General features: G+C 71.5%; 52 protein-coding genes. 22 read left to right on the plus strand and 30 right to left on the minus strand.

Annotated features, from left to right (window positions below; translation table 11 throughout):
* A partial coding sequence (locus tag NON00_RS07230) for a HAMP domain-containing methyl-accepting chemotaxis protein (RefSeq protein ID WP_305123250.1) occupies nucleotides 1–1,191 on the plus strand: 1,191 nt, incomplete at its 5' end.
* A gap of 163 nt (nucleotides 1,192–1,354) precedes the next feature.
* On the opposite strand, the gene pcaB is transcribed toward NON00_RS07230, so the two are convergent.
* The 7 genes from pcaB to NON00_RS07265 all read right to left on the minus strand — a co-directional run bounded on the left by pcaB (nucleotide 1,355) and on the right by NON00_RS07265 (nucleotide 9,407).
* Nucleotides 1,355–2,701 (minus strand): 3-carboxy-cis,cis-muconate cycloisomerase, encoded by a 1,347-nt coding sequence (gene pcaB, locus NON00_RS07235; protein WP_256019150.1) that lies wholly within the window; start codon nucleotides 2,699–2,701, stop codon nucleotides 1,355–1,357.
* Nucleotides 2,702–2,739: 38 nt separating this feature from the next.
* Nucleotides 2,740–3,924 (minus strand): 4-carboxymuconolactone decarboxylase, encoded by a 1,185-nt coding sequence (pcaC, locus tag NON00_RS07240; protein ID WP_256019151.1) that lies wholly within the window; start codon nucleotides 3,922–3,924, stop codon nucleotides 2,740–2,742.
* Between the two features lie 81 nt (nucleotides 3,925–4,005).
* Nucleotides 4,006–5,328: a TRAP transporter large permease gene (locus tag NON00_RS07245; protein ID WP_256019153.1), complete on the minus strand. Its 1,323-nt coding sequence runs from the start codon at nucleotides 5,326–5,328 to the stop codon at nucleotides 4,006–4,008.
* Complete coding sequence (locus NON00_RS07250) at nucleotides 5,325–5,822, minus strand: TRAP transporter small permease (RefSeq protein ID WP_256019155.1); 498 nt, start codon at nucleotides 5,820–5,822, stop codon at nucleotides 5,325–5,327. The genes NON00_RS07245 and NON00_RS07250 overlap by 4 nt, the downstream gene beginning before the upstream one ends.
* A gap of 100 nt (nucleotides 5,823–5,922) precedes the next feature.
* The gene (locus NON00_RS07255) at nucleotides 5,923–7,248 is read right to left on the minus strand and encodes a PQQ-binding-like beta-propeller repeat protein (RefSeq protein ID WP_256019158.1); all 1,326 of its coding nucleotides are present in this window, start codon (nucleotides 7,246–7,248) and stop codon (nucleotides 5,923–5,925) included.
* Complete coding sequence (locus NON00_RS07260; protein ID WP_256019160.1) at nucleotides 7,248–7,898, minus strand: tetratricopeptide repeat protein; 651 nt, start codon at nucleotides 7,896–7,898, stop codon at nucleotides 7,248–7,250. The genes NON00_RS07255 and NON00_RS07260 overlap by 1 nt, the downstream gene beginning before the upstream one ends.
* 192 nt (nucleotides 7,899–8,090) lie before the next feature.
* Nucleotides 8,091–9,407: a dihydroorotase gene (locus tag NON00_RS07265; RefSeq protein ID WP_256019163.1), complete on the minus strand. Its 1,317-nt coding sequence runs from the start codon at nucleotides 9,405–9,407 to the stop codon at nucleotides 8,091–8,093.
* Nucleotides 9,408–9,522: 115 nt separating this feature from the next.
* Here NON00_RS07265 and NON00_RS07270 point away from each other — a divergent pair, with 115 nt between their 5' ends.
* A complete protein-coding gene (locus tag NON00_RS07270) occupies nucleotides 9,523–10,158 on the plus strand; it encodes a TenA family protein (protein WP_256019165.1) in 636 nt (211 codons plus the stop codon).
* A 117-nt stretch (nucleotides 10,159–10,275) separates the two neighbouring features.
* On the plus strand, nucleotides 10,276–10,728 hold the full coding sequence (locus NON00_RS07275; RefSeq protein WP_256019166.1) for an SRPBCC domain-containing protein: 453 nt from the start codon (nucleotides 10,276–10,278) through the stop codon (nucleotides 10,726–10,728).
* 6 nt (nucleotides 10,729–10,734) lie between these two features.
* Here the strand turns inward: NON00_RS07275 and NON00_RS07280 are convergent, their stop codons facing one another.
* The 14 genes from NON00_RS07280 to rpsF all read right to left on the minus strand — a co-directional run bounded on the left by NON00_RS07280 (nucleotide 10,735) and on the right by rpsF (nucleotide 25,052).
* Nucleotides 10,735–11,802: an aspartate-semialdehyde dehydrogenase gene (locus tag NON00_RS07280; RefSeq protein ID WP_256019167.1), complete on the minus strand. Its 1,068-nt coding sequence runs from the start codon at nucleotides 11,800–11,802 to the stop codon at nucleotides 10,735–10,737.
* Between the two features lie 404 nt (nucleotides 11,803–12,206).
* Complete coding sequence (locus NON00_RS07285; protein ID WP_256019168.1) at nucleotides 12,207–12,974, minus strand: SDR family NAD(P)-dependent oxidoreductase; 768 nt, start codon at nucleotides 12,972–12,974, stop codon at nucleotides 12,207–12,209.
* On the minus strand, nucleotides 12,971–14,458 hold the full coding sequence (purF, locus tag NON00_RS07290; RefSeq protein WP_256019169.1) for an amidophosphoribosyltransferase: 1,488 nt from the start codon (nucleotides 14,456–14,458) through the stop codon (nucleotides 12,971–12,973). The genes NON00_RS07285 and purF overlap by 4 nt, the downstream gene beginning before the upstream one ends.
* Before the next feature lie 5 nt (nucleotides 14,459–14,463).
* On the minus strand, nucleotides 14,464–15,021 hold the full coding sequence (locus tag NON00_RS07295) for a CvpA family protein (RefSeq protein WP_256019170.1): 558 nt from the start codon (nucleotides 15,019–15,021) through the stop codon (nucleotides 14,464–14,466).
* A gap of 150 nt (nucleotides 15,022–15,171) precedes the next feature.
* Nucleotides 15,172–16,593 carry a DNA repair protein RadA gene (gene radA / locus NON00_RS07300; protein WP_256019172.1) on the minus strand — a complete coding sequence of 474 codons (1,422 nt, stop codon included), beginning with the start codon at nucleotides 16,591–16,593 and terminating at the stop codon, nucleotides 15,172–15,174.
* A gap of 184 nt (nucleotides 16,594–16,777) precedes the next feature.
* Nucleotides 16,778–17,551 carry an ABC transporter ATP-binding protein gene (locus NON00_RS07305; RefSeq protein ID WP_256019174.1) on the minus strand — a complete coding sequence of 258 codons (774 nt, stop codon included), beginning with the start codon at nucleotides 17,549–17,551 and terminating at the stop codon, nucleotides 16,778–16,780.
* Nucleotides 17,551–18,333: an ABC transporter permease gene (locus NON00_RS07310; protein ID WP_256019177.1), complete on the minus strand. Its 783-nt coding sequence runs from the start codon at nucleotides 18,331–18,333 to the stop codon at nucleotides 17,551–17,553. The genes NON00_RS07305 and NON00_RS07310 overlap by 1 nt, the downstream gene beginning before the upstream one ends.
* 15 nt (nucleotides 18,334–18,348) lie before the next feature.
* On the minus strand, nucleotides 18,349–19,434 hold the full coding sequence (gene alr / locus NON00_RS07315; protein WP_256019179.1) for an alanine racemase: 1,086 nt from the start codon (nucleotides 19,432–19,434) through the stop codon (nucleotides 18,349–18,351).
* A gap of 10 nt (nucleotides 19,435–19,444) precedes the next feature.
* Complete coding sequence (locus tag NON00_RS07320) at nucleotides 19,445–20,965, minus strand: replicative DNA helicase (RefSeq protein WP_256019181.1); 1,521 nt, start codon at nucleotides 20,963–20,965, stop codon at nucleotides 19,445–19,447.
* Between the two features lie 134 nt (nucleotides 20,966–21,099).
* Nucleotides 21,100–22,371, minus strand: coding sequence for a cyclopropane-fatty-acyl-phospholipid synthase family protein (locus NON00_RS07325; protein WP_256019184.1), 1,272 nt, complete (start codon nucleotides 22,369–22,371; stop codon nucleotides 21,100–21,102).
* Between the two features lie 325 nt (nucleotides 22,372–22,696).
* Nucleotides 22,697–23,266 (minus strand): 50S ribosomal protein L9, encoded by a 570-nt coding sequence (gene rplI, locus NON00_RS07330; protein WP_256019186.1) that lies wholly within the window; start codon nucleotides 23,264–23,266, stop codon nucleotides 22,697–22,699.
* 16 nt (nucleotides 23,267–23,282) lie between these two features.
* A complete protein-coding gene (locus NON00_RS07335) occupies nucleotides 23,283–24,254 on the minus strand; it encodes a DUF2232 domain-containing protein (protein ID WP_256019188.1) in 972 nt (323 codons plus the stop codon).
* Nucleotides 24,255–24,296: 42 nt separating this feature from the next.
* Nucleotides 24,297–24,575: a 30S ribosomal protein S18 gene (gene rpsR / locus NON00_RS07340; RefSeq protein WP_256019189.1), complete on the minus strand. Its 279-nt coding sequence runs from the start codon at nucleotides 24,573–24,575 to the stop codon at nucleotides 24,297–24,299.
* Nucleotides 24,576–24,581: 6 nt separating this feature from the next.
* Entirely contained in the window at nucleotides 24,582–25,052 is a 471-nt protein-coding gene (gene rpsF, locus NON00_RS07345) for a 30S ribosomal protein S6 (RefSeq protein ID WP_256019190.1), read from the minus strand.
* A 315-nt stretch (nucleotides 25,053–25,367) separates the two neighbouring features.
* Here rpsF and fabD point away from each other — a divergent pair, with 315 nt between their 5' ends.
* From fabD to mltG, 5 genes are all read left to right on the plus strand, one after another.
* Nucleotides 25,368–26,324, plus strand: coding sequence for an ACP S-malonyltransferase (fabD, locus tag NON00_RS07350; RefSeq protein WP_256019191.1), 957 nt, complete (start codon nucleotides 25,368–25,370; stop codon nucleotides 26,322–26,324).
* 14 nt (nucleotides 26,325–26,338) lie between these two features.
* Nucleotides 26,339–27,076, plus strand: a complete 738-nt coding sequence (fabG, locus tag NON00_RS07355; RefSeq protein ID WP_256019192.1) for a 3-oxoacyl-[acyl-carrier-protein] reductase — start codon at nucleotides 26,339–26,341, stop codon at nucleotides 27,074–27,076.
* A gap of 156 nt (nucleotides 27,077–27,232) precedes the next feature.
* Nucleotides 27,233–27,472 (plus strand): acyl carrier protein, encoded by a 240-nt coding sequence (locus NON00_RS07360; protein WP_076958170.1) that lies wholly within the window; start codon nucleotides 27,233–27,235, stop codon nucleotides 27,470–27,472.
* A gap of 49 nt (nucleotides 27,473–27,521) precedes the next feature.
* Nucleotides 27,522–28,805, plus strand: a complete 1,284-nt coding sequence (gene fabF, locus NON00_RS07365; RefSeq protein ID WP_256019194.1) for a beta-ketoacyl-ACP synthase II — start codon at nucleotides 27,522–27,524, stop codon at nucleotides 28,803–28,805.
* Nucleotides 28,806–28,937: 132 nt separating this feature from the next.
* A complete protein-coding gene (mltG, locus tag NON00_RS07370) occupies nucleotides 28,938–29,909 on the plus strand; it encodes an endolytic transglycosylase MltG (protein ID WP_256019196.1) in 972 nt (323 codons plus the stop codon).
* Between the two features lie 164 nt (nucleotides 29,910–30,073).
* Here mltG and NON00_RS07375 read toward each other — a convergent pair whose 3' ends face one another.
* The 4 genes from NON00_RS07375 to NON00_RS07390 all read right to left on the minus strand — a co-directional run bounded on the left by NON00_RS07375 (nucleotide 30,074) and on the right by NON00_RS07390 (nucleotide 33,162).
* Complete coding sequence (locus tag NON00_RS07375) at nucleotides 30,074–30,817, minus strand: gamma-glutamylcyclotransferase (protein ID WP_256019199.1); 744 nt, start codon at nucleotides 30,815–30,817, stop codon at nucleotides 30,074–30,076.
* A gap of 100 nt (nucleotides 30,818–30,917) precedes the next feature.
* On the minus strand, nucleotides 30,918–31,973 hold the full coding sequence (locus NON00_RS07380; RefSeq protein WP_256019201.1) for a nickel/cobalt efflux protein RcnA: 1,056 nt from the start codon (nucleotides 31,971–31,973) through the stop codon (nucleotides 30,918–30,920).
* Nucleotides 31,974–31,983: 10 nt separating this feature from the next.
* On the minus strand, nucleotides 31,984–32,262 hold the full coding sequence (locus NON00_RS07385; RefSeq protein ID WP_256019203.1) for a metal/formaldehyde-sensitive transcriptional repressor: 279 nt from the start codon (nucleotides 32,260–32,262) through the stop codon (nucleotides 31,984–31,986).
* 111 nt (nucleotides 32,263–32,373) lie between these two features.
* Nucleotides 32,374–33,162, minus strand: coding sequence for an SDR family NAD(P)-dependent oxidoreductase (locus tag NON00_RS07390; RefSeq protein WP_370688686.1), 789 nt, complete (start codon nucleotides 33,160–33,162; stop codon nucleotides 32,374–32,376).
* Nucleotides 33,163–33,201: 39 nt separating this feature from the next.
* On the opposite strand from NON00_RS07390, the gene NON00_RS07395 reads away from it, so the two are divergent.
* From NON00_RS07395 to NON00_RS07405, 3 genes are all read left to right on the plus strand, one after another.
* Nucleotides 33,202–34,107: a YicC/YloC family endoribonuclease gene (locus NON00_RS07395; RefSeq protein ID WP_256019205.1), complete on the plus strand. Its 906-nt coding sequence runs from the start codon at nucleotides 33,202–33,204 to the stop codon at nucleotides 34,105–34,107.
* Nucleotides 34,104–34,733 carry a guanylate kinase gene (gene gmk, locus NON00_RS07400; RefSeq protein ID WP_256019206.1) on the plus strand — a complete coding sequence of 210 codons (630 nt, stop codon included), beginning with the start codon at nucleotides 34,104–34,106 and terminating at the stop codon, nucleotides 34,731–34,733. The genes NON00_RS07395 and gmk overlap by 4 nt, the downstream gene beginning before the upstream one ends.
* A gap of 70 nt (nucleotides 34,734–34,803) precedes the next feature.
* The gene (locus NON00_RS07405) at nucleotides 34,804–35,721 is read left to right on the plus strand and encodes an AEC family transporter (RefSeq protein WP_256019207.1); all 918 of its coding nucleotides are present in this window, start codon (nucleotides 34,804–34,806) and stop codon (nucleotides 35,719–35,721) included.
* 67 nt (nucleotides 35,722–35,788) lie between these two features.
* Here the strand turns inward: NON00_RS07405 and NON00_RS07410 are convergent, their stop codons facing one another.
* Complete coding sequence (locus tag NON00_RS07410; RefSeq protein ID WP_256019260.1) at nucleotides 35,789–36,064, minus strand: usg protein; 276 nt, start codon at nucleotides 36,062–36,064, stop codon at nucleotides 35,789–35,791.
* Nucleotides 36,065–36,320: 256 nt separating this feature from the next.
* Here NON00_RS07410 and groES point away from each other — a divergent pair, with 256 nt between their 5' ends.
* From groES to NON00_RS07425, 3 genes are all read left to right on the plus strand, one after another.
* The gene (groES, locus tag NON00_RS07415) at nucleotides 36,321–36,611 is read left to right on the plus strand and encodes a co-chaperone GroES (RefSeq protein ID WP_256019208.1); all 291 of its coding nucleotides are present in this window, start codon (nucleotides 36,321–36,323) and stop codon (nucleotides 36,609–36,611) included.
* Nucleotides 36,612–36,663: 52 nt separating this feature from the next.
* Nucleotides 36,664–38,304, plus strand: coding sequence for a chaperonin GroEL (gene groL / locus NON00_RS07420; RefSeq protein ID WP_256019210.1), 1,641 nt, complete (start codon nucleotides 36,664–36,666; stop codon nucleotides 38,302–38,304).
* Nucleotides 38,305–38,596: 292 nt separating this feature from the next.
* The gene (locus NON00_RS07425; protein WP_256019214.1) at nucleotides 38,597–38,800 is read left to right on the plus strand and encodes a cold-shock protein; all 204 of its coding nucleotides are present in this window, start codon (nucleotides 38,597–38,599) and stop codon (nucleotides 38,798–38,800) included.
* Between the two features lie 98 nt (nucleotides 38,801–38,898).
* On the opposite strand, the gene NON00_RS07430 is transcribed toward NON00_RS07425, so the two are convergent.
* The 3 genes from NON00_RS07430 to NON00_RS07440 form a co-directional block, all read right to left on the minus strand.
* A complete protein-coding gene (locus tag NON00_RS07430) occupies nucleotides 38,899–41,058 on the minus strand; it encodes a prolyl oligopeptidase family protein (RefSeq protein WP_256019216.1) in 2,160 nt (719 codons plus the stop codon).
* A 210-nt stretch (nucleotides 41,059–41,268) separates the two neighbouring features.
* The gene (locus NON00_RS07435; protein ID WP_256019219.1) at nucleotides 41,269–41,691 is read right to left on the minus strand and encodes a tellurite resistance TerB family protein; all 423 of its coding nucleotides are present in this window, start codon (nucleotides 41,689–41,691) and stop codon (nucleotides 41,269–41,271) included.
* Between the two features lie 46 nt (nucleotides 41,692–41,737).
* Nucleotides 41,738–44,623 carry an ATP-dependent DNA helicase gene (locus tag NON00_RS07440; RefSeq protein ID WP_370688687.1) on the minus strand — a complete coding sequence of 962 codons (2,886 nt, stop codon included), beginning with the start codon at nucleotides 44,621–44,623 and terminating at the stop codon, nucleotides 41,738–41,740.
* Nucleotides 44,624–44,788: 165 nt separating this feature from the next.
* On the opposite strand from NON00_RS07440, the gene lysK reads away from it, so the two are divergent.
* A complete protein-coding gene (gene lysK / locus NON00_RS07445) occupies nucleotides 44,789–46,546 on the plus strand; it encodes a lysine--tRNA ligase (protein WP_370688688.1) in 1,758 nt (585 codons plus the stop codon).
* Nucleotides 46,543–48,492, plus strand: coding sequence for a lysylphosphatidylglycerol synthase domain-containing protein (locus NON00_RS07450; protein ID WP_256019225.1), 1,950 nt, complete (start codon nucleotides 46,543–46,545; stop codon nucleotides 48,490–48,492). The genes lysK and NON00_RS07450 overlap by 4 nt, the downstream gene beginning before the upstream one ends.
* A 127-nt stretch (nucleotides 48,493–48,619) precedes the next feature.
* Here the strand turns inward: NON00_RS07450 and NON00_RS07455 are convergent, their stop codons facing one another.
* Nucleotides 48,620–49,270 (minus strand): helix-turn-helix transcriptional regulator, encoded by a 651-nt coding sequence (locus tag NON00_RS07455; RefSeq protein WP_256019228.1) that lies wholly within the window; start codon nucleotides 49,268–49,270, stop codon nucleotides 48,620–48,622.
* 124 nt (nucleotides 49,271–49,394) lie between these two features.
* On the opposite strand from NON00_RS07455, the gene NON00_RS07460 reads away from it, so the two are divergent.
* The 6 genes from NON00_RS07460 to NON00_RS07485 all read left to right on the plus strand — a co-directional run bounded on the left by NON00_RS07460 (nucleotide 49,395) and on the right by NON00_RS07485 (nucleotide 54,021).
* Nucleotides 49,395–49,832, plus strand: coding sequence for a hypothetical protein (locus NON00_RS07460; protein ID WP_256019229.1), 438 nt, complete (start codon nucleotides 49,395–49,397; stop codon nucleotides 49,830–49,832).
* Nucleotides 49,829–50,371 (plus strand): hypothetical protein, encoded by a 543-nt coding sequence (locus NON00_RS07465; protein WP_256019230.1) that lies wholly within the window; start codon nucleotides 49,829–49,831, stop codon nucleotides 50,369–50,371. Before NON00_RS07460 ends, NON00_RS07465 begins: the two co-directional genes overlap by 4 nt.
* Nucleotides 50,372–50,523: 152 nt before the next feature.
* Nucleotides 50,524–50,757, plus strand: coding sequence for a hypothetical protein (locus tag NON00_RS07470; protein ID WP_256019231.1), 234 nt, complete (start codon nucleotides 50,524–50,526; stop codon nucleotides 50,755–50,757).
* Nucleotides 50,758–50,761: 4 nt separating this feature from the next.
* Nucleotides 50,762–52,189, plus strand: a complete 1,428-nt coding sequence (locus NON00_RS07475; protein ID WP_256019232.1) for a portal protein — start codon at nucleotides 50,762–50,764, stop codon at nucleotides 52,187–52,189.
* Nucleotides 52,190–52,196: 7 nt separating this feature from the next.
* The gene (locus NON00_RS07480) at nucleotides 52,197–52,955 is read left to right on the plus strand and encodes a capsid assembly protein (protein ID WP_256019233.1); all 759 of its coding nucleotides are present in this window, start codon (nucleotides 52,197–52,199) and stop codon (nucleotides 52,953–52,955) included.
* 232 nt (nucleotides 52,956–53,187) lie between these two features.
* Nucleotides 53,188–54,021, plus strand: coding sequence for a phage capsid protein (locus tag NON00_RS07485; RefSeq protein ID WP_256019234.1), 834 nt, complete (start codon nucleotides 53,188–53,190; stop codon nucleotides 54,019–54,021).
* The last annotated feature ends 138 nt before the right edge of the window (nucleotides 54,022–54,159 follow it).

Consider the following 54,159-nt stretch of genomic DNA (forward strand, 5'->3'; position numbering starts at 1 on the left):
GCCCAGGCCGGGGCGCAGGCGGCGGCGGCGCGGCGGCGGCTGGCCCTGGCCGGCGGCGCCCTGCTGCTGACCGTGCTGGCGGTGGCGGGCGGCGCGCTGTTGCTGTCGCTGCGCGTCGCGCGGCCGTTGCGGCAGTTGACGCAGGCGGTGGGCCGGCTGGCTGGCGGTGCGCTGGACACGCCGCTGCCCGGCGACGCGGATGGCGGGGAGGGCCGGCGCGCCGCATCGCGGCAGGATGAGATCGGCGCCATGGCCGCGGCGTTGCGCCACCTGCGCGCCGAGGCCCGCCGCGCCCGCGTGCTGGGGGGGGAGGTGGCCGCCACCCAGGCCGCCCGTGCCGCCCGCGCCGGGGCGCTGGAGGGGTTGCTGGCCGGTTTCGAGGGGGATCTGGCCGGTGGTCTGCGCGGCGTGGCGCAGGCTGCCGGGGCGCTGGATGACAGCAGCACGGTGATCGCCGCCGCCGCCGGCGAGGGGGCCGGCGCGGCGGCGGCGGCGGAGGCCGCCAGCCAGGAGGCCAGCGGGCATATCGCCGCCGTGGCGGAAACCGCCGGGGCGCTGGCGGCAGCGGTGGCCGAGGTATCGCGCGATGTGGGGGCCAGCGCCGGCGCGGCCGCCAGCGCCGCCGGCATGGCGCGCGCGGCGGAGCGGCAGGTGCGCGCCCTGGCCGCCGCCGCCGCCGCGGTGGCGCCGGTGCTCGGGCTGATCGAGGGCATCGCCCGGCAGACCAATCTCCTCGCCCTGAATGCCACCATCGAGGCGGCGCGGGCGGGGGAGGCGGGGCGCGGCTTCGCCGTGGTGGCCGGGGAGGTGAAGGCCCTGGCGGCGCAGACCGCCCGCGCCACCGAGCAGATTGGTGCCCAGCTGGCCGCCATGCAGTCCGGCGGCCAGGCGGCGGTGGGGGCGATGGAGGGGATCGCCGGTGCGATCCAGCAGCTGGACGGCATCGCCGCCCAGGTGGCGGAGGCGACGGAGCGGCAGGCGGAGGCGACGCGGGGCATTGCCGCCGCTGTCACCCAGGCTGCCGCCCGCGCGCAGGAGGCCAGTGCCCAGGCCGCTGGCACCCGGGCCCGGCTGGCGGCGATGGGCGGTGGGATCGAGGCTCTGCGCGCCGCTGCCGGCAGCCTCTCTGGCGAGACCGCGGCGCTGCACCAGCGGGCCGAGGTCTTCCTGGCGGCGGTGCGGGCGGCCTGAGGGAGGCCGGTTGCGCGCACTGAACGCGGGGTCCGGGGTGGCCGTGCCACCCCGGCCGAGGGGTCTGGGGAGGGCGGAGCCCTCCCCAGGTTAAAAATCCCGTCTGGGGAGGGCGGAGCCCTCCCCAGGTTAAAATCCCGTCTGGGGAGGACGGCTCTTCTTCTCAGAGCCGCGCCAGCACGCGGTCGATGAAGGCCTGTGTGCTGCCCAGGTAATGCGCCGGGTCGGTCAGGCGGGCGATGTCCGCGGCGCTGATGGCGGCGGTGACTTTCTCCTCCCGCCCCAGCGCCTCGGCCAGGGAGATGCCTTCGGCCAGGGCGGTGTCGCAGGCGTGGTGCACGGCGTCATGCGCCGCGTTGCGGCCGAGATGCGGGGCGAGGCCCATCATCACCGCCTCCGCCACGATCAGCCCGCCGGTGGAGTCGAGGTTGCGGCGCATGCGGGCGGCATCCACCGTCATGCCCTCGGCGATGAAGCGGGCCTGGTCCAGCGCGCCATGGGCCAGGGTGAAGGCCTGGGGCAGGGCGAGCGGCTCGGCCTGCCAGGGGCCGGTGCCGCGCTCCTGGTCCACCGCCATGGCGGCCAGCATCTGCGGCACCAGGGCGTGCACCCCGCGCGCCTGGGCGAGGACGTATTCGCAGGCGATGGGGTTGCGCTTCTGCGGCATGGTGGAGGAGCCGCCGCGCCCCGGCGCGTGGGGCTCGAAGACCTCGGCCACCTCGGTCTGCATCAGCAGCATGATGTCGGTGGCGAATTTCGACAGCGCGCCGGTCAGCAGGCCGAGGACGCAGACGGCCTCCGCCATGCCATCGCGCGCGACGTGCCAGGGCGCGTCCGGCACGGCGAGGCCGAGTTCGGCCCCCAGCCCCTCAGCCACCGCCAGACCCTGGTCGCCGAGCGAGGCGAGGGTGCCGGCCGCGCCGCCGAACTGCACCTTCAGCAGGCGCGGCAGCAGCTGGGCGATGCGCTCGCGCATGGTGATCAGCGGCGAGAGCCAGATGGCGCATTTATAGCCGAAGGTCAGCGGCAGGGCGTGCTGGAGATGGGTGCGCCCGGCCATCACCGTGCCGCGGTGCTCGCGCGCGCGGGCGCCGAGGGCGGCGTTCAGCCGGGCGAGGTCGGCATCCAGCAGGGCGAAGGCGTCGCGCAGCTGGAGGACGATGGCGGTGTCGATGATGTCCTGGGTGGTGGCGCCCCAATGGGTCCAGCGCCCGGCCTCGGCCCCGGCCAGGGCGGAGAGCTGCTTCACCAGCCCGACCACCGGGTAGCCGGTGTTGCGGGTGGCGCGGGCGAGCGCCGGCAGGTCGAGCTTTTCCACCTGCGCCGCCTCGGTGATGGCGGTGGCGGCCTCGGCGGGGATGATGCCGAGCTTCGCCTGGGCGCGGGCCAGCGCCGCTTCCACCTCCAGCATGCGGGCGAGGAAGGCGCGCTCGCCCACCAGGGCGCGCATGGCGTCGGTGCCATAGAGGACGGAGAGCACGGCGCCGTCGGCGGGGTTGACGGAAAGCATGGGCGGTATTCCTCCTGGAAGGGCGGGGCGGGGGGCGTTCAGGCGCCCGCCGCCGCCTCCTCCCGCATCTGGGCGTAGGTCTGCCTGGCCAGTTTCAGCGCGTGGTTGGCCACCGGCACGCCGGCATAGGCGCCGACCTGGAGCAGAACCTCCGAAAGCTCCTCCGGTGTCACGCCGGTCTGGCGGGTGGCCCTGACGTGCAGCACGAATTCCTCGTGCCGGGCGAGGGCGGCCATCATCGCCAGGGTCAGCAGGCTGCGGGTATGGCGCGGCAGGCCGGGGCGCGTCCAGATCTGCCCCCAGACATTGCGGGTGATGTAGTCCTGGAAGGGCTGGTCGAAGGCGGTGGCGGCGGCGCTGGCGCGGGCGACATGGGCGGCGCCCAGCACGGCCCTGCGCACCTCCAGCCCGGCCTCCAGCAGATCGGCGGGCGGGAGATCGGCGGCCCGGCGGGCCTGGCCGTCGAGATGGGCGAGCATCGCCTCCGACACCGCGGCCGCGGCCTCGTGGTTGACGATATGCTGCACCCCCGGCAGGACCCGCAGGGTGGCCGCGGCGAAGCGCGCCTGCAGGGCCTGGGTGGCGGCCAGGGGGGCGGCCGGGTCGGTCTCGCCCTGGAGCAGCAGGGCGGGCTGGGGCAGCCGGGCCGGCATGTCGGCCGGGGTGAGGTCGCGCAGCGCGGCGGCGGCGCCGGCATAGCCCACGCGGTCGGTGCGCAGCAGCATGGCGCGCAGGCCGAGCCCCTCCGGCGCCTCGGGATGGGCCACCCAGCGCGGCATCACCGCATCGGCCAGCACGCCGGTGCCCTCGCGCAGCACGGCGCCGATGCGTTCCTGCCAGGTGGCCGCATCTGGGTATTCCAGCGCGCCACCGATAAGGATGAGCGAGGCGGCGCGCTCCGGCGCCAGCGCCGCCATGCGCAGCGCGACACAGGCGCCGAGCGAGGCGCCGCCGATATGGGCCCGCGCGATGCCGAGGGCGTCGAGCAGCGCCAGCGCATCGCGCGCCAGCATCTCCATGCTGTATTCGCCGGGGGTGACGCTGGTCAGCCCGTGGCCGCGCAGGTCGGGGCGGATGACGCGGTAGCGGCGGGTGAGGGCCGCCACCTGCGGGTCCCACACATGCAGCGTGGTGCCGATGGAGTGCAGCAGCAACAGGGGCGGCGCCTCGGCCGGCCCCTCCACGACGCAATGCACCAGGAGGTCGTTGACCGGAAGGAACATGGTGGGGTCTCGTCCTGTCTCTCTTTGGGCGCGACCGTCGCCGGGCGGCGCGCGGCGGTCAATCCCGCGCGCCGCGCGGGATCATGTCAGCCAGCGAACCACGGCGAGAGAAAGCGCGGGGCACGCAACGCAGAGCAGCAGGCGCAGCACATCCATCGCCAGGTAGGGGAGGACGCCGCGGTAGATGCGGGCCATCGGCACGTCCTTCGCCAGGGCGGCGATGACGAAGACATTGAGCCCGATGGGGGGCGCCGTCAGCCCGATGCCCACCACCACCAGCACGAGGATGCCGAACCAGAGGGCCGTCTCCTCCGGGGAGAGGCCGAAATCCAGCGCCGTCACCACCGGGAAGAAGACGGGCAGGGTGAGCAGGATCATCGCCAGCTCGTCCATCACCGCGCCGAGGATGATGTAGCTGACGAGCAGCAGCGCCAGCACGCCATAGGCCGGCAGGTCCTGCGCGGTGATCCACTCGGCCAGCAGGTCGGGCGCCTGGGTCAGGGCGAGGAAGGCGTTGAACACCTCGGCGCCGAGCAGGATGGCGAAGATCATCGCCGTGGTCTCGGCGGTGCCGCGCAGCGCGTCCATCAGCTCCGCCCGGCCCAGGCTGCGGCGCAGCAGGGCCACGGCCAGGGTGGCGACGACGCCGATGGCCGCGCTCTCGGTCGGGGTGAAGACGCCGCCATAGATCCCCCCCACCACGGTGACGGCGATGAGCAGCACGGGGATGACGTTGAGGAAGGCGGCGCGCTTCTCCGCCGCCGAGAGGGGCGGCGCGGGCGGCATGGCGGCCGGGTTGAGCCGCGCCTGGATCAGCACGGCGATGATGTAGGAGAAGGTGGCGAGCAGCCCCGGCACCAGCGCCGCCATGAACAGCTTGGCGATGTTCTGTTCCGTGCTGATGGCATAGACGACGAGGATGACGCTGGGCGGGATGAGGATGCCGAGGGTGCCGCCCACGGCGATGGTGCCGGTGGCGAGGCCCATCTCGTAGTTGTAGCGGCGCAGTTCCGGCAGGGCGGCGCGGCCGAAGGTGGCGGTGGTGGCGACGGAGGAGCCGCAGACGGCGCCGAAGGCGGCGCAGGCGGTGATGACGCCGATGGCCAGCCCGCCGCGCCGCTGGCCGAACAGCGCCTGGGCCGCCGTGAAGAGATCCCGCGCCAGGCCGCCGCGCTCGGCGATGGCGCCCATCAGGATGAAGAGCGGGATGACGGAGAGGGTATAGTTGGCGAAGAGGTGGTAGGGCGTGGCCTTGAGGTAGTTGGCCAGCACCTCCCAGCCGAGGATGTGCTGGTAGCCGAGGGCGCCGGCGAGCAGCATGGCGAAGCCCACCGGCGCGCGCAGGGTGATGAGCAGCAGCATGGCGCCGAAGCCGGCGCCGGCCATCAGGAATTCCTCACTCACGCGCGGTTCTCCCCGGCGAGCAGGCGGCGCGCCCAGAGCAGGGCGGCGAGGGCGGTGGCGGCGAAGGCGAGGGCGCCGAGGGCGATGGCCCACCAGAGCGGCAGGGAGAGCACCATGCTGCGGGTGTCGCTGCGCAGCGCGTCGAGGGCGCCGGCGGCCATGCGCCAGCCGAGCAGCAGGGCGGTGGCGCCCCAGGCGAGGTTCCAGAAGGCGTCCAGCCCGTCGCGCAGGCGGGCGGGCAGCCAGGTGGTGAAGCTGTCCACCAGGATATTGGCGCGCATCAGCGTGCCCCAGGCGAGGAAGCCGAAGACGGCGAGGCCGGAGCCCATCTGCACCAGTTCGAAATCCCCCGGTATGGGCTGCCCGCCGAGCCAGCGGCGCAGCACGCTGGCGGTGGTGAGCAGGGCGGTGGCCAGCAGCAGGGCGCTGCCGCCCAGCATCAGCGCGTGTGCCAGGCGGGCGGTGGCCCCGCGCGGCGGGGCGGGTTGTGTCATGGCGCGTCGGCTCCGGCGCGGAGAGTCACGGAAGGCGGGGTCCGGGGCGGCCCTTGCCGCCCCGGCGGGGGGGGGGGGGGGGGGGCCCCCCCCCCCCCTCTCACTTATAAGCGACCACCGCCCCGTCATCCGTGAGCAGCACGAGGGTGTCCTGCGCGATGGCCCCCGGCAGGGAGACCGCCCCCGGCAGCCGCAGCCTGCCGCCGATGGCGCCGGTGCCGGCGTCGATCAGCAGCGCCTCTTCCTTGCTGGAGGGAAGGATGAGGCGCCCCCCGGCGAGCAGCGGCGTGCCGAAGGTGGCGTTCTCGTCCTTCTTCCGCTCCTTCCCTTCGGGCGGGGCGTTGAGGTCGTTGATCCAGCGGATCCGCCCGCTCTCGCGCTCCATGGCCAGCAGGGTGCCGTTGCCGCCGATGAGGAAGAGCCAGTTCCCGGCGACGACGGGGCTTTCCGTCCCGCCGATCTCCACTTCCCACAGCCGCCGCCCGGAGCGCAGGTCGACCGCCATGGAGGTGCCGCCCATGCCCATGGCATAGACCCGCCCCTCATGGATGACGGGCAGGCCGCGCACGCCGGGGATATCGCCCACGCCGCCGCGGCTGCGGCCGGCCAGGCTCTCGGTCCACTGCACGCGGCCATCCTCGGGGCGCAGCGCGACCAGCTCGCCCGAGGGGAAGCCGGCGACGACGAAGCCCTCCGCCACCGCCGGGCCGGGCAGGCCGAGCGGCATGGCCACGGCCTGCTGCGCGCGGTAGGCCCAGAGGCGCTTGCCATCGGCGGCGGAGAAGACGAGCAGCTGGTTTTCCAGCGTCGGCACGAAGACGCGGCCCTCGGCCACGGTGGGGGCGCCGCGCGTCGGCGCCGGCAGGCCGATGCGCCAGCGCGGCTTGCCATTGGCAGGGTCGAGCGCCAGCAGCTCGGCGAGGCCGGTGGCGACATAGAGCGTGCCATCGGCGAAGGCGCAGCCCGCGCCGACGGCGCCGACATCATCCTTCTCCGGCCGGGTGTCGAAGCGCCAGCGGCGCGCGCCGGTGGCGAGGTCGAAGGCCGAGACCTCGCCATAGGCATCGGCGGCGAAGACCATGCCCTGGGCGATGACCGGCCCGGTGGTCAGGCGGCGGCGGTAGCTGCTGCCGGTGCCGGCGGAGCTGCGCCAGATCTCGGCGAGGCGCGGGCCGAGGGCGGCCTGCCCGGTGGCATGGGCGGGGCCGGAGCCCGGCTGCGGCCACTCCGCTCGCGCCACGGGGGCGGGCAGGGTGAAGGGCTGGGCGGCCAGCGCCGCATCGGCCTCCAGCGGGCGCTGTGCCGCCAGGACGGGGCGGCGGACGCCCGGCAGGCGGTCCTTGCTCTCGCCGAACCAGTCGCAACCGGCCAAGAGGCCGGCCGAGCCGAGCAGCACCGTGCGCCGTGTCCAGTTCATGCCCTGCATCAGACCCCCAATCCTGCGGCCAGCCGGCCGGCGCGGTCGCGCAGGCCCCGCGGCGCGGTGACATCCTGGGCCAGCGCGTCGAGTTCGCGCTTGGCCGCCGCCTTGTCGCCCTGGCGCAGGGCGAGCAGGGCCTGAAGCTCCCGCGCCGAGGCCCGCCAGGCATTGCCCGGCCGCGTCAGCGGCTCAAGGCGGGCGGAAAGCTGCGCCGGCGCCTGCGTGTCGATGCCGTGCAGCACCCACATCAGGCTGGCCAGGTCGCGGTAGAGCTGCGGTGCCTGCGCATCGGCGGCGAGGCCGGCCCAGAGGGCCAGGGCGGCGTCACGCTCCCCCGTCTCGGCCTTCAGCGCGGCGGCGCGCAGCGTGGCGAGGATGCGGTAGCCTTCCGGCCCGCTGGCCGCCTGGGCGGCAAACTGCGCGCCCGCCACCTTCAGGTCGGCGCCCTGGGCCTCGGTGGCGCGGTGCTGCTCCAGGAAGGCGGTGGCCGCCTGCAGGGCCTCGCGCTGCTGATACCAGCGCCAGCCCTGCCAGCCGCCCAGCCCGGCCAGGACCAGCAGGGCCGCGCCAAAGGCCAGCCCGCCATATCGCAGGGCCAGCCGCTGGGCTTTCTCGGCCCGCAGGTCTTCCTGCACTTCGTCGAAAATATCCGGCAAGGTCCGGTCCCTGAAGGCTGTGACAAGCGCGCGGGACCATAGCGGCAGCCGCGCCCGGCGTTAAGGCCCGCGCCTTGAGAGGGGCTTTGCCCCTCTCAAACACTCCCCGCCAAAGGCCTGAGGCCTTTGGAAACCCATTCTGGAAAGGCAGGGGTGTCTGAGGGGGCAAGGCCCCCTCAGCATACGAACCCCTCAGTGAAAGAGCACGGGCCGGCCCTGGGGCGCGCCCTGCACCTCGTCCTCGCGCATGGCGACATGGCCGCGCAGGATCGTCATCACCGGCCAGCCGGTGACGCGCTGCCCGGCGAAGGGCGTCCAGCCGCAGGGGGAGGCGATCCAGCTTTCCTCGATGGTGCGGCTCTTCTTCAGGTCGACCACGGTGAAATCCGCGTCATAGCCGGCGGCGAGGCGACCCTTGCCGACGGCGCCATAGACCCGCGCGGGGCCGGCGGCCATCAGGTCCACCAGGCGGCCGAGCGAGAGGCGCCCGGCATTCACATGGTCGAGCATCAGCGGCACCAGGGTCTGCACGCCGGTCAGGCCGGCGGCGGTGGCGGGCCAGGGGCGTTCCTTCGCCGCGCGGCTGTGCGGCGCGTGGTCGGAGCCGATGCAGTCCACCGTGCCGTCCCGCACCGCCGCCCAGGCCGCTTCCATGTGGCGGGCATCGCGGATGGGCGGGTTCATCACCGCGTAGCCGCCCAGGCGGTCATAGGCCTCATCCGTCTGGCTCAGGTGGTTGACCAGCACCTCGACCGTGGCGACGTCGCGGAAATCCTTCAGATAGGCCAGTTCCTCGGCGGTGGAGACGTGCAGGATATGGGCCGGGCGGCCCGTCTCCCGCGCCAGCGCCATCAGCCGGCGGGTGCCGAGCAGGGCGCATTCCACATCGCGCCACTCCGCGTGCAGCCTGTGCGGGCCGCCGGCGGCATAGAGCGGCTTGCGCGCCTGGAGGCGGTATTCATCCTCCGAGTGGTAGGCGATGCGGCGGCGGCCGGAGCGCATGACGCGCTCCAGGCTGGCATCGTCCTCCACCAGCAGGTCGCCGGTCGAGGAACCGGCGAAGACCTTGATGGCGCAGACATCGCGGTTCAGTTCCAGCGCCGCCAGATCGGCGATGTTGGACTTGGCCGCGCCGACATAGAAGCCGATGTCGCACCAGGACTTGCCCTGGATATAGGCCCGCTTCTCCTCCAGCGCCGGCTGGCTGGTGATGGAGGGGGTGGTGTTCGGCATGTCGAACACCGCGGTGATGCCGCCCAGGATCGCGGCCCTGGTGCCGGTGGGGATGGTTTCCACCGCCGGGTCGCCGGGGTCGCGCAGATGGACATGGGGGTCGATCAGCCCGGGCAGCACGTGCAGCCCGGCGCAGTCCACCACCTGCGGCGCGCTGGCGCCGCCGAGATCGCCGATCGCGGCGATGCGGCCGGCCTTCACGCCGACATCCGCCACCGCCTCGCCCCAGGGCAGCACGCAGGTTCCCCCGCGCAGGATGAGATCGAAGCTGGTCATGCGGCATCCTCTCGACGCAAACGGACGGGCTGTCTTTAGGCAGTTTCGCCAGCGGGGGCGACCCCTTCTCGCGGCTCTGCTACAGGGCGGGCGAAGCCCAGGGAGAATGCCCGCCATGAGCCTGTCCGACCGCCTGCGCGCCGCCCACGCGGCCGACTGGGATGCCGCCATCACCCACCGCTTCGTGGCGGAGCTTTGCGCCGGGCGCGTCGCGCCGGAGGTGCTGCGCGCCTATCTCGTGCAGGACTACCAGTTCATCGACCGTTTCGTGGCGCTGCTGGGCGCGGCCATCGCCAGCGCGGACAGTTTCGCGGCGCGGCTGCGGCTCTCCCGCTTCCTGGCCATGATCACCAGCGACGAGAACACCTATTTCCAGCGCGCCTTCGACGAACTCGGCGTGCCGGAGGCGGAGCGCCGCGCCCCCGCCCTGACCGCGACCACCCGCGCCTTCCAGGCGCTGATGCGCGAGGCCGCCGAGAGCCGTTCCTATGCCCAGGCACTGGCCGTGCTGGCGGTGGCGGAATGGCTCTATCTGAGCTGGGCCGAGCGCCACCAGGGCCCGTTGCCCGAGCGCTTCATCCATGCCGAGTGGATCACCCTGCACGACAATGATGATTTCCGTGGCTTCGTCGGCTGGCTGCGCGCCGAGCTGGACCGCGTCGGCCCGGCCGAGGAAGCCGCCTGTGCCGCGCTCTTCGGGCGCGCGGTGGCGCTGGAGCGGCGGTTTTTTGATGATTTGTATGAAGGTTAATGTTCTTTTTTGAAAAAAAGAACCAAAAAACTTTTTTCAGTTTCGCGTCCCGCTGTGCCGGGAGACGGCGGCAGCCTGAAAAAAAGCTTCTTTTTCTTCAGAAAAAGAAGAATTTGAATGCTGAGAGGAATTCAGGAAATCCGCAGCATCGCCACCGAGATCGCCATTGCCGCGCCGCCGGAGGATGTCTGGCGAGTCCTGGTGGAGTTCAGCCGCTACCCGGAGTGGAGCCCCTTCCTCCTGGAGATTGCGGGGGAGGCGGTGCCTGGGGCATGGCTGAGGCTGCGCATCCGGGCGCCGGGGCGGCGGCGCCTGATGGTCCGCGCCCATGTGCTGGCGGCCGAGCCGGGCCGCCTGCTGCGCTGGACGGGCGCGCTGTGGTGCGGCCTGTTCCGCGTGGAACACATCTTCCGGCTGGAGCCCCGCCGCGCCGGCTGCGTCCTGCATCAGGCGCTGCATTGCCGCGGCCTGCTGCCGGGGCTGCTGGGGGCGGGGCTGTTCACTGACCTCCGCCAGGGTGCCGAGGCGCTGAATGACGCGCTGAAGCACCGGGCGGAGGTGCAGCCCTGAACGGCCTCAGCGGCCGATCAGCTTCTCCGCGATCTGCACGGCATTGAGGGCCGCGCCCTTCAGCAGCTGGTCGCCGGCGACGAAGAAGGCGACGGAGTGGCCCGTGGGGTCGCCCAGGTCGGCGCGGAAGCGGCCGGCGAGGACATCGCCCTGGCCCGAGGCCTCGGAGGGCATCGGGAAGTGGTTCTTCGCCCGGTCATCGACGATGCGCACGCCCGGCGCCGCCGCCAGCAGGGCCTTCACCTCCTCCGGCGCCACGGGGCGGTTGAACTCGACATTCAGCGCGATGGCATGGGCGCGCAGGATGGGCACGCGGATGCAGGTGATGCCGAGCGGCAGCGCCGGCGCGGCCATGATGCGCCGCGTCTCGGCGATGACCTTCAGCTCCTCGCCATTGTAGCCCGACTCGGGGTCCACCTCGGCATTGTGGCTGAACAGGTTGAAGGCATAGGGGTGCGGCAGCACCGTCGGCGTGAAGGCCTCGCCCTTCAGATAGGCCTCGGTGGAGGCGCGCAGCTCCTCCATCGCGGCGGCACCGGCGCCGGAGGCGGCCTGATAGGTGGCGGCGGTGACGCGGCGGATGCCGATCGCCTGGTGCAGCGGCCAGAGCGGCACGGTGGCGATGATGGCGACGCAGTTGGGGTTGGCGATGATGCCGCGATGCCGGGCGATCTCGGCGCCATTCACCTCGGGCACCACCAGCGGCACGTCCGGGTCCATGCGGAAGGCGGAGGAATTGTCCACCACCACCGCGCCGGCCTTCACCGCCGCCGCCGCATAGCGCTTCGACACGCCGGAGCCGGCGGAGAACAGGGCGAGGTCCACACCCTCGAAGCTGTTTTCATCCAGTGCCTCGACCACCAGCTCCTGGCCGCGGAAGGACATGGTCTTGCCGGCGGAGCGAGGGGAGGCGAGCAGCTTCAGCGAGGCCAGGGGGAAGTCGCGCTCCTCCAGGGAGCGCAGCATGTCCACGCCGACGGCGCCGGTGGCGCCGACGATGGCGACGACAGGGTTGGCGGCCACGCTCTGATAGGGCGGCTGTGCGAGGTCGGCGGGGGAGTTCAGGACGTTCATGGTGTCTCTGTCCGGTGGTGCCGGGGAGACGGGGCCGGTCCTGTCCGGCTTGGGCCCCGCTTGCTCCGGCGGGGCCTTCTGGTGGGTTATTCCGTGGCGATCACCGCGCACGCACCAGAGGACGCCCCGCCGGAGCGGTCGTCTTGGTAATGCGCTTGATAATGATGGTCGCGGACATGGCCGACATCTCGCCCCAGCGCCGGCCCGAAGTCAAGAGGCGGGGCTTGAGGGGGGCTTTGCCCCCTCAAACTCCCCCCATTCTTTCCCTTGGCAGGGGATAGTATCCCCTGCACCTGCCTTCAGATGGGTTTCCAAAGGCCTCAGGCCTTTGGTGGCTGCAAGGCACTGCCTTGCAGGTTTGAGAGGGGCGAAGCCCCTCTCATGACGCGCGGGCCGGTGGCCTTTCAGGCGCCGAAGAGCACCGTTTCGCCCTGCCGCGCCTCAGAGGGCAGGCAGAGGGCGGCGAGGGCGGGGGCGACATCGGCCGGCTGGGCGATGCTGTCCGGGTTCTCGCCCGGCATGGCCTGGGCGCGCATCTTGGTGGCGACCACGCCGGGGTCGAAGAGGTTCACCCGCAGCGGGGTGTGCTCCACCTCCTGCGCCCAGGTCTGGACGAGGTGCTCCATCCCGGCCTTGGAGGCGCCATAGGCGCCCCAGAAGGCCTTGGGCCGCTGCACCCGCCCGGTGGTGACGAAGACGGCCCGCCCGGCCGGCGCCGCGCGCAGCGGCGGGTCGCAGGTGCGGATCAGCCGCCAGGCGGCGGTGAGGTTGGTGCCCAGCACATCCGCCCAGTCGCGCGGGGTGATGTGGGCCACCGGCGTCAGCGCCCCCAGCGCCCCGGCATTGTGGACGAGGATGTCCAGCCGGCCGAAGCGCTCCACCAGGGAGGGGCCGATCATGTCGATCTTCTCGGCGTCCTTCACCAGGTTGAAGGGGAGCAGGGTGGCGGAGCCGCCGGCGGCGCGGATGGCGTCATCGGTTTCCTCGAGCCCGCCCTGGGTGCGGGCGACCAGCACGCAATGGGCGCCGAGGCGGGCGAGTTCCCGCGCGGTGGCGGCGCCGATGCCCCGGCTGGCGCCGGTGACGAGCGCCACCTGGCCGGCCAGGGGAGCAGCCAGAGGGCCAGCCAGGGGAGAGCTGGCCGGCCGGGTGCTGTCGGCGGCGGCGCTCATTTGCTGTTGGCGACCAGCAGGGTGGGGACGCGCTCCGGCTGCCCTTCGAAGTCGGTCAGCGGAATGGCGTAGTCGCCGGTGAAGCAGGCGTCGCAATAGCCGGGGTTGGCGGCATCGCGGCCCGGGCGGCCGAGGGCGCGGTACATGCCGTCCAGCGAGATGAAGGCGAGGCTGTCGGCGCCGATGATGCGGGCCATTTCCTCGACATCGTGGTTGGCGGCCAGCAGCTTCTCCCGCTCCGGCGTGTCGATGCCGTAGAAGCAGGAATGCGTCGTGGGGGGGGAGGAGATGCGCATATGCACTTCCTTCGCCCCGGCCTGGCGCACCATCTCGACGATCTTCTTGGAGGTGGTGCCGCGCACGATGGAGTCATCCACCAGCACGACGCGCTTGCCCTCGATCATCGGGCGGTTGGCGCTGTGCTTCAGCTTCACGCCGAGGTGGCGGATCTGGTCCGTCGGCTCGATGAAGGTGCGGCCGACATAGTGGTTGCGGATGATGCCGAGCTCGAAGGGAATGCCGGCCTCGCTGGCATAGCCCATGGCCGCCGGCACGCCGGAATCCGGCACGGGCACGACGACATCGGCCTCCACATGGCTCTCGCGCGCCAGCTCGCTGCCGATGCGCTTGCGGGTGGCATAGACGGGCGTGCCCTCCACCACCGAGTCGGGCCGGGCGAAATAGATGTATTCGAAGATGCAGAAGCGGCTCTGCGTGCGGCCGAAGGGCTTGATGCTGCGCAGGCCGTCATTGTTGATGATGACCAGCTCGCCCGGCTCGATATCGCGGATGAACTCGGCGCCGACGATGTCGAGGGCGCAGGTCTCGCTGGCCAGGACATAGGCGCCGCCCTCGCCGGCGCCGAGGCGGCCGAGCACCAGCGGGCGCACGCCCATCGGGTCGCGCGCGCCGATCAGCGCGCCATCATGCAGGGCGATGAGGGAATAGGCGCCCTGCACCTGCTTCAGCGCGTCGATCAGCCGGTCCACGACATTGGCGTAGAGGCTGATGGCGATGAGGTGGACGAAGACTTCCGAGTCGGTCGTGCTCTGGAAGAGGCAGCCGCGGCGGACCAGGGCGCGCTTCAGCACGGCGGCGTTGGTCAGGTTGCCATTGTGGGCGACGGCGAGGCCGCCGAACTCGAAATCGGCGAAAAGCGGCTGGACGTTGCGCAGCGCCGTCTCGCCCGTGGTGGCGTAGCGGTTGTGGCCGACGGCGCAGCGCCCCTTGAGGCTGGCCATCACCTTGGCGTCGCCGAAGATATCACCCACCAGGCCGAGGCCGCGATGGGCGTGGAAGGCGCCCTTCTCGGCGAGGGTGACGATGCCGGATGCCTCCTGCCCGCGATGCTGCAGGGCATGCAGGCCGAGCGCGGTGAGCGCCGCCGCGTCGGTCGCGTTCCAGACGCCGAAGACGCCGCATTCCTCATGGAAGCCGTCTTCGTCGTCCCAGGGTTGGGTGGAGGGCAGGGGCTGCATCGGCATCCTCGTTACCGGCCTCGGGCCGGGGGCCGCAACAGCTCGTCCATGCTGGGCATGCTGCGCTGCGGCAGGTCTGGAAGTCGCGGGCGATACTCCGGCGGAAGCTGGGAGACAAGCAGCGAAGCCGCGTCCGCCACCAGGGGCAGGGTGCGGGCCTCACGCACCGGCTCGGGCCAGCGTTCCACCGTGGGCAGGAACAACCCGCCCACGATATAAGCGAGCACAACCAGGAAAGCACCCCGGGCGAGGCCGAAGACCATGCCCAGCGCGCGGTCCAGACCCCCGAGGACCGAAGCCCGCACCAGCCCCGCGAACCAGCCGATGAGCAGCTTCAGCACGATGAGTGCCAGCAGGAAGCCGCCCGCGCCGGCCGCGATCTCGGCCAGCCAGGGCGGCTGCACATAGGCCGCCGCCAGCTGTGATGTGCCGGGCAGCATGTAGATGGCGAAGATGGCCGCGCCGGCCCAGGCGCCGACGCCCAGCACCTCCCGGACCAGCCCGCGGAAGAAGGCGATGAGCGCCGAGAGGGCGACCACCGCGAGGACAATGCCGTCCACCCAGGTCATCGAGTGCAGCCTATAACCAAGAGGGCCGGAGGAGTCACGCCGTGGTGCCTCTGCGCTGCGCGCAAGGGGTTGCCCCCGCGGCTCATCCCGGCGCAACGCCCGCGGACAAAAGTTTTTTGGTTCTTTTTTCCAAAAAAGAACCTCTTCCCCTCACTCTTTCTTAGGACTCTTCTCCGCGCCCTTGGCCGCCGAGGCCGCCAGTGGCGCCACCAGATCCGCCAGGTGCCCGATCTCGGACAGGCGCAGCCCGTCATGGGCCGTGGCGGCGCGCCCGCCGCGCGCCACGCGGCGCGGCAGCATGGCGGCGGCGAAGCCCAGCTTGGCGGCCTCGCGCAGGCGGGTATCGGTCTGCGACACCTGCCGCACCTCGCCCGAGAGGCCGATCTCCCCGAAAAAGACCATATCCGGGTCTGTCGGCCGGTCCGTGGCGGCGGAGACGAGCCCCCCCCCCACGGCGAGGTCCGCCGCCGGCTCGCTGACGCGCAGCCCGCCGGCGATGTTCAGATAGACGTCATTCTGCCCGAGGCTGACGCGGCAGCGGCTTTCCAGCACGGCCATCAGCATGGCCAGCCGCCCGGAATCCCACCCCACCACCTGCCGCCGGGGCGAGCCGCCGGAGGCGGAGGGCGAGAGCAGCACCTGGATCTCGACCAGGACGGGCCTTGTGCCTTCCATCCCCGCGAAGACGGCGCTGCCAGAAATATTGCCACGCCGCTCGGCCAGGAAGAGGGCGGAGGGGTTGGCCACCTCCACCAGCCCGCGATCCGTCATCTCGAAGACGCCGATCTCGTCGGTGGCGCCGAAGCGGTTCTTCACCGCGCGCAGGATGCGGAACTGGTGGCCGCGGTCGCCTTCGAAATAGAGGGTGGCGTCCACCATGTGCTCCAGCACGCGCGGGCCGGCCAGCGTGCCTTCCTTCGTCACATGCCCCACCAGCACCACGGCGAAGTTGCGCGTCTTGGCCAGCCGCGTCAGCTCGGCGGCGCAGGCGCGCACCTGGCTGACCGTGCCGGGGGCGGAGTCCAGGCTGTCCAGCCAGACCGTCTGGATGGAGTCGATGATGACGAGGGTGGCCTCCTTCTCCTCCTCCAGGCTGGCCGCGATGTCGCGCAGGCTGGTGGTGGCGGCGAGGCCGAGCGGGCTGTCCTGCAGGCCGAGGCGCAGCGCGCGCAGGCGCACCTGGTCGATCGCCTCCTCGCCCGAGATATAGAGGACGCGCCGCCCGGCATTGGCGATGCGCGCCGCCGCCTGGAGCAGGATGGTGGATTTGCCGATGCCCGGATCGCCGCCCACCAGGATGACGCTGCCGGGGACGAAGCCGCCGCCCAGCACCCGGTCCAGCTCCGCCATGCCGCTGACAGTGCGCGGCGGTGGCGCGGCGCGGCCCTTCAGGGCGACGAATTCCAGCCTGCGCCCGCCCGCCGACTTGCCGGCGGGGCCGGGGGCGCGCGGGGCCTCCGGCTGCTCCTCGACGATGGTGTTCCATTCGCCGCAGGTGTCGCAGCGGCCCTGCCAGCGCGGCGCGACGGCGCCGCAGTTCTGGCAGACAAAGCGGGCGGTGGATTTGGCCATGCGGCTTATATGGGACGAAAAGGGAACAAAGGCGAGTGGCTCTCTGGGAGGGCTCCGCCCTCCCAGACCCACCCGCCGGGGTGGCGCGGCCACCCCGGACCCCGCGATCCGTTGGCGCTTTCTGATGGCGGGGTCCGGGGGGACCCTGTCCCCCCGGCGGGGGTCAGGGGGCGGAGCCCCCTGGTTACTTCCGCAGTTCCATGGTGATCGGCCCTTCGCGCTCGCCATTGGCGAACTGGTCCACCATGGGGTTGCCGCTGTGGCCCAGGGTGGCGGCGGGGCCGGTCCAGACCATGCGGCCCTTGTGCAGCATGGCCGCCGTCTCGCCGATGCGCCGCGCGCTGGCCATGTCATGCGTGATGGAGACGGCGGTGGCGCCGAGCGTCTTCACGCAGTCGACGATCAGCCCGTCGATCACCGCGCCCATGATGGGGTCGAGGCCGGTGGTCGGCTCGTCGAAGAAGATGATCTCCGGCCGCGCGGCGATGGCGCGGGCCAGGCCCACGCGCTTCTGCATGCCGCCCGAGAGCTCGCTGGGCGAGAGGTCGCCGACGCTGGGGGCGAGGCCGACCTGGGCCAGCACCTCCGCCGCGTGGTCGCGGGCGCGGGCGCGGGTGATGCGCTTCTGCGCCAGCAGCTTGAAGCAGACATTTTCCCAGACCGGCAGGCTGTCGAACAGCGCGCCATTCTGGAACAGCATGCCGATGCGGTCGTTCAGCGCCTCGCGCTCGCGCCGCTTCATGCGCAGGATGTCGCGGCCGTCGATCTCGATGCTGCCGGCATCGGGCTGGATCAGCCCGAGGATGCACTTGATCGTCACAGACTTGCCGGAGCCCGAGCCGCCCAGGATGACCATGCCCTGGCCGGCCTGGATGTCGAGGTCCACGCCATCCAGCACCGTCTTGGCGCCGAAGCGCTTGGTCAGGCCGCGCAGGCGGATCTTGGGGGGGGTGCTCATCAGCCGAAGAACATCGCGGTCAGCACATAGTCGAGTGCGAGGATGAGGATGGAGGAGGCGACGACGGCGCTGGTGGTCGCCGCCCCCACGCCCTGCGCGCCGCCACGGCTGTTATAGCCGTGGTAGCAGCCCATCAGCGTGATGACGAAGCCGAACACCGCCGCCTTCACCAGCCCGGAGAGGACATCCTCCGGCTGGACGAAGTTCAGCGTGGAGGTGAGGTAGGTGATGGAGGTGAAGTTGAGCTGCGTGGTGCCCACCAGCCAGCCGCCCATCACGCCCAGGATATCGGCCACCACCACCAGCAGCGGCATGGCGATTGTGCCCGCCAGCAGGCGCGGCGCCACCAGATACTTCATCGGGTTGGTGGAGAGGGTGGTGAGCGCGTCGATCTGGTCGGTGACGCGCATGGTGCCGATCTCGGCGGCGAAGGCGGCGCCGATGCGCCCGGCCACCATCAGCCCCGCCAGCACCGGGCCCAGCTCGCGCGTGATGGAGAGCACGACGACATTGGCGATCGCGCTTTCCGCCCCGAAGCGGGAGAAGCCGGAATAGGATTGCAGCGCCAGCACCATGCCGGTGAAGACGGCGGTGAGGGAGACGACCGGCAGGGAGAAATAGCCGATCTCCAGGAAGGCGCGCAGCACGAGGCGCGGGTAGAAGGGCGGCCGCACCACATGCGAGACGCCCGCCAGCGCGAAGAGGGCGACGGCGCCGAGGGCGCGGCAGGCGCCCAGCGCGCCGCGCCCGATGGCCGCCAGGAAGGAGAGGATCAGGGTCAAGTCGCGGCTACCGCTTCATGCCGGGAGGTAGCGCCGCCGGTAGCGGGCGCCGAGGGAGGTGAGGATCTCATAGCCGATCGTGCCGGCCAGCGCCGCCACCTGGTCCGGCGTCTGCGCCGGGCCGACCAGCTCCACCCGGTCCCCCGGTCGGGCTTCCGGCGCATCGGTGATGTCGAGGGTGATGAGGTCCATCGAGACGCGCCCGGCCAGCGGTACCGCCACCCCGTGCAGCACGCCGATGCCCTTGCCCGAGAGGGCGCGGAGATAGCCATCGGCATAGCCCGCGGCGATGGTGGCGATGCGGCTGGGCCGCGCCGCCGTCCAGGTCGCGCCATAGCCGACGCTGGTGCCCGCCGGCACCTGCCGCACCTGGAGGATGGGCAGGGTGAGGCGCATCACCTGCCGCATCGGGTTGGGCCGGCCCGGCGTCGGGTTGATGCCGTAGAGGGCGCAGCCGGGGCGGGCGAGGTCGGAGGCCCAGGCCTCGCCCAGGAACAGCCCGGCGGAATTGGCGAAGCTGCCGGGCAGGCCGGGCAGCGCCGCCCGCGCGGCGGCGAAGCGCGCCGCCTGCACCACGTTCAGCGGGTGGGCGGGCTCATCGGCGCAGGCCAGATGCGTCATGACATAGCGCAGGCCCAGCGCCGCGAGGTCGCCGGCCACGGCGCCCAGCTGCGCGGCGTTCAGCCCCAGCCGCTCCATGCCGGTATCCACATGCAGGATGGCACCGGTGCGGCCGGCGGCGCGCGCCTCGGCGATGTCCTCCGGGCTGTTCAGCACGGGGGTGAGGCCGGCGCCCCCATCAGCGCCCCCATCGGCATTGGGCGGGAAGCCGCCGAGCACGCCCACCATCGGGCCGTGGCCGAGCGCCTCGCGCAGGGCCAGACCCTCGGCGAACTGGGCGACGAAGAAGTGGCGGCAGCCGGCTTCCGCCAGGGCGCGCGCCACCGGGGCGGCGCCGAGGCCATAGCCATCCGCCTTCACCACCCCGGCCACCGGGCCGCTGGCGTGGCGGGCGGAGAGGTCGCGCCAATTGGCCACGATGGCGCCGAGATCGATGACCAGCTCGCCCTCGAAGGCCGCCAGCGGGCGGAGAGTGTCCATGCTGTCCGCCTCAGTAGTCGCTGCCGCCATGCTGGTCCCCGTGCGTGATGTCCAGGTCGCCGAAGCGGGTGAACTCCGCCTCGAAGAAGAGCGGGATGGTGCCGGTGGGGCCGTGGCGCTGCTTGGCCACGATCAGGTCGGCCCGGTTGTAGGCCTTCTCCATGCGGTCGCGCCAGGAGGTGTGGGCGGCCTCGAACTTCTCCAGGTTGTCGAAGTTGGTCTGCTTCGGCTCCTGCATCTTCAGGTAATAATCGTCGCGGTAGACGAACATCACCATATCGGCATCCTGCTCGATCGAGCCGGATTCACGCAGGTCGGCCAGCTGCGGGCGCTTGTCCTCGCGGTTCTCCACCTGGCGGGAGAGCTGGGACAGGGCGATGACCGGCACCGCCAGTTCCTTGGCGATGGCCTTCAGCCCCTGGGTGATCTGGCTGATTTCCTGCACGCGGTTCTCGGGGCGGGAGCCGGCGGCGGGGCGCATCAGCTGGAGGTAGTCGACCACGATCAGGTCCAGCCCGCGCGTGCGCTTGAGGCGGCGGCAGCGCGTGCGCATGGCGGAGATGGTGATGGCCGGCGTGTCGTCGATGAAGAGCGGCAGGCGGGCGAGGTCGCGGCTGACCTCGACGAAGCGGTCGAAATCGCGCTGCTGGATCTCGCCGCGGCGGATGCGGTCGCCCGAGATGCGGCTTTCCTCGGAGAGGAGGCGGGTGGCGAGCTGGTCCGCGCTCATTTCGAGGGAGAAGAGGGCGCAGCCGCCCCGCGGCACGGCGCCGGGGCCGTGCTCATCCTCCGCCGCGCGCAGCAGGGATTTGGCGGCGCCGAAGGCGATCTTGGTGGCCAGCGCCGTCTTGCCCATGCCGGGGCGGCCGGCGAGGATCACCAGGTCCGAGGGGTGCAGGCCGCCGGTCTTGGCATCGAGGTCGCGCAGGCCGGAAGGCAGGCCGGAGACGCCGCCGCCGCTGGTGAAGGCCTTCTCGGCCAGGCTCACCGCATCGGTCAGGGCGCGGTTGAAGGTGACGAAGCCACCCTCCGAGCCGCCATCCTTGGCGAGGTCGAACAGCGCCTGCTCGGCCGCTTCCAGCTGCTCGCGCGCTTCCAGCCCCTCCTCGGCGCCGAAGGCGCGGTTCACCACCGTCTCGCCGAGGTCGATCAGCTGGCGGCGCAGCCAGCAGTCATGGATGACCTTGCCGTATTCGCCGGCATTGATGATGCCGACCATGGCCGAGAGCAGTCGCGCCAGATAGGCGGAGCCGCCGACATCATCGAGCAGGCCGGAATGCTCGAACTCGGCGCGCAGGGTGACGGCATCGGCCAGCTGCCCGGCCTCGATGCGGCGCTGGATGGCGGCGAAGATGCGGCCATGCACCGGGTCGGCGAAATGCTCGGGCGCGAGGAACTCGGAGACGCGCTCATAGGCCTTGTTGTTGGCCAGCAGGGCGCCCAGCAACGCCTGTTCCGCCTGGGAATTGGAGGGGGGGAGGCGCTGCGACAGGCCAAGCAGCCCTTCACCGGGCGGGGGAACGCTGTTCATGCGCCTAATCTAGACCGGACCCGCCCCGGCAGGCGAGGCTCGCCCTGTGGATAACGGGGATGATGCGAGAGGGAAACAGGGGGCTCCGCCCCCTGACCCCCGCCGGGGTGGCGGGGCCACCCCGAACCCCGCCATCAGTCAGGACGCTTCAAACTGACGGGAGATCCAAGAACCTCAGCGTCTTGGTGGGGGTCCAGGGGGCAAAGCCCCCTGGCCTCGGCCTGGATCATGTAGTCGCGGGCGAGGGGCAGGGTATCGACCCGGCGCGTCAGCTGCAGCTGCCAGTTCATATGCCCCATGCGGCGGAAGGCGAGTTCCGAGCCGGCCAGATAGAACTCGAACATCCGGCAGAAGCGCTCATCGTAGAGGCTCTGGATGGCGTCGCGGTTGGCGGCGAAGCGGCGGCGCCAGTGGGCGAGGGTCTGGGCATAGTGCAGCCGCAGGATTTCGATATCGGTGGCCCAGAGGCCGGATTTCTCCACCGCCGGCAGCACCTCCGAGAGGGCCGGGGAATAGCCGCCGGGGAAGATGTAGCGGGCGATCCAGGGGTTGGTGCTGCCCGGCCCGTCGCTGCGGCCGATGGCGTGGATGAGGGCCACGCCATCCTCCTTCAGCGCGCCGCGCAGGGTGCGGAAGAAGCCGCGGTAATGGTCGATCCCCACATGCTCGAACATGCCGACGGAGACGACGCGGTCCACCGGCTGCCGCCAGTCGCGGTAATCCATCAGCTCGAAGCGGACGCGGTCGGCAAGGCCCGCTTCCTCCGCCCGCGCGCGGGCCAGCTGAAGCTGCTCGGTGGAGAGGGTGATGCCGGTGACGCGGGCGCCATATTCCCGCGCCAGGTACAGCGCCATGCCGCCCCAGCCGCAGCCGATGTCCAGCACGGTGAGGTCCGGCTGGTCGAGCTTCAGCTTGGCGGCGATGTGGCGCTTCTTGGCCTCCTGGGCTTCCTCCAGGGTTTCCTGCCCGGTGGGGAAATAGGCGCAGGAATATTGCCGGTCCCGGTCGAGGAAGAGGGCATAGAGCCGGCCATTGAGGTCGTAGTGGTGCGCCACGTTGCGGCGGGCGCGGCTGGCGGGGTTCAGCTGGTCCAGATGGCGGCGCAGCCAGCGCAGCTTTTCCATCAGCGCCTCGGCCGGGTGGCCATGGGCCATCAGGTTCAGCACCAGCACGTCCATCATCTCGTAGAGGGAGCCGTCGAGCGGGGTGATCTCCCCGTCCATATAGCCCTCGCCAAGGGCCAGGGCGGGGTTGGTGAGCAACCGCCATTCGGCGCGGCGGGTGCGGATATTCATCCCGGCGGAGGGGCCGTCGGTGCCACGATAGACGCGGCAGGTGCCATCGGGATAGCGAACCGTCAGGGTCCCGCAACGGATCATGCGGGACAGAACGCGGTCGAACAGCATTGTCCGGACCTTTCCTTCTCCACAGCCGATGAAGCCTGGGATGGGTCTGGGTTACTGTCCATTCAAGCGGATGGGAGAGAGTTTACGACTTCTCCATGAAATTTTGGTGGCGAAGCGATGGCGGGGCATCGCCGCGGTGGCGGCGCGGCCCGTGGGCCTGTTCGCTCCCGCCCCACCCGCGCCCGGTCGCAGCCCTGGCGCCCCGCCTCTCCACCAGACGGCGGCAGCCTGACAGAAAAGCGGCAGCCTGAAAAAAAACCTCTCCCCGGGTGGGGGAGAGGTTTCTTCCGGTCTGTGCTCCTGGCCCCTGGGGAGGGGCGCGGGATCACTCTTCCGTGGCGGCGCCCAGTTCGGAGAGCTCGGCGGCCAGTTCGGCCTCCAGGCTCTCTTCCTCGGCCTGCTGCTCGGCGCGGAGGTCCTCGCCGCGGGCCTGCTTCTCGGCTTCCTCGACCGAGCGGGCGACGTTGACGGCGACCGGCAGCAGGACTTCCGGATGCAGCTCGACCTTCACCTGGGTGATGCCCAGGGTCTTGATCGGCTGCTCCAGCAGCACCTGGCTGCGGGCCACGGTCAGGCCGGCGTCCTTGACGGCGTCGGCGATGTCGCGGCTGGAGACGGAGCCGTAGAGGCCGCCCGACTCGCCGGCCTGGCGGATGATGACGACGGTCAGGCCGTCCATCCGCTCGGCCACGCGCTCGGCCTCCTCGCGGCGCTTGAGGTTGAGGGCCTCAAGCTGGGCGCGCTCACGCTCGAAGCGGGCGAGGTTCTCCTTGTTGGCGCGGATGGCCTTGCCCTTGGGGAGGAGGAAGTTGCGGGCATAGCCCGGGCGGACCTTCACCAGCTCGCCCATCTGGCCGAGCTTGTCGACCCGCTGCATCAGGATGACTTCGATCATCGGTGTAACCCCGATCTCACATGTTGGCGGGCGGGTTGCGGCGCCCGTACTGTTCGAGGAGGCCGAGCGCCACGAGGATCAGGGCGCCCGGCAGGCTGAAGACGAGAATCAGGACGTAGAGCAGGATCAGCAGCGGCAGGCGCCCGCTGAACCCGGCGAGGCGGGTGTGCATGGCCGCCAGCCCCTGGAGCACCAGCGGCACGCCGAGGACGAGGCAGAGCGACATCGGCAGCAGGTCCCCCCCCGCATCGGCGAGCGCCCAGAGCAGCCCGGCGATGCCCGGCAGGGCCGGGTACCAGACGGGCAGCCGGGCGGCGCGCCAGGCCGGGGAGGGCGCCAGGGCGAGGCCGCGGCGCAGCAGGAAGCCCTGCGCGCCGGCGGCGTTCGCCACCAGCACCAGCGCCGTCCAGAGGGACAGCGCCATGGCCTGCAGCCGCATGATCTGCTGCACCACCGCCTCGGAGGCGGTGGCGCCCATGCGGGCCATGCCGGTTTCCACCGCCTCGCGCAGCGCGCCCTCCAGCCCGCCATCGCCGGCGGCGAGCGCCACCAGCAGCAGCAGGCCGGCCGGCCAGAGGCCGAGCAGCGCCAGCGGCAGGCCGAGCCCCAGGCGCTGCCCCCCGGCCTGTCCCAGGGACTGCCCCATGGACGGACCCGCCGGGGCGGAGCCTTCCTGGGGACGCAGCGCGGTGGTCACCAGCAGCAGCGCCGGCCCGCCATAGAGGGCGAGCCAGAACAGCAGCGGCAGCCCGCCGGCGGTGGCGAGGATCGCCAGCGCACCGGTGGCGGTGGCGATGCCGAGGGCGAGCTGGCCGAAGCCGAGCCCGGCGAGGAACAGCGGCAGCGGCGACAGCCAGAACAGCCCCATGCCGCCGGGCAGGCCGCGGAAGGCGGCCAGCGCGGCGATGGCGGAGACGAGCCCGCCCGCCGCCCCCGCCAGGAGGCGGGGATCGTCGGTCAGGCCAGTCGGGGGGCTGCCCGTTGCCAAGGTGCCGGTCCTGCGGTCAGGTCCTGGTCCCGTCCGCTGCCGTCAGTCGTTGATGACGTAGGGCAGCAGGGCCAGGAAGCGGGCGCGCTTGATGGCGTTGGCCAGCTCGCGCTGCTTCTTCCCCGACACGGCGGTGATCCGGGAGGGGACGATCTTGCCGCGCTCGCTCAGGAAGCGCGACAGCAGGCGCACGTCCTTGTAGTCGATCTTCGGCGCGTTCGGGCCGGAGAAGGGGCAGGACTTGCGGCGGCGGTAGAACGGCCGGCGGGCGCCCACGGCGGGGCGGCGGGCGGCGATGTTCAGCTCGGTGGTGTCGGACATGATCGATTACTCCTCGCCGCCGTTCACGTCGGCTTCGTCGCGCGAGCGGGCGCGATATTCCTCACGGTCGTCGTTCCGCTCGCGGCGGCCCGAGGAGAAGCGGCCGGCGGCCGGGCGCGGGCCGCGGAAGCCGCGGTCACGCTCGCGGTCGTCACCGCGCTTGGCGAGGATGGCGGAGGGGGCGTCGTCGATCGCCTCGATGCGGATCGTCATGTGGCGCAGCACGTCCTCGTTGAGGCCGAGCTGGCGGGCCACTTCCTGCTCCGCGGCCGCCGCGCAGTCGAGACCGAGGAGCATGTAGTGCCCCTTGCGGTTCTTCTTGATGCGGTAGGCCAGGCCACGCAGGCCCCAGTATTCGCGCTTCTTCACCTCGCCACCGGCTTCGGTGACGACGCTGGCGACCTGGTCGGCGATGGCTTCGACCTGCGCCTGCGTCAGGTCGTTACGTGCGATCAGCACGGTCTCGTACAGCGGCATGGGATCTCCCTGTGGCTGTCTCAGCCCGGGTCCGCTCCGGCCCATGCCGGAGGGCGCAAACGGGCATAGCCGGGCGTGATGCCTCACGCGCCCGGCAGGGGAGCCGCGCTAGAACCATATTTCCCGCCCCGCAGCAAGCAGAAAGGCCACAGCCCGGCCCGGATTCGCGCCCGATTCGCCCCGGATGGCGCGCTGGCGTTGACAGGGTGTTTCCTCCCCGTTACCCCGCCCACCCTCAGACACCGAATATTCCCGGAAGGGTCCGCCCTGGCGGCGCCCTGGACCGGGGACCATCCTGAGGAAAGCCGTCACAGCATGTCGATCGCCTTCGTCTTCCCCGGCCAGGGTAGCCAGGCCGTCGGCATGGGCCGCGAGCTGGCCGAGGCCTTCGCCCCCGCCCGCGAGGTGTTCGAGGCGGTCGACGAGACGCTGAAGCAGAACCTCTCCCGCCTCATCTTCGAGGGGCCGGCCGAGGAGCTGACGCTGACCGCCAACACCCAGCCCGCGCTGATGGCCATGAGCCTCGCCGTGCTGCGCGTGCTGGAGAAGGAAGGCGGGCTGGACCTGAAGGCGCGCGTCGCCCTGGTGGCCGGCCACAGCCTGGGCGAATACAGCGCCCTGGCGGCGGCGGGCAGCCTCGACATCGCGACCGCGGCGCGGCTGCTGCGGCTGCGCGGCGAGGCGATGCAGAAGGCGGTGCCCGCCGGCCTCGGCGCCATGGCCGCGCTGCTCGGCGCCGAGATGGCCCAGGCGCAGGAAATCTGCGCCCGCGCCGCTACTGCCCCCGAGGGCGCGCGCGAGGTGGTCGAGGCCGCCAATGACAATGGCGGCGGGCAGGTGGTGATCTCCGGCCATCGCGGCGCGGTGGAGCGCGCGGTGGCCCTGGCCAAGGCCGAGGGCATCAAGCGCGCCATGCTGCTGCCGGTCTCCGCCCCCTTCCACTGCTCGCTGATGGCGCCCGCCGCCGATGCCATGGCCGAGGCCCTGGCCGCGGTGGAGCTGCGCGCGCCGCTGGTGCCGGTGGTGGCCAATGTGACCGCCGCCAAGGCGACCGACCCGGCCGAGATCCGCGACCTGCTCGTCCGCCAGGTAACGGGCACGGTGCGCTGGCGTGAATGCGTGGCCACCATGACCGGGCTCGGCTGCGACCGCTTCATCGAGATCGGCGCCGGCAAGGTGCTGAGCGGGCTGATGAAGCGCCTCGCCCCTGAGGCCCAGGCGATGTCGGTGGGCTCCCCCGCCGAGATCGAGGCCTTCCTGAAGACGCTCTGAGGAGAGCCCGCGCGATGTTCCGACTGGATGGCAAGGTGGCGCTGGTGACGGGCGCCACGGGCGGCATTGGCGCCGCCATCGCCCGCACGCTGCACCGCCAGGGGGCGAAGGTCGCCCTCTCCGGCACGCGCGAATCGGTGCTGGCCGAGCTGGCGGCCGAGCTGGGGGAGGGCGTCCTCGTCGCCCCCGCCAACCTCTCCGACCCCGCCGCCCCCGCCGCCCTGGTGGAGCAGGTGGAGGCCGGGCTGGGCCGGCTGGACATCCTGGTCAACAATGCCGGCTTCACCCGCGATGGCCTGGCCATGCGGATGTCGGACAAGGACTGGGCGGATGTGCTGGAGGTCGATCTGGCCGCCCCCTTCCGCCTCGCCCGCGCCGCCATGCGCGGCATGATGAAGCGCCGCGCGGGGCGCATCATCTCCATCGCCTCGATCGTCGGCGTGACCGGCAATCCGGGGCAGGCGAATTATTCCGCCGCCAAGGCCGGGCTGATCGGCATGAGCAAGTCGCTGGCCCAGGAACTGGCCAGCCGCGGCATCACGGTGAACGTGGTGGCGCCGGGCTTCATCCGCACGCCGATGACCGATGCGCTGAACGCGCAGCAGAAGGAACGGCTGATGGAGCGGATTCCGCTCGGCCGGATGGGCGAGGCCGATGACATTGCCGCGGCGGTGGCCTATCTGGCCGCTGACGAGGCCAGCTGGGTGACGGGCACCACCCTCCACGTCAATGGCGGGATGGCGATGCCCTGAAACGGGCGGGCCGGGAATCCGTTTTCCTCGGGTATCAGTTCCCGCGGGAAATCTGTTCCCCGGCCGGCTTCCATGTTAATGCCGCGCGGTCTGAGGCCGGGGATCGTCCCCGGCAGGGCAGCCGGCAAGCGTCTGCAAGCAGGAGAGACTCGGGCGATGAGCGATACCGCCGAGAAGGTGAAGAAGATCGTTGTCGAGCACCTCGGCGTCGAGGAGGCCAAGGTGACCGACACCGCCTCCTTCATCGACGACCTGGGCGCCGACAGCCTCGACACGGTCGAGCTGGTGATGGCCTTCGAAGAGGCCTTTGGCGTCGAGATCCCGGACGATGCGGCCGAGAAGATCACGACCGTCAAGGACGCGATCGACTACATCGAGGCGCAGAAGGCCGCCTGAAGGCCTTCCCTCCGCGCCACCTTTGCGTACGCCCTTGGGGAGATAACGCGTGTTCGGTTCTCTGACGACGCCGCGCCGCGTCGTCGTCACCGGGATGGGCATTGCCTGCCCGCTTGGCGTCGGCGTCGCGAATGTGTGGCAGCGGATGCTGGCGGGCGAGAGCGGCATTGGCCCGATCAGCCTGTTCGATGCCAAGGACCTGCCGGCGCGGATCGCCGGTGAGGTCCCGGCCGGTTCCAAGGCCGAGGGGAAGCTCGAATTCAACGAGTGGATCCCGGTCAAGGACCAGAAAAAGATGGACCGCTTCATCCAGTTCGCCCTCGTGGCGGCGACGGAAGCGGTCGAGGACTCCGGCTGGGTGCCCGAGTCGGAGGACGAGAAGAACGCCACCGGCGTGATGATCGGCTCCGGCATCGGCGGCCTGCCGACCATCGCCGAGAATGCCCAGCTCGTGGCCCAGGGCAAGGCGCGGCGGCTCTCGCCCTTCTTCATTCCCTCCGCCCTGATCAACCTGGCCTCCGGCCATGTCTCGATCAAATACGGCTTCAAGGGCCCGAACCACGCCGTGGTCACGGCCTGCGCCACCGGCGTCCACGCGCTGGGCGACGCGGCGCGCCTCATCGCGCTCGGCGATGCCGATGTGATGGTGGCCGGCGGGGCCGAGGCGGCGATCTGCGACATCGGCATGGCCGGCTTCTGTGCCGCCCGCGCCCTGTCCACCGGCTTCAACGACACCCCCACCGCCGGCTCCCGCCCCTGGGATGCCGACCGGGACGGCTTCGTCATGGGCGAGGGCGCGGGCGTCATGGTGCTCGAGGAGTACGAGCACGCGAAGAAGCGCGGCGCCAAGATCTATGGCGAGGTGATCGGCTACGGCATGTCCGGCGACGCCTACCACATCACCGCCCCGGCGGAGGGCCATGATGGCGCCTACCGGGCGATGAAGGCGGCGCTGAGGAGTGCCGGGCTCACGCCGGACCAGATCCAGTACGTCAATGCCCACGGCACCTCGACGCCGATGGGGGACGACCTGGAGCTGGAAGCGGTCGAGCGCATGTTCGGCGATGCGGCGAAGGGCCTCGCCATGTCCTCCACCAAGTCGGCCACCGGGCATCTGCTCGGCGCGGCGGGCGCGGTCGAGGGCATCTTCTCCATCCTGGCGCTGCGCGACCAGGTGGCGCCGCCGACGCTGAACCTGCACAAGCCCTCGAAGGAGAGCGTGGTGGACCGCGTGGCGCTGGAAGCCCAGCCCCGCAGGATCGAGGTCGCGCTGTCCAACAGCTTCGGCTTCGGTGGCACCAACGCCTCCATCCTGTTCCGCAAGGCGCCCTGAGGCCCCTTCGCGGCAGCGCCTGCGGAAGCGTGACTGGCCGGGGGGCTGCGAGGCCCCCCGTGCCCTCCCATCTCTCCCGCCGTGGAGGGCAAGGCTCCCCGGCCTTCGCCCGGCACTGACAAAGGCGGATTGATGCGCAGATTTCTCCTGGCGGCCTGTGCCCTGGTCCTGCTGGCCGGTGGCGGCGGCGCCTGGTGGGCGCGGGAGCACTATCTCTCCCCCGGCCCCTTGCCCCAGCCGGCCGCCATCGTGGTCGAGCGCGGCGGCACCGACACCATCGCCCGGACCCTGGCCGAACGCGGCGCCCTGCGGGAGCCCTGGCTGTTCCCCGCCGCCGTCTGGCTGACGCGCGGGGAGGGGCCGCTGCGCGCGGGCGAATATCTCTTCCCGGCCGGGGCCTCGCTGCGCGAGGTGCTGGAGGTGCTGCGCAGCGCCCGCCCGGTGCAGCGCCGCCTCACCCTGCCCGAGGGGCTGACCGCCCGGCAGATGGCCGCGCTGATCACCCAGGCGGAGGGGATGGCGGGCGACACCCCGGCCTTCGGCGAGGGCGAGCTGCTGCCCGAGACCTATGCCTATCAATGGGGTGACAGCCGCGCCGCGCTGGTGCGCCGCGCCGGGGTGGCGATGCGCGAGACGCTGGAGCGGCTGTGGAAGGAGCGGGCGGAGGGCCTGCCCCTCGCCTCGGCGCGCGATGCGCTGGTGCTGGCCTCGATCGTCGAGCGCGAGACGGGGGTGAGGGAGGAGCGTGCCCGCGTCGCCGGGGTGTTCCTCAACCGGCTGCGGCGCGGCATGCCGCTGCAGTCGGACCCGACGGTGGCCTATGCGGCGGCGGAGGGCGGCACGCTGGACCGCCCCCTGACGCGGGCGGACCTGGACCGCGACCACCCCTTCAACACCTACCGCAACCGCGGGCTGCCGCCGGGGCCGATCGCCAGCCCGGGGGTGGAGGCGCTGCGCGCCGTGCTCCAGCCCGCCGCCACCGAGGATCTCTATTTCGTGGCGGATGGCAGCGGGGGGCACGCCTTCGCCCGCACGCTGGAGGAGCATAACCGCAACGTTGCCCGCTGGCGCGCCATCGAGCGGCAGCGGAGCCGAAGTGAGTAAAGCGCCGGGGGAACTGAGTTCCCCCGGACCCCCACATTCGTTGGAGCTTTACTGAACGCGGGGTCCGGGGTGGCCGTGCCACCCCGGCCGGAGGGTCTGGGAGGGCGGAGCCCTCCCAGGGACAGAGCAAGCTGGGTCTGGGAGGGCGGAGCCCTCCCAGGAGGCTAGCGCTCCTGCGCGGTCTGCACGGCCTGGGCCAGATGCTCGATCAGCGGGTCCGTGATGTGGAGCTGGCGCAGCCCCTCGCGTGTGTTGAACAGGTATTCCGCCGCGCTGCCGAGTTCGCCGCGCGCGGTGGCGAGGCGGCGGACCACCTCCGGCTCCGGCAGGTCGGCATATTGCGGGGCGGCGGTGTTGATGACGAAGGCGATGCCGTGGCCGAAGACCTGGCCATCCTCGCCGAGCAGGGGCATCCAGCGCGGGATATAGGCGCCGGTCAGCATCTCCCGCTGCCAGATCAGGGAGAGTTCCTCCACCAGCGCCTCATCCGGCAGGCGGAAGGCGACGCCCTCGCAACTGCCGCCCGCATCCAGCGCCAGGACGAGGCCGGGATTCTCCGGCGAGCCGCGCCCGACCGGGGTGGAGAGGCAGAAATGCCGCCGCCAGCCCTCGATGCGGGCGCGCCGGCTCTCGGCATAGAGGATGGTGGGGTTCCAGATCAGCGAGCCATAGCCGAAGAGCCAGACATGCGCCGCCCCTTCGGGCCGCGTCGCCAGGGTGTGGCGGAGGGAGGCGGCGCGCTCGGCTTCGGTCAGCAGGGGCAGGTCGGCGCGCTCGCGCACCATGCGGTCCACCGCGCCGCTGCGCAGCGACTCGCGGGAGAGCAGGTCCGGCGCGGCGGGGCCTTCCGCCGCGAGGGCGGCTTCCCCGGCGAGCGGGGCGGGGGGGAGTTTCTCAGGGTCGGCCAAGCCGCGCCTCCGGTGGGGAGCGAAAGCCGGGATATGCCAGCAAAACCACCCCCCCTGGAACCGCCGGCGGTGCCGGTGCCGGGATTTCTTTGCGGGTGTGTCAGGCGAGGGCGGCCCAGCCGCTCCAGCCCATGTAGAGGCCAACCAGCAGGATGAGCGCGGCCGAGGCATAGGGGGCGCGGGCGGCCACGCGGTCGAAAAGGCCGGACCAGTGGCGCCCGGCCTGCCGCACGCCCACCGCCGCGGCCACGCCGACCGTGACCATCACCGCCGCGAGGCCGATGGAAAAGCCCGTCACCAGCGTGGCGCCCAGGGCGAATTCGCGCAGTTGCAGGCAGAGCAGCAGCACGGTGATGGCGGCGGGGCAGGGGATCAGCCCGCCGGTCAGGCCGAAGAGGGCGATCTGTGGCGTTGTCACCGCGCGGCCGGCGAAGCGGCGCTCGATCTCGGCGGCATGGGCGCGGGCATGGGCGTCGCCGGCCCCGTGCTCCTCGCCGTGGTGGTGATCGTCTTCGGCGAAGGCGAGGCGGTGCGGGGCCTCGCCGGGGGCCAGGCGCAGCAGGGCGGTGAAGGCGTGGGGCTCCGGGATTTCCTCGCGCGATTCGAGGAAGGCGCCGCGCGCGGTGAAGGTGAAGCCCTGCCGCGTGCCATCCGGGCGCAGGGTCTCCAGCGTGATGCCCTGGGGCGGGCGGCGCGTGTGCAGGCGCCAGCGCGGGGGGACGCCGTCCTCGAAGATCTCCAGGGTGAGTTCGCCCTCCGGCGTGGGGATGTGGTGGTAGGCGGCGTGGTGATGGTGAGGGTCCCGCTGGTCCTGGTCCTGGCGGATGCGCCGGAGCATCCACAGCGCCACGCCGATGACGATGAGGCCGGAGGCGAGCTGGAAATAGGGCTCGGCCGTGGCGGCGTCGAAGCGCCCGGCATAGTGCAGGCCGAGCAGGGCGACGACCCAGACCACCAGCGTGTGGGAGAAGGCCGCCGCGAGGCCGAGCAGCACGGCCTGCCCGATGCTGCCGCGGATGGCGATGATGAAGGCGGCCATCATGGTCTTGGAGTGCCCTGGCTCCAGCCCGTGCAGCGCGCCGAGCAGGATGGCGGAGGGGATGAAGAGCCAGGCATGGGCGCTGCCTTCCCGCAGCAGGTCGGCGAAGCCGGTCATGGCCTGTCCCTCACTTCAGATAGCTGCGGATGACGTCGAGGAGTTCCTCGGTGGCGTTTTCGTCGAGGGCGCCGGGGTGGCGTTCGGGGTCCACGAGGTGGTGGCGGATGTGGTCCTCGACGACCTCGCCCATCAGCCCGGCGAGGGCGCCGCGGGCGGCGGCGAGGAGGTGCATCACCTTGTCACAGCCCTCCTCCGCTTCCAGCGCGCGCTCGACGGCCTCGATCTGCCCGCGCAGGCGGCGGGTGCGGGCGAGGAGCTTCTGTTTCCCGTGAATCGTGTGCGTCATGCCTATAGCATAGGGGGGGTAGGGTATATAGGCCGAGTGTTTTCTGCCGGGAGGTCCAGGAACCTCAGGTTCCTGGTGGGGGTCCAGGGGGCGAAGCCCCCTGGCTTTTCTTCAGCTTCCCTGTCGCGGCTTGGCGGGCAGGCGGCTTGCCGCCCAGGCGCGCAGCCCGAGGGGGAGGGCCCCGGCGATGCGGGCCATGGCGTAGGTCGGCCAGGGATAGGCGATGCGCGTCCTGCCCTTTTTGAGACCCTCCACCGTCCTCCTGGCGGCTTCTTCCGGTTCCATCATGAAGGGCATGGGGAATTCGTTCACCGCCGTCATCGGCGTGCGGATATAGCCCGGGCAGATGGCATGCAGGCGCAGGCCGCGGGCGCGTTCCGTGGCATCGGTGGCCTCGGCCCAGCGCTGGATGGCGGCCTTGCTGGCGCAATAGGCGGCGGCGCCGGGGGCGGCGACGAAGGCCGCCACCGAGGCCACCACGCCGACGCGCCCGCGCACCCCATCCGCCCCCGCCGGCTGGAGGGCCATTGTTTCCAGGGCCGGCAGGGCGGTGTTGAGCACCCCCTGCACATTGGTCTCGAAGATGGCGCGCACCTGGGCCGCCGGCTCGGACTGGCCGCCGGTGCCGCCGGAGATGCCGGCATTGGCCAGCAGCAGGTCCAGCCCCTCCATCCCGCTGATCCAGGCGGCGCAGGCGGCGGCGTCGCGCACATCCAGCACCGTCCCGGCCACCGTGGCGCCCTGGGCGCGGCAGGCCTCGACACTGCCGGCGAGCCGCGCCGCGTCGCGCCCCGCCAGGTGCAGCACCGCCCCCGGCGTGGCGCAGGCCAGCGCCAGGGCCCGCCCCAGGCCGGAGGAGGCGCCGGTGATGGCGATGCGTCGCCAGGGAATGTTCGCCATGCCTTGCATCCTGTGGCCGAGGGGCAGAGAAGGCGCCGCATGGCCCTCTCTTCGATGACCGGATTTGCCCGCGCCGCGGGCACCCTGCCGGATGGCACGGGTTACGTGTGGGAACTGCGCAGCGTCAACGGGCGCGGCCTGGATGTGCGGCTGCGCCTGCCCGCCGGGATGGACCGGCTGGAGGCGCCGCTGCGCGAGGCGACCACCGCCCGCTTCCGGCGCGGCAACATCTCCGCCACGCTGACGCTGAAGCGGGAGGAGCGGGCGCCGCGCCTCGCCCCCGACCCGGCGGCGCTGGAGCAGGCGCTGGCCCTGGTGCTCTCGGTGGCGGCGCGGATTCCGGGCTGCCCGCCGCCGCGCGCCGAGTCGGTGCTGGCCCTGCCCGGCGTGCTGCGCCCCGCCACCGCCGCCGCGACGCCCGAGCAGGCGGAGGCCGAGGAGGCCGCGCAGCAGGCCGCGCTCGCCGCCGCCTATGCCGGGGCGCTCGAGTCGCTCGCCGCCTCCCGCCAGTCCGAGGGGGAGAAGCTGGACGCCATCCTGGGCGCGCTGCTGGACGAGATCGCGGCGCTGCGCGCGGCCGCGCTGGCCGAGGCGGCGCGCCAGCCCGCCGCCCACCGCGCCCGCCTGACCGCCGCCCTGGCCGAACTGCTGGAGGGCGAGAGCCGCGTGCCGGAGGAAAGGCTGGCCGCCGAGGTGGCGCTGCTGGCCCAGAAATCCGATGTGCGGGAGGAGCTGGACCGGCTCGGCGCGCATCTGGAGGCGGCGCGCGCCCTGCTGGCCAGCGGCGAGGCGGTGGGCCGGCGGCTGGAATTCCTCACCCAGGAATTCGGGCGCGAGGCCAATACGCTGGGCGCCAAATCGGCCTCCCTGGCGCTGACGCGCCATTCCCTCGACCTCAAGGCCGCCATCGAGCGGCTGCGCGAGCAGGCGGCGAACATCGAATGAACCGGATCTCCCGACGCGGCATCTGCCTTGTCCTCTCGGCGCCCTCGGGGGCCGGGAAATCCTCCGTCAGCCGCGCCCTGCTGGAGCGCGAGGCGGAGCTTCGCCTCTCCGTCAGCGCCACCACCCGCGCGCCGCGCCCGGGGGAGCAGGAGGGGGTGCATTACTTCTTCCGCAGCCTGGAGCAGTTCGAGGCGATGGAGGCCGCCGGCGAGATGCTGGAGAGCGCCCATGTCTTCGGCCGCCGCTACGGCACGCCGCGCGCGCCGGTGGAGCAGGCGCTGGCCGCCGGGCGGGATGTGATGTTCGACATCGACTGGCAGGGCCACCGGCTGCTGCGCCAGGCGCTGCCGGCCGATGTCGTCAGCGTCTTCCTGCTGCCGCCGAGCCTCGTGGAGCTGGAACGGCGCTTGCATGGCCGCGGGCAGGATTCCGCTGAAGAGATTGCCCGCCGTATGAGTGCCGCCCGCGACGAGATCAGCCACTGGGACGATTTCGACCATGTCCTGGTGAACAACGACTTCCACGAGACGGTGGATGCCGTGCGCGCCATCATCCACGCCGCGCGCAGCACGCGCGCCCGGCAGCCCTGGCTGCCCGGCTTCATCGACGGCCTGCTGCGGCCGTGAAGGGCAGGGCGGCGGCGCCCCTCCGGGCTTCCCGGCCCTGGCCCGCGCCGCCGCCCGTGAAGGCACCCTGATGCACACGCTGCTGAATGTCGTGGCGCCGATCTTCCTGCTGATCGGCATCGGCTACATCTCCGCCCGCCAGAAATGGATTTCCGAGGAGGCGCTGCGCGGGATGACGGATTTCGTCTTCCGCCTCGCCATGCCCTGCCTGCTGATCAACGGCGCCACCTCGCCGCACCCCAATGGCGGGCCCACCGCCTTCGCCTTCTTCACCGGCTGCCTCACCGCCTATGCCCTGGCGCTGCTGCTCTCGCGCGTCGCGCTGCGGATGAAGCTGGGGGAGGGGGGAACCTTCGCCCTCAACGCCGCCTTCGGCAATACCGGGATGATCGGCATCCCGCTGGTCATCGCCGCCTATGGGCAGGCGGGGCTGTCGCAGCTGCTGGCCATCATCGGGCTGCACTCGCTCATCCTGCTGCCGCTCGGCACGGTGGTGGGGGAGATCGCCCACAATGCCCGCGCGCCGATCGGCGCCATCGCCAAATCCACCTTCCTCTCGGTGCTGAAGAACCCGATCGTGATGGCGGTGCTGGCGGGGTTCGTCATCTACCAGTCGGGGCTGGAAGTGCCCTCCGTGCTGCGGCGCTTCCTGGAGACCACCGGCATGGCCGGGCCGCCGGTGGCGCTGTTCTGCCTGGGCGCCAGCCTGCTGGCCTTCGACGCGCGGCGGGACTGGCCCTCCGCCCTGCTCTGCACGGCGCTGAAGCTGCTGCTGATGCCCGCCCTGGTCTGGCTGGTGGCCTGGGCCATCGGCCTGCCGCAACTGCCCACCGCCGTCGCCGTGCTCGCCGCCGCCATGCCCACCGGGGCCAATGCCTTCTTCATGGCCCGGCGCTACGCGGCGGGGGCGGACCGCTCAGGGGCCACCGTGCTGCTCTCCACCATCATCTCGGTGGGGACGCTCGCGTTTCTGCTCGCGGTGCTGTGACAGACAAAGGCCAGGGGCGCTGCCCCTGGACCCCGCCGGGGTGGCAGGGCCACCCCGGACCCCGCCTTCAGTGAAGGGTGAAAATGCCCTGGGCATAACGGAACTCGGCCGGCTGGGTCAGGGCAGCCGAAGCCACCCGCACGCTGTGCAGCGGGCCCTCGATCTCCTTCTGCCAGAAAGCCAGGAAACGGTGCAGCTCCGGAAATTTCGGGGCGCGGTCCAGCTTCTGCCAGACGAAACTCTGCAACAGGCCCGGATGATCGGGCAGGTGGTAGAGGATTTCCGCCGTGGTCAGGTGCCAATCGGGCAGCCGGACAATGGCCTCGATATCCCGTAGCAGCATCGGCATGGGTCTCCGTTCTGGTCCACCCCCGGGCCGGGAGGACCAGCATGCCATGAGCCCCTTGCGAAATTGCAAGAAAAATGACTTCAAAACAGTGCCTTGGCACTCATTGCGCGGGAGTGCTGCTTGGCGCTTGACGGCACTCGCAGAGTTTCCTAGATCGTCAGCACTCGCCGGGGGTGAGTGCTAACAGGCTTGCCCGCCGGCCGAGGCAACCGTCGCTGAATGCGCCATTGAAGGGCGTCAGGAGAGGGCCATGAAGTTTCGTCCCCTGCATGACCGCGTCGTCGTCCGCCGGCTGACCGCCGAGGAAAAGACCGCGGGTGGCATCATCATCCCCGACACCGCCAAGGAGAAGCCGATGGAAGGCGAGATCGTCGCCGTCGGTTCCGGCGCCCGGAACGAGAAGGGTGACCTCGTCGCCCTCGACGTGAAGGTTGGTGACCGCGTTCTGTTCGGCAAGTGGTCCGGCACCGAGGTCAAGATCAGCGGCGAAGAGCTGCTGATCATGAAGGAATCCGACCTGATGGGCGTGATCGCCGCCTGATTTCGGCGCGCGGACCCCATTCTTTCCAACAGATCAGACGAGGTAGAGAACCATGGCTGCTAAGGACGTGAAGTTCGGCGCCAACGCCCGTGAGCGCATGCTGCGCGGCGTGGACATCCTGGCCGACGCCGTGAAGGTGACGCTGGGCCCGAAGGGCCGCAACGTCGTCATCGACAAGTCCTTCGGTGCCCCGCGCATCACGAAGGACGGCGTGACCGTCGCCAAGGAAATCGAGCTGGCCGACAAGTTCGAGAACATGGGCGCCCAGATGGTGCGCGAAGTGGCCTCGAAGCAGAACGACCTGGCCGGTGACGGCACCACCACCGCGACCGTGCTGGCCCAGGCCATCGTCCGCGAGGGCGCCAAGGCCGTGGCCGCCGGCATGAACCCGATGGATCTGAAGCGCGGCGTCGACAAGGCCGTGGCCGTGATCGTCGCGGAGCTGCAGGCCAAGACCCGCAAGATCACCACCTCCGCCGAGGTGGCCCAGGTCGGCACCCTCTCCGCCAATGGCGAGGCCGAGATCGGCCGCATGATCGCCGAGGCGATGGAGAAGGTCGGCAACGAGGGCGTGATCACGGTTGAGGAAGCCAAGGGCATCCAGACCGAGCTCGACGTCGTCGAGGGCATGCAGTTCGACCGCGGCTATGTCTCCCCGTATTTCATCACGAATGCGGAGAAGATGATCGCCGAGCTCGACAACCCCTACATCCTGATCCACGAGAAGAAGCTGTCCCAGCTGCAGCCGATGCTGCCGCTGCTGGAGAGCGTCGTGCAGTCCGGCCGCCCGCTGGTGATCGTGGCCGAGGATGTCGAGGGTGAGGCCCTGGCCACCCTGGTCGTCAACAAGCTGCGCGGTGGCCTGAAGATCGCCGCCGTCAAGGCTCCTGGCTTCGGCGACCGCCGCAAGGCGATGCTGGAAGACATCGCCATCCTGACCGGCGGCCAGGTGATCTCCGAGGATCTCGGCATCAAGCTCGAGACCGTCACGCTGCAGATGCTTGGCCAGGCCAAGACCATCCGCATCGAGAAGGAGAACACCACGATCGTCGACGGCGCCGGCTCCAAGGAAGACATCCAGGGCCGCGTCGAGCAGATCAAGGCGCAGATCGAGGAGACCTCCTCGGACTACGACCGTGAGAAGCTGCAGGAGCGCCTGGCGAAGCTGGCCGGTGGCGTCGCCGTCATCCGCGTCGGTGGCTCCACCGAGGTCGAGGTGAAGGAGCGCAAGGACCGCGTCGACGACGCCCTGCACGCGACCCGCGCCGCCGTCGAGGAAGGCATCGTTCCGGGTGGTGGCGTGGCCCTGCTGCGCGCCAGCCTGAAGCTCTCCGACGTGGCCGTCGCCAACAACGACGAGAAGGTCGGCGTCGAGATCGTCCGCCGCGCCATCCAGGTGCCGCTGAAGCAGATCGCCGAGAACGCCGGCAAGGACGGCGCCGTGATCGCCGGTGAAGTCCTGCGCGACGACACCTACGAGTACGGCTACGACGCCCAGGCCGACGCCTACAAGAACCTGGTCGAGGCCGGCATCATCGACCCGACCAAGGTCGTCCGCACGGCTCTGCAGGACGCGGCCTCCGTCTCGTCCCTGCTGATCACCACCGAGGCGATGATCGCCGAGCGCCCCGAGAAGAAGGCTCCGGCCGCTCCGGGTGGCATGGGCGGCATGGGCGGCGACATGGACTTCTGATCCTTCGGGATCAGGGTTCACGCCCAGGCTTCAGAAAGAGACTTGAGGAAGGGGGCGGCCCGCCAGGGCCGCCCCTTTTCGCGTTGTGGGATTTTATTGCGAAAGCGTGACCGGTTCCTCTGGTTTAAATTGACACCGCATTAACGATCTGCCCCACTACCGGGGCCAACCGCTTCCGCTCGCCTTGCCGTGCCTCCGGAGACCCGGTCGCCCACAAGCCGTCCCGGGATTCCGGCTGGGTCAACAGGCGGAGGCGCTTGTGCCACCGCCGCGCGAACAAGGAGTGCGTCGCATGGCGATCGGCACCGTGAAGTGGTTCAACGCGACCAAGGGTTTCGGCTTCATTGTCCCGCAGGATGGTGGCAAGGACGTTTTCGTCCACATCACCGCCGTGCAGAAGGCCGGGCTGCAGGGCCTGAACGAGAACCAGAAGATCAGCTACGACGTGGCCATGGAGCGCGGCAAGGCCGCCGCCACCAACCTCAAGCCGCTCTGAAGGTTACGGCCGTTGAGGGGGCTTTGCCCCCTCAAACTCCCCCCTTCTTTCCCCTGGACAGGGGACGGGGTCCCCTGCACCCGCCATCCGTTTAGAATTTAAACAAATGGGTTCCCAAAGGCCTCAGGCCTTTGGTGGCTGCGCGGCACTGCCGCGCAGGTGCAGAGAGGGGCGAAGCCCCTCTCAAGAGCACGGCGCAGGAAGCCCGCGCCGAGGGCGGCGAAGCGGGCCACCTCGCCATTGTCCTTGCCATAGCCATGGCCGCCCGCCTCGGGCTCATAGAAATGGGCATCATAGCCCATGGCCTGGAGCTTGGCGGCCATTTTGCGGGCATGGCCGGGGTGGACGCGGTCATCCCGCCGCGTCGTCGCCAGCAGGATGGGCGGGTAGCGCCGCCCCGGCTCCGCCGCGTGATAGGCGGAGAAGGCGCGGATGAAGTCCCATTCCTCCGGGATGTCCGGGTCGCCATATTCGGCGATCCAGCTCGCCCCCGCCAGCAGCCTAGTGTAGCGCCGCATGTCGATGAGCGGGATGGTGCAGAACAGCGCGCCGAAGCGCTCCGGATAGCGCGTCAGCATATTGGCGATCAGCAGCCCGCCATTCGAGCCGCCCTCGGCCGCGATGCGCTCCGGCACGGTGACGCCGCGTGCGACGAGATCGGCCGCGATGGCGGCGAAATCATCATGGCTCTGGCGCTTCAGGGCGCGGCGGCCGGCCTCGTGCCAGGCGGTGCCGAATTCGCCGCCGCCGCGGATCTGGCCGATCACCGCCGTGCCGCCCTTCTCCAGCCAGAGCCGCCCCGTCACCGCCGAATAGGAGGGCAGGCGCGAGACCTGGAAGCCGCCATAGGCCGAGAGATGCACCGCCGCCCGCCCTGGTGCCCGTCCGCTGGCCTCCCCGCGCGGGCCGATCTGGACATAGGGAATGCGCTCCCCATCCGTCGAGACGGCCTCATGCCGGGTGACGACCAGCCCCTCCGCCACGAAGCTGGGGGTGGAGGCCTTCAGCAGCGCCGGGGTGGCGGGGGCCTTGGCATCGGCCAGCAGCAGTTGCGGCGGCGTCACCGGGTCCTGCGCCATCACCAGCAGGCTGCCATCCGACTCCTCCTCATCGGCGTCGAGCGGCCAGAGGCTGACCACGCCGATGCGCGGCAGGTCCGGGATCTCGGCCCGCTGCCACGGCCCCGCGCCGGGGGTGAGGATCTCGAAGACGGGGGCGAGGTTGTCGAGGATGCTCAGCACCAGCCGCCCGTCGCACCAGAAGAAGCCCTGGAGCGCCCGGCGCGGCGCCGGGGTGAAGAGGATCTGCGGTGCCACCCGCCCGGCCAGCAGATCGGCCAAGGTGAGGCCGAGCAGCGTATCCGTGGCATAGGTCGTGCCGCCCACCACCCAGGGCGTGCGCGGCTTCACGGCGAGGAAGCCGCGCTGCCACATATAATGCGCGTCGCTCGGCAGGGGGATTTTGGTCTGGGGCCCCGTGCGGTCGCCGATCCACACCGTGGCGTCGAAGAAGCCGGTGCGCTCGATGAAGACCAGGGTTTCCTGCCCCGCCTCGCGGTCCACGCTGCCCCAGGCGGCCATGCTGGCCTCCGGCACCTCGAAGATCACCGGGGCGGCGAGCGGCGATTCGCCCCGGCGCCAGAGCCGCACCCGGCGGGCATAGCCGGAGGTGGTGGCATTGCCCTCGCCCAGGGCGGTGCTGAGCAGGAGGGTGTCGCGGTCCAGCCATTCGGCGCCGCCCTTGGCCTCGGGCAGGGTGAAGCCCTCGGGCAGGAAGCGCCGGGCGGTGAGGTCGAATTCGCGGACCACCACCGCATCGCCACCGCCGCGCGAGAGGCGGATCAGCGCGCGGTCCAGCGCCTTGGGCAGCAGGGCGGAGCCGGCCCAGACCCAGTCCTCGCCCTCCTCGCGGGCCAGGGCATCGAGGTCCAGCAGCACCTCCCAGAGCACCTCTCGGTCCGGGGCCTCCTGGCGGAAGGAAGCGAGGCTGGTGCGGCGCCAGAGGCCGCGCGGATGGGCCTCGTCCTGCCAGAGATTATAGACCAGACCGCCGCGCCGGCTGATGAAGGGCAGCTTGCCCGGCCGGTCCAGCGCCGCCTTCAGCCCGGCGGCATCGGCGGCCATCTGGTCATCCTCCAGCGCGGCGAGGGTGCGGGCATTCTGCTCCGCCACCCAGGCCAGGGCCCGGCTGCCCTCGATCTCCTCCAGCCACAGCCAGGGATCGTCATCGGGGGCTTCCAGGGTCGGGCGCGGGTCCATGTTGTCTTCCTTTTTGGTGGTGGCGCTCCGGGCCACGGTAGAATGAGGGGGCCTTGCCCCCTCAACCCCCAGCAGGGGACAGGGTCCCCTGCACCCGCCTTCAGTGTTTCAGCAAATGGGTTTCCAAAGGCCTCAGGCCTTTGGTGGCTGCAAGGCACTGCCTTGCAGGTATGAGAGGGGCAAAGCCCCTCTCATCAACAGGCACGATGCTCAGACGATCTGGTAGCGCGCCTTGGCCGCGCGCTCGATGGCGCCGGCGATCAGGCGGTCGATATCCATGTTGATGCGGAAATCCTGGAGGAAGCGCAGTTCCTCCTGGGTGGCGTCGCCATCGGCGGCGGCGACCTCGCAGGCCAGCAGATAGGCGGTCTCGCGCAGGCGGGGCGGCAGGGCGTCGCGGATCAGCTCACAGGCGCGGTCCAGCCCGTCCGTCTGCTCCAGCAGGCGCAGGCAGGTCTCGGTGACGGCCTCGATCTCCTGCGGGTGGAAATCCGAGAAGACGGGCAGTTCCTGCACCAGGCGCGACATCATGGCCAGCTCCGCATCCGACATGGTGCGGTCGGCGGCGGACATCAGGACCATGGCGCAGATCAGCGCCTCCTGTGGCGAGAAGCGGATCTTGGCATGCGGCATCGGGTCTTCCTTCCTGCGCAACGCGTATCGCGTTGGCGTGCGCGGTTCAACGTTCCGCCAGGAAGGCGGTTGTCTCGCGCACCGCCTCGGCGAGGCCCAGGCGGCGCGGGGTGACGCCCTCCGGCAGTCCGGCCAGCAGGCGGGAGGGAGTGCGCGGGTCGAGCAGGACGAAGACGCCGCGGTCATCGGCGCGGCGGATCAGCCGGCCGAAGGCCTGGCGCAGCCGGTGCCGGGCGATGGCGTCGTCATAGCCCGAGGGCCGCCCGCCGGAGAGGTGGATTCGCCGCTCGCGGTGCAGGATGGAGGGGCGCGGCCAGGGCACGCGGTCAAAGACCAGCAGGCGCAGGGCGCGGCCCGGCACATCCACCCCGTCGCGCAGCGCATCGGTGCCGAGCAGGCAGGAATCTTCCTCGGCGCGGAAGATGTCCACCAGCGTGGCGCTGTCCATGGCATCCACATGCTGGGCGTAGAGTGGCAGCCCGGCCTCGGCCAGGGCGGGGGCGATGCGGGCATGGACATCGCGCAGCCGGCGGATGGCGGTGAAGAGGCCGAGCGCGCCGCCGCCCGCGGCCACGAAGAGCTGCTGCATGGCCGCCGCCACCTGGCCGGGGCTGTCGCGGTTCATGTCCTCGATGATGAAGGCGCGGGTATTGGCGGCATAGTCGAAGGGGGAGGGCACGGCGGCGCGCACCGCCGGGATGGGCAGATGCTGCACGCCGGTGCGCTGCTCGGCCTCGATCCAGGCGGCTTCCGGGTCGCGCCGGGCGGCGTCGCGCAGCGTGGCGGAGGCGATCAGCACGCCATGCGCCGGCGCCGCCACCTGGGTGGCGAAGGGCAGGGTAGGGTCGAGCCAGTGGCGGTGCAGCCCGGCATCGCTATCGCGCCCCTCGCGCCGGGTGAGGGCGCACCAATCCACATAGGTGGGGCGCTGGCCCGGCTCGGGCGGCGCCTCGTGCAGGCGGCGCAGCATGGCGATCCAGGCGGCCAGCGGGATCAGCGCGCGGCGCTCGATGCTGCGGCTGGCGGTTTCCAGGCGGATGCGGGTGCCGGTCTCCAGCTCCTGCTCCGGGTCCTCCAGCAGGTCGGTGATGAGCTTGCCGAGGTATTTCAGCGGGTCGCGCAGCCGCTCCAGCGCCACTTCCAGCGCCACGGCGGCGGGCGTCACCTCGTCGAGCAGCGGGTGGAGGTCGCATTCGGCGTCGTAGAGCGGGTCCGCCTCGGCGGTGCGGGCCAGCACCTGGGCGCGGATGGCGCGCAGGAAATCCTCGGCCGGCACGCTGTCCTGGAAAGGGCGGGGGCGCGGGATGCCCGGCGCGGGGAGGGCGGGGCCGCGCGGGTCCTCGGGCGGTTCGTCCTGGTCTTCCGCGCGCTCCGCCTCCTGCTCCGGCAGGGCGGCCCAGCGGTCCCACCAGCCGGGGGAGGGCAGGGCGCGGGCGGCGTGCTCGATCAGGTCCAGCGGGGGCGCGAGGGCGGGATGGCTGGCCAGGGTTTCCTCCAGCCGCCGGCGCAGGCCGCGGGCGCGGCCCCGGCCGCCCTCATTGCCGAGCAGCCAGCGGCGCAGCTCCGCCATCTCGGCGCCCGAGAGCTCGGCGGAGAAGGCGCCATCGGCGGCATCGAAGAGGTGGTGCCCCTCATCGAAGACATAGCGCAGCGCCGGCCCGTCCTCGCCGCCGCCGAGGGCGGCCTGCACCATCACCAGCGCGTGGTTGGCCACCACCAGATGCGCCCCCGCCGCGCGGCGGATGGAATGCTCGACATAGCAGCGCTTCCAGTGCGGACAGGCGGAATGGATGCATTCGCCGCGCCGGTCGGCCAGCAGGGCGATGGCGCCGGCGGGGAAGAGTTCCATCAGCCAGCCGGGGAAATCGCCGCCCAGCAGGTCGCCATCCCGCGTCGCCAGCGCCCAGCGCGCCACCAGCCCGAGCGCCACCAGCCGCCCGGCCATGGCGCCCGTCACCGCCTCGTCATAGTTCAACAGGCAGAGATAGTTCTCCCGCCCCTTGCGGATGACGACGCGCTTCCGCCGCTCCTCCGGCTCCGGGTAGAGGCGGGCCAGCTCCTGGTCGAGCTGGCGCTGCAGGTTGCGGGTGTAGGTGGCGATCCAGACGGGGGCGCCGTTGCGCTCCGCCCAGAGGCTGGCCGGCGCCACATAGCCCAGCGTCTTGCCCGTGCCGGTGCCGGCCTCGGCCAGCACCAGGCGCGGCTCGCCGGGATTGTCGCGCGGGGCGAAGGCGAGCGAGGCGGCGGAGGCGAAATCCGCCTGGGAGGGCCGCTGCTCCGCCCCCTCGCCGAGGATCTCGGCCAGCCGCGCCCGCGCCTCGGCGGGGGTGACGGGCAGGCTGGCGGGGGGCGGGGGCGGGGCCTTCTCCTCCCAGTCCGGCAGGGTGCGCCAGACCTTCAGCGCGTCCTGGCTCGGCCGGGCGGAGGGCTGGCCGAGCGCGGCCAGCACCGATTCCGTCCACGGCCAGTCCGCCGCCTGGGCCATGCGGGCGGCGAGGGCGGCGGCCTCGCGGTTGAGTGGCGCGTTGCGGGCGCGGGCGAGGCGGCGCAGCAGCTCGGTGGCGATCTCGGGCAGCAGGGCGGCGGCGGCCTCGTCATCCGCCGGCGGCGCCATGTCGAGCGCCAGGGCGAGGCCGCGCGGCGTCGGCGGCACCGGCTGCGCCGGCAGGCAGAAGGCGAAGAGTTCCAGCAGGTCCCAGGCGCCGGGCAGGGCGGGCAGGTTGACGCGCTTCGCCGTGGCGGGGGCGTGGACGAGGATGGGCGGCCCCATCTCCCGCAGCAGGGCGGGCAGTTCCGCCGGGCGGGGGGTGAAGAGCTCGCCATCCGGCGTCAGCAGCGTGGCGCGGCCGGGGGCGGGCGTCACCAGCGCCGGGGCGGCGGGCAGCAGCAGGCGGGGGGGGAGGGCGCTGGCGGGCCCTTGGGCGCGGGACACGCCGGAACCCTAGGGGCAAAAGGCGAACAAGGCCAGGAGCACCCCCGGTTTTTCCAAAAGAGGCCAAAAGACCCTGGCGAAGATGCCCGGCGAATATGATGGCACCGCAAGGAAGGGAAGGCAGACCCGCATGACAGTGCGTTGACCGCGTGCCCCCGCGCTGGCATGGGGCGGGGCATGAGCGCCGATCCCTCTCTCCGTTCCGTCAAGGCCTGGCCCTTCGAGGAAGCCGCCAAGGTCGCCGATCGCATCGCCGCGGCGGGGAAACCGGCGGCGCTGTTCGAGACGGGCTACGGCCCCTCGGGCCTGCCGCATATCGGCACCTTCGGCGAGGTGGCCCGCACCACCTGGGTGCGCCGCGCCTTCGAGCGCCTGACCGGCCTGCCGGCCCGGCTGCTCGCCTTCTCGGACGACATGGACGGGCTGCGCAAGATCCCGGACAATATCCCGAATGGCGAGCTGCTGCGCCCGCATCTGGGCAAGTCGCTGACCGCCATCCCCGACCCCTTCGGCACGCATGAGAGCTTCGGGCACCACAACAATGCCCGGCTGCGCGCCTTCCTCGACGCCTTCGGCTTCGAATACGAATTCGCCTCGGCCACCGACTACTACCGCTCCGGCCGCTTCGACGCCGCCCTGCTGCGCATGCTGGAATGCCATGAGGAGGTGCGGCAGGTGATCCTGCCCACCCTCGGCCCCGACCGCCGCGCCACCTATTCGCCCTTCCTGCCGGTGCACCCCAGGACCGGCGTGGTGATGCAGGTGCCGATGGAGGAGCTGCGCCCGCACTCCGGCAGCGTCGTCTGGCGCGACCCGGAGACGGGGGAGCGCTTCGAGAGCCCCGTCACCGGCGGCCATGTGAAGGCGCAGTGGAAGGCGGACTGGGCGATGCGCTGGTTCGCCCTCGGCGTCGATTACGAGATGTCCGGCAAGGACCTGATCGACAGCGTCAAGCTCTCCTCCCAGATCTGCCGTGTGCTGGGGGCGGAGCCGCCGGTCAGCCTGACCTATGAGCTGTTCCTCGACGCCCAGGGCCAGAAGATCAGCAAGTCCAAGGGCAATGGCCTGACCATCGAGGAATGGCTGCGCTACGCCCCGCCGGAGAGCCTCTCCTACTTCATGTACCAGCAGCCCGGGCGGGCGAAGCGGCTGCATTTCGACGTCATCCCGCGCGCCACCGACGATTTCCTCCAGTCGCGCGAAACCCTGCTGCGCCTCCAGGCAACGGTGGCTTCCCCAGTGGATGCTGGAGTGGCCGCTGGCCAGGAGGGGGGCGTGAAGGCCGCCGATCCGCAGCCGCTGGAATGGCAGATGGCGGCGCAACCGGCCTGGCACATTTATGGCGGGGCGCTCACCAACTCGCCGCAGCCGCCGCTGACCTTCGGCATGCTGCTCAACCTCGCCACCGTGGCGGCGGCGGACACGCCGGAGCGGCTGTGGAAATTCGTCCGCAACTACGCCCCCGGCGCCACGCCCGAGACGCAGCCGCTGCTCGGCCAGCTGGTGGAATACGCCGTGGCCTATGCGCGGGACTTCGTGCTGCCCGGCCTCACGCCCCGCGCGCCAACGGCGGAGGAGCGTCCCTGCTTCCAGGCGCTGGTGGACCTGCTGCGCGCACACAGGGACGAAATCGAGGCGCTGCCGCCCGGCCTGCCGCAGGCCGAGCGCATCCAGGTCGATGTCTATGACGCCGGCCGGCGCGAGCCCTTCATCCAGGTGATGAAGGACGGCTCCCCCGGCGTGGCGCGCGGCTGGTTCAACGCGCTGTATCAGGTGCTGGTGGGGGCCGATCAGGGGCCGCGCTTCGGCAGCCTCGCCGCCGCCTATGGCGTGCCGGAGACGATCCGCCTGGTCGAGGAAGCCCTGGCCCGCCCCCTGGCTGACGCCACCCCCGCCGCGGCGCCGGAGAGCCCGGCGGCGTGACCCGCCTGCTCGCCGCGTTCCGGCGGCCGGGCGTCTGGGCCGTCCTCCGGCGGCACGCGCCGACGGTGTTCGGCCTGCTGCTGCTGGCCGGCGCCGTCTTCGTGGTACAGCGGGAGTTCCGCCACCTTTCCCTCGCCGAGATCCGCGTGGCGCTGGAGGCCATGCCCGCCCGCGCCCTCTGGGTGGCGGCGGGCTGGACCGTGCTGGCCTATGCCGTGCTGACCATCTATGACCGGCTCGGCTCGGTCTATGCCGGGCGGCCGGTCAGCTATCTGCGGACCTCGCTGGCGGCCTTCTGCTCCTACACCCTGGCGCACAATATCGGCGTCGCCGCCGTCTCCGGGGCCGCGGTGCGCTACCGCTTCTATGCCGCCTGGGGCCTCTCACCGGGGGAGATCGCCAAGGTCATCGCCTTCACCAGCCTGACCTTCGGGCTGGGGGCCATGGCGCTGGGCGGGGTGGTGCTGATCCTGGAGCCGCAGGTGGTGCCCTGGGCCGGCACCCATACGCCGGCCTGGCTGATGCGCCTGCTCGGCCTCGTCCTGGTCGGGGTGGTGACGGGCTATCTGCTGCTGTCGCGCTTCCTGCCGCATTTCACCGCCTTCGGCCACCGCATCGACCTGCCGGGCTTCCGCATGGCCTGCGCGCAGACCGTGCTGGCCGCGGTGGATGTGGCGGTGACGGCGATGATCTTCTACGCCCTGCTGCCGCCGGCGGAGGGGCTGGGCTTCCTCGGCTTCGTCGGCCTCTACCTCGCCGCCTATTCGGCCGGGCTGGCGGCCAATGTGCCGGGCGGGCTGGGCGTCTTCGACACCGCCATCCTGGTGGGCCTGCAGCCCTATATCCCGGCGCCGCAGGTGATCAGCGCGCTGCTGCTGTTCCGCTTCTACTACTACATCATCCCGCTCTTCCTGGCCGGGGCGCTCTTCGCCGGCTTTGAGATCAACCAGCGCCGCCACCTGCTGACGCGCATCGGCCCCGAGACGCGGGTGACGGATTCGCTGGAGGGCCCGGCCCTGGCCGGCCTCTCCGGGCTGGCCGGCGCGGCGCTGCTGTTCATCGGCGCGCTGCCGGCGCGCGGCTCGCGCCTCGCCCTCTGGGCCGGGGAATGGGCGGCGCTGGCCAGCCATTTCGCCGCCTCGCTGATCGGCTCGCTGCTGCTGGTGGCGGCCTATGGCATGCTGCGGCGGCTGCGCCTCGCCTGGGTCGGCGGCATCGTGCTGCTGCTCCTGGGCGGCCTGGTGGCGCTGCTGCGCGGCGAGCCCTGGTTCATCTCCGGCGGCTTCCTGGCCCTGGCCGGGCTGCTGGCCTGCATCCGCACCGCCTTCTACCGCCATGCCCGGGTGACGGGGGAGCCGCTCTCCGCCTCCACCCTGCTGCCGCTGGCGATCAGCCTGGGCGCGGCGCTGACCCTGGCGCGAATCGGCTGGCGCGAGCCGGTGGCGGATGAGCCCTGGTGGGCCGTGCCCTTCCGGCCCGAGACGCCGCACACGCTGCGCTTCGCCGTCGGCCTGTCCGGCGTGCTGCTGGTGGTGGCGGCGCTGCGGCTGCTGCGCCCGGCGCGCATCCGCCCCGCCGCCTATGACATGGCGGCGCAGGCGCGGCTCGCCGCCCTCGGCGCCCGCGTGCCGCCCCAGGCGGATGGCGCGCTCTTCGCCGAGTCGGGTGCGGGCTTTGCCTTCCTCAAGCTCGCCGATGTCTGGGTGGGGCTGGGCGACCCGGCAGGGGATGAGGCGGGGCGGCTGGCCGTGCTCTGGCGCTTCCGCGACCTGTGCGAGCGCAACGGCGTGGGCCACGCCTTCCACCAGGTGGGGCCGGAGATGCTGCGGCTCTACGAGGATACCGGCCTCGCCGGGCATGCGCTGGGCGATGGCCGCTTCCTGGTTCTGCCCGCTGGTGCGGACCCGGAGGCCCTGCTGGCGCAACTGAGTGAATTTAAGATTTAAGAATCTTCTTTTTCTGAAGAAAAAGAAGCAAAAAGACTTTTTCAGTTTGGCGTCCCGCTTCAGGCCTGAGGCGGAACGCCAACTGAAAGAAAAATTCTTCTTTCAAAAAGAACCTCTTTATCTGCCCTTACTGGCTGGCCCACAGAATGCGATGGATCCAGGCGATCTCGCTGAGGTCGAAGCTGTAATTCGGGTGGGCCGGGTTGAGGCTGGCGAGTTCGATGCGCCGGGCGGACTGGCGGAGCAGTTCCTTGGCCATCACCTCACCTTTGAGGGTGCGGACCACCACGCGGTCCCCCCGCCGCACCGGGGCGTTGGGGGAGACGATGATGATATCCCCGTCCCGGAACACGGGTTCCATGCTCTCGCCGGAGATTTCCAGCGCATAGGCGTTGGGGTCGGAGAGTTCGGGGGTGGAGATCTCATCCCAGGCGCCGCCGACGGGGTAGCCGCCATCGCCGAAATAGCCATCCCCGCCGGCCTGGGCAAGGCCGATGAGCGGGATGCGCCGGCCCGGCAGGGTGCGCGGGCCGCTGTTCAGGGCGGAGGCCGCGCCGGTGACCAGCGCGGCGAAGCTGTCCATATCCGTGCCGGTGGCGGCCAGGATCTTGGCCACCGACTCGGTGGAGGGCCAGCGTGCCCGTCCATCGGCGCCAATGCGCTTGGACGGGTTGAACGCCGTGGGGTCGAGCCCGGCCTTGCGGGCAAGCCCCGAGGGAGAGAGGCCGTGCTCCGCCGCCAGGGCATCCACGGCCCGCCAGATGTCATCATGACGCATGGGTGGATCATCCTAGGTTCCTCGTCCGAACACAATAGGAAGATCATCACACATAGGTGTTGACGCCTATAAACGAAGTCGTAAGGATTAAGGGGTAATCAACTCTCTGGCGAGGAGATCCCCGATGTCAGCAGCCCCCCGCACCCACGGCGCCCCGGTCCTGGCCTCCCTCGCCAAGGCGGAGCCCTTCGCCAGCGCCGAGGAGGCCTGGTTCTGGACCATGTCCGCCCTGATCGCCCGGCGTGAGGGCGCGCGCGTCGTGGCCGGCGCCGGCCGCGCCCAGCGCCCCTGTGAGCCCGATGACGTGCTGAAGTGCCTGGACCGCCTGTATCGCCAGCGGCGAATCGACCTCGTCCATGCCCGCATCCTGCGCCTCTGGGGCGAGCGGGGGCAGGCGCCGGACCCGCGCGCGGCGGCCGAGAAGAATGACTGGCGCATCTGGACCGAGGCGCTCTCCCGCCTCGACTGGCCGCTGCGGGTGAAGGGCATCGTCGATGGCCCGGCCCTGCGGGCGCCGGAGGAATCGGTGGTGCTGCCCTGGCCGGGGCGCGCCGCGCCGTGAGCGGCCTGACCCCCCAGGGGAATGAACCCGCGCCGGAGGAGGCAGCCCCGCCACGGGGCGATCCTCCTCCCCCATCCTCCCCCTCCCGCGGCCTGCGAATCGCCCCCCGCCATCTCCTGGCCGAGGGGGCGCAGCGCGTCTGGATCGGCTTTGGCGGGCGGGCGGACCGGCTGTGGATGCGGCTGCTCCGCCCCGGTTTCCGCCACTGCTTCGCCGCCATCGAGGATGAGCGCGGATGGACGGTGGTGGAGCCGCTTTCCGGCCGGCTGCTGGTGGCGCGGCCGGATCTCGTGCCGGGCTTCGACCTGCCGGGTTTCTACCGCCGGGCCGGGCTGACGGTGCTTGGGCCTTTCGATCCCGGGCCGCCGGTCTGCTCCTGGCTGCCGGATATGATTCCTCTCTCCTGCGTGTCCATCTGCCGTTCCCTGCTCGGGGCCGGGGCGCCTGTGGCGCTGACGCCGCATGGTTTCTACCGGAAGTTGGAGAAAATGGCGGACGATAGGAAAAAAGTCATTGACTCCGCCCCGCTGAGGGCGTAAGAAAACCCCTGTCACCGGGCGAATTGCGCCCGGCGGCATCCTCCCGATCCCCCGCAGACTGCGCGCGGCCCGCCGGACACTCCGGCGGGCCGCGCGGCTTTTTGGGGGGTCGCTTCCGCTTCCCGCCGCACCGCAGAGGAGCCCGCACGCGCATGGGTGGCCTGTTCCGCGCCCCGAAGCCGGTGGTCGTCACGACCCCGCCGGCCGCTACCCCCTCTGCCAGCACCACCGCCAGCCCGGAGGCCGTCGCCGAGACCGCCCGCGTGGACAGCCAGGAGCGCGCCCGCCGCGGGCTGGCCGGCACCATCGCGACCTCCGCGCGCGGTGTGCTGGACCCCGTGCCGGCCAGGCTGGCCGGCACCCGCAAGACCCTGCTCGGGGAATGAGTGCATGAGCCTCACCCCCGAAACCCTCCTGCCGCGCTACCAGGCCGCGCTCACCCGGCGCCGGCCCTGGGAAAGCGTCTGGCAGGAATGCTACGACCACGTCCTGGCCGAGACGCCGGGCAGTGGCGGCGCCATGCTCTATGACGCCACCGCCCCCGACGCGGCCGAGCAGCTCGCCGCCAGCCTGCTGGCCGAGCTGACGCCGCCCTGGTCGCGCTGGTTCGGCCTCGCCCCCTCGCGCGAACTGGCCGAGGGGCCGCAGGCCGCCGCCGCCGCCGCCGCGCTGGAGCAGGCGGTCGAGACCCTGCAAGGGCATCTCGACCGCTCCAACTTCGCCGTCGAGATGCACCAGGCCTTCCTGGACCTCGTGGTCGCCGGCACCGGCGTGCTGCTGGTGGAGGAGGCGCCGCCCGGCGGCCTCTCCGCGCTGCGCTTCACCGCCGTGCCGCTGCGCGAGGCGGTGCTGGAGGAGGGTGCCTCCGGCCGGCTCGACACCGTCTACCGCAGCGTGCGGATGGATGCGGCGGCGATCGCCGTGCGCTATCCGCGCGCCGTGCTGCCGCCCGGCCTGCTGGCCGAGGCGGAGGAGGGCCAGGAGCCGCGCCGCCACCGCGTGGTGGAAGCCGTCTGGCCCGAGCGCGCCGGCTGCGGCTACCTCGCCGTGCTGGAGCAGGATGGGCGTGCCCTGCCGCTCGCCGAGGGGCGCTTCCTCGACAGCCCCTTCATCGCCTTCCGCTGGATGAAGGCGCCGGGCGAGGCCTATGGCCGCGGCCCCGTGATGAAGGCGCTGCCCGACATCCGCACCGCCAACAAGGTGGTGGAGCTGGTGTTGAAGAACGCCTCCATCGCCGCCACCGGCATCTGGCAGGCGGAGGATGACGGGGTGCTGAACCCGGCCACCATCCGCCTCGTGCCGGGGGCCATCATCCCGAAGGCGCCCGGCTCGGCGGGGCTGACCCCGCTCGCGGCGCCGGGCAATTTCGACATCTCGCAGCTGGTGCTGGACGACCTGCGGGCGCGCATCCGCTCCGCCCTGCTGGCCGACCGGCTGGGCCCGCCGCGCAACGCCGCCATGACCGCGACCGAGGTGCTGGAACGCAGCGCCGAAACCGCGCGTCTGCTCGGCGCCACCTATGGCCGCCTGCAGGCCGAGCTGCTGACCCCGCTGCTCGCCCGCTGCCTCGCCATCCTGCGCCGCCGCGGCGAGGTGCCGCCGCTGCTGCTCGATGGCCGCGAGGTCCGCCTGACCTACGACTCGCCGCTGGCCCGCGTTCAGGGCCGCTCGGACGCCGCGAACACCCTGCTCTTCCTGCAGGCGGTCGCGGCGCTCGGGGCGCCGGCGGTGGCGCAGGTCGATCTCGCCGCCGCCACCCGATACCTGGCCCGCACGCTCGCCGCGCCGGCCGGCATCCTGACCCCCGCGAAGGAGTGACAGCCGCATGGCTGAGAACCTGCTGGACACCGCGCCGGACGCCGCTTCCGGCGCCGCCCGCCCGGAGGATGTGCCAGGGAATGTGCCAGGGAATGTACCAGAGAAGTTCTGGGACCCGGCGACCAATACGCTGCGCGTGGACGCCCTGCTGAAGTCCTACCGCGAACTGGAGAAGCGCCTGTCCCAGCGCTTCGTCGCCCCCGGCCCCGACTCGCCGGCGGAGGAGCAGGCCCGCTTCCGCCGCGCCCTCGGCGTGCCCGACTCGCCGGATGGCTATGACGTGCAGCCCAGGCACGAACTCTGTGGCCCGGACCCGGAGGTGAACAAGCGCCTGCATGATGCGGGCTTCACCTGCTCCCAGGTGCAGCTTGTCTACGACCTCGCGGCCGAGCGGCTGCTGCCGCTGATCGCCGAGGCCGCCGCCGATTACGAGGCGCAGAAGCAGCGCGCGAAGCTGGAACAGGAATTCGGCGGGCCGGAGGCCTATCAGCGCCTCGCGCCGCAGATCGCCGCCTGGGGGCGCGCCAATCTCGCCAGGCCGGTCTTCGAGGCGCTGGCCACCACGGCGGAAGGCGTGCTCGCCCTGCACCGCATGATGGGCAAGGCCGAGCCCAGCCTCGCCGGCAAGGCCGACGCGCCGGACGGCATCGATGAGCAGGCACTGCGCAAGATGATGCGCGACCCGCGCTACTGGCGCACCCGCGAGCCGGAATACGTCAAGCGCGTCACCGATGGTTTCCAGCGGCTCTTCGGCCGGAACGGCTGAAAGATCTCAGTCAGGGAAAGGAAGGAAGTGAACGGGGGAGAATGAATTCTCCCCCGTGCCCCCTCTTCTTTTTTCTGTCAGGGCCGGCCGGCGCTGCCGGCCGGCATCCCCTTTCGCCGTGGCGTAACCCCGCATGGGCGCCACGGAACAGCCCGCGCCGCGGCCCAGACGGGGAACCGCGCGCGGCGGGCCACCACCCTCTCCATTCACGCCCTTCCTGAAGGAATACGGCATGTCCGCTTCCATCGACCAGGTCTTCGTGAAGCAGTTCGAGTCCGAGGTGCACGAGTCCTACCAGCGCCAGGGCTCCAAGCTGCGCCCGACGGTGCGCAGCAAGACCGGCGTGCGCGGCGCCTCGACCAACTTCCCCATCGTCGGCCGCGGCACCGCCGCCGCCAAGGCGCGCAACGGCTCCGTGCCGGTGATGAACCTCTCCCACTCCAACGTCGAATGCTTCCTGCAGGACTACTACGCGGGTGAGTGGATCGACCGCCTGGACGAGCTGAAGGTCAATATCGACGAGCGCCAGGTCGTCGCCAGCGCCGGCGCCTATGCGCTGGGCCGCAAGACCGATGAGCTGATCATCGCCGCCCTCGACACCGCGACGCAGGAAGCGACCGGCACCGCCACCGGCACCACCGACAGCGACGGCCTGACCAAGGCCAAGGTGCTGCTGGCCTTCGAGATGCTGGGCGCCGCCGATGTGCCGGATGACGGCAACCGCTACGCCGTCGTCGGCTGGAAGCAGTGGAGCAACCTGCTGCAGATCGAGGAATTCGCCAACACCCAGTACATCGGCGACAGCGAACTGCCCTGGAAGGGCGTCCAGATGAAGCGCTGGCTGGGCGCGACCTGGATGCCGCATTCGGGCCTGACGCTGAGCGGCTCCACCCGCTTCTGCTACTTCTACCATAAGACCTCGGTCGGCCATGCCGTGGCGCAGGAAGTGGCGACCGACATCTCCTGGCACGGCGACCGCGCGGCCTACTTCGTCAACAACATGATGAGCCAGGGCGCCGTGCTGATCGACACCAACGGCGTCGTCCGCATGCGCTGCGCCGAATAATTCTTCCGGTTGCCGGCCAGGGCCGGGGCGCAGCCCGCGCACCCGCCCTGGCCGGGCCCGGGGGGGGGGGGGGGGGGGGGGGCCGCCCCCCCCCCCCCCCCCCCCCCCCCCCCCCCCCCCCCCCCCCCGCGCCGGGGC

Source organism: Roseomonas sp. GC11, from assembly GCF_024437745.1.
GTDB lineage: Bacteria > Pseudomonadota > Alphaproteobacteria > Acetobacterales > Acetobacteraceae > Pseudoroseomonas.

Bases quoted from the DNA above. Each gene is read 5' to 3' on its own strand.
- NON00_RS07265 (WP_256019163.1), bottom strand. From the start codon at position 9,407: ATGACCAGCTTCGATCTCATCCTGCGCGGGGGAACCTGCGTGCTGCCC.
- NON00_RS07255 (WP_256019158.1), bottom strand. From the start codon at position 7,248: ATGCAGGGCATGAACTGGACACGGCGCACGGTGCTGCTCGGCTCGGCC.
- lysK (WP_370688688.1), top strand. From the start codon at position 44,789: ATGGGGCGGGGCATGAGCGCCGATCCCTCTCTCCGTTCCGTCAAGGCC.
- NON00_RS07280 (WP_256019167.1), bottom strand. From the start codon at position 11,802: ATGAACGTCCTGAACTCCCCCGCCGACCTCGCACAGCCGCCCTATCAG.
- NON00_RS07295 (WP_256019170.1), bottom strand. From the start codon at position 15,021: ATGACCTGGGTGGACGGCATTGTCCTCGCGGTGGTCGCCCTCTCGGCG.
- NON00_RS07275 (WP_256019166.1), top strand. From the start codon at position 10,276: ATGCTGAGAGGAATTCAGGAAATCCGCAGCATCGCCACCGAGATCGCC.
- groL (WP_256019210.1), top strand. From the start codon at position 36,664: ATGGCTGCTAAGGACGTGAAGTTCGGCGCCAACGCCCGTGAGCGCATG.
- NON00_RS07480 (WP_256019233.1), top strand. From the start codon at position 52,197: ATGGCTGAGAACCTGCTGGACACCGCGCCGGACGCCGCTTCCGGCGCC.
- rpsR (WP_256019189.1), bottom strand. From the start codon at position 24,575: ATGTCCGACACCACCGAGCTGAACATCGCCGCCCGCCGCCCCGCCGTG.
- NON00_RS07410 (WP_256019260.1), bottom strand. From the start codon at position 36,064: ATGCTGCTACGGGATATCGAGGCCATTGTCCGGCTGCCCGATTGGCAC.
- NON00_RS07270 (WP_256019165.1), top strand. From the start codon at position 9,523: ATGAGCCTGTCCGACCGCCTGCGCGCCGCCCACGCGGCCGACTGGGAT.
- NON00_RS07405 (WP_256019207.1), top strand. From the start codon at position 34,804: ATGCACACGCTGCTGAATGTCGTGGCGCCGATCTTCCTGCTGATCGGC.
- NON00_RS07385 (WP_256019203.1), bottom strand. From the start codon at position 32,262: ATGACGCACACGATTCACGGGAAACAGAAGCTCCTCGCCCGCACCCGC.
- NON00_RS07395 (WP_256019205.1), top strand. From the start codon at position 33,202: ATGGCCCTCTCTTCGATGACCGGATTTGCCCGCGCCGCGGGCACCCTG.
- fabG (WP_256019192.1), top strand. From the start codon at position 26,339: ATGTTCCGACTGGATGGCAAGGTGGCGCTGGTGACGGGCGCCACGGGC.
- NON00_RS07250 (WP_256019155.1), bottom strand. From the start codon at position 5,822: ATGACACAACCCGCCCCGCCGCGCGGGGCCACCGCCCGCCTGGCACAC.
- NON00_RS07435 (WP_256019219.1), bottom strand. From the start codon at position 41,691: ATGCCGCATGCCAAGATCCGCTTCTCGCCACAGGAGGCGCTGATCTGC.
- NON00_RS07425 (WP_256019214.1), top strand. From the start codon at position 38,597: ATGGCGATCGGCACCGTGAAGTGGTTCAACGCGACCAAGGGTTTCGGC.
- NON00_RS07470 (WP_256019231.1), top strand. From the start codon at position 50,524: ATGGGTGGCCTGTTCCGCGCCCCGAAGCCGGTGGTCGTCACGACCCCG.
- alr (WP_256019179.1), bottom strand. From the start codon at position 19,434: ATGGACACTCTCCGCCCGCTGGCGGCCTTCGAGGGCGAGCTGGTCATC.
- NON00_RS07455 (WP_256019228.1), bottom strand. From the start codon at position 49,270: ATGCGTCATGATGACATCTGGCGGGCCGTGGATGCCCTGGCGGCGGAG.
- gmk (WP_256019206.1), top strand. From the start codon at position 34,104: ATGAACCGGATCTCCCGACGCGGCATCTGCCTTGTCCTCTCGGCGCCC.
- NON00_RS07305 (WP_256019174.1), bottom strand. From the start codon at position 17,551: ATGAGCACCCCCCCCAAGATCCGCCTGCGCGGCCTGACCAAGCGCTTC.
- rpsF (WP_256019190.1), bottom strand. From the start codon at position 25,052: ATGCCGCTGTACGAGACCGTGCTGATCGCACGTAACGACCTGACGCAG.
- NON00_RS07430 (WP_256019216.1), bottom strand. From the start codon at position 41,058: ATGGACCCGCGCCCGACCCTGGAAGCCCCCGATGACGATCCCTGGCTG.
- mltG (WP_256019196.1), top strand. From the start codon at position 28,938: ATGCGCAGATTTCTCCTGGCGGCCTGTGCCCTGGTCCTGCTGGCCGGT.
- NON00_RS07460 (WP_256019229.1), top strand. From the start codon at position 49,395: ATGTCAGCAGCCCCCCGCACCCACGGCGCCCCGGTCCTGGCCTCCCTC.
- NON00_RS07485 (WP_256019234.1), top strand. From the start codon at position 53,188: ATGTCCGCTTCCATCGACCAGGTCTTCGTGAAGCAGTTCGAGTCCGAG.
- pcaB (WP_256019150.1), bottom strand. From the start codon at position 2,701: ATGCTTTCCGTCAACCCCGCCGACGGCGCCGTGCTCTCCGTCCTCTAT.
- NON00_RS07285 (WP_256019168.1), bottom strand. From the start codon at position 12,974: ATGAGCGCCGCCGCCGACAGCACCCGGCCGGCCAGCTCTCCCCTGGCT.
- NON00_RS07320 (WP_256019181.1), bottom strand. From the start codon at position 20,965: ATGAACAGCGTTCCCCCGCCCGGTGAAGGGCTGCTTGGCCTGTCGCAG.
- radA (WP_256019172.1), bottom strand. From the start codon at position 16,593: ATGGCCAAATCCACCGCCCGCTTTGTCTGCCAGAACTGCGGCGCCGTC.
- fabD (WP_256019191.1), top strand. From the start codon at position 25,368: ATGTCGATCGCCTTCGTCTTCCCCGGCCAGGGTAGCCAGGCCGTCGGC.
- groES (WP_256019208.1), top strand. From the start codon at position 36,321: ATGAAGTTTCGTCCCCTGCATGACCGCGTCGTCGTCCGCCGGCTGACC.
- NON00_RS07380 (WP_256019201.1), bottom strand. From the start codon at position 31,973: ATGACCGGCTTCGCCGACCTGCTGCGGGAAGGCAGCGCCCATGCCTGG.
- NON00_RS07390 (WP_370688686.1), bottom strand. From the start codon at position 33,162: ATGGCGAACATTCCCTGGCGACGCATCGCCATCACCGGCGCCTCCTCC.
- NON00_RS07475 (WP_256019232.1), top strand. From the start codon at position 50,762: ATGAGCCTCACCCCCGAAACCCTCCTGCCGCGCTACCAGGCCGCGCTC.
- NON00_RS07360 (WP_076958170.1), top strand. From the start codon at position 27,233: ATGAGCGATACCGCCGAGAAGGTGAAGAAGATCGTTGTCGAGCACCTC.
- rplI (WP_256019186.1), bottom strand. From the start codon at position 23,266: ATGATCGAAGTCATCCTGATGCAGCGGGTCGACAAGCTCGGCCAGATG.
- NON00_RS07325 (WP_256019184.1), bottom strand. From the start codon at position 22,371: ATGCTGTTCGACCGCGTTCTGTCCCGCATGATCCGTTGCGGGACCCTG.
- pcaC (WP_256019151.1), bottom strand. From the start codon at position 3,924: ATGTTCCTTCCGGTCAACGACCTCCTGGTGCATTGCGTCGTGGAGGGG.
- purF (WP_256019169.1), bottom strand. From the start codon at position 14,458: ATGCCGATGCAGCCCCTGCCCTCCACCCAACCCTGGGACGACGAAGAC.